The sequence below is a fragment of the Mesorhizobium sp. WSM4308 genome (assembly GCF_002294905.1).
Taxonomy (GTDB): Bacteria; Pseudomonadota; Alphaproteobacteria; order Rhizobiales; family Rhizobiaceae; genus Mesorhizobium.
On record NZ_NSFW01000013.1, the window covers coordinates 168,889 to 212,914 of the forward strand.

At 62.3% G+C, this 44,026-nt stretch carries 45 protein-coding genes and 1 pseudogene (1 of these 46 cut by a window edge); 18 read left to right on the forward strand and 28 right to left on the reverse strand.

What is annotated here, in order from left to right; translation table 11 throughout:
* A protein-coding gene (locus CK227_RS23675; protein WP_095774331.1) for a cell envelope integrity EipB family protein crosses the window boundary here: on the reverse strand, positions 1-603 show its 5' portion. The gene continues 228 nt to the left of window position 1, outside the view; only the first 603 of its 831 coding nucleotides appear in the window; it begins with the start codon at positions 601-603; the stop codon falls past the left edge of the window.
* Between the two features lie 138 nt (positions 604-741).
* On the opposite strand from CK227_RS23675, the gene CK227_RS23680 reads away from it, so the two are divergent.
* The 4 genes from CK227_RS23680 (at position 742) to CK227_RS23695 (ending at position 3,757) form a co-directional block, all read left to right on the forward strand.
* Positions 742-1,206, forward strand: a complete 465-nt coding sequence (locus tag CK227_RS23680) for a RidA family protein (protein ID WP_095774330.1) — start codon at positions 742-744, stop codon at positions 1,204-1,206.
* 13 nt (positions 1,207-1,219) lie between these two features.
* The gene (locus tag CK227_RS23685) at positions 1,220-1,948 is read left to right on the forward strand and encodes a glycerophosphodiester phosphodiesterase (protein WP_095774329.1); all 729 of its coding nucleotides are present in this window, start codon (positions 1,220-1,222) and stop codon (positions 1,946-1,948) included.
* A gap of 55 nt (positions 1,949-2,003) precedes the next feature.
* A complete protein-coding gene (locus CK227_RS23690) occupies positions 2,004-3,218 on the forward strand; it encodes a GNAT family N-acetyltransferase (RefSeq protein WP_095774328.1) in 1,215 nt (404 codons plus the stop codon).
* Positions 3,219-3,325: 107 nt separating this feature from the next.
* A complete protein-coding gene (locus tag CK227_RS23695) occupies positions 3,326-3,757 on the forward strand; it encodes an HIT family protein (RefSeq protein ID WP_095774469.1) in 432 nt (143 codons plus the stop codon).
* 31 nt (positions 3,758-3,788) lie between these two features.
* On the opposite strand, the gene CK227_RS23700 is transcribed toward CK227_RS23695, so the two are convergent.
* The 4 genes from CK227_RS23700 to CK227_RS23715 form a co-directional block, all read right to left on the reverse strand.
* Positions 3,789-4,409, reverse strand: coding sequence for a chloramphenicol phosphotransferase (locus CK227_RS23700; protein WP_095774327.1), 621 nt, complete (start codon positions 4,407-4,409; stop codon positions 3,789-3,791).
* A gap of 62 nt (positions 4,410-4,471) precedes the next feature.
* Positions 4,472-6,940, reverse strand: coding sequence for an ATP-dependent Clp protease ATP-binding subunit ClpA (gene clpA / locus CK227_RS23705; RefSeq protein WP_095774326.1), 2,469 nt, complete (start codon positions 6,938-6,940; stop codon positions 4,472-4,474).
* A gap of 6 nt (positions 6,941-6,946) precedes the next feature.
* Positions 6,947-7,276 carry an ATP-dependent Clp protease adapter ClpS gene (gene clpS / locus CK227_RS23710; RefSeq protein WP_010909565.1) on the reverse strand — a complete coding sequence of 110 codons (330 nt, stop codon included), beginning with the start codon at positions 7,274-7,276 and terminating at the stop codon, positions 6,947-6,949.
* Positions 7,277-7,554: 278 nt separating this feature from the next.
* A complete protein-coding gene (locus CK227_RS23715) occupies positions 7,555-7,884 on the reverse strand; it encodes a phasin family protein (RefSeq protein WP_095774324.1) in 330 nt (109 codons plus the stop codon).
* A 284-nt stretch (positions 7,885-8,168) separates the two neighbouring features.
* Between CK227_RS23715 and CK227_RS23720 the strand changes: the two genes are divergently transcribed.
* On the forward strand, positions 8,169-9,611 hold the full coding sequence (locus CK227_RS23720) for a D-alanyl-D-alanine carboxypeptidase (protein WP_095774323.1): 1,443 nt from the start codon (positions 8,169-8,171) through the stop codon (positions 9,609-9,611).
* A gap of 46 nt (positions 9,612-9,657) precedes the next feature.
* On the opposite strand, the gene CK227_RS23725 is transcribed toward CK227_RS23720, so the two are convergent.
* From CK227_RS23725 to CK227_RS23735, 3 genes are all read right to left on the reverse strand, one after another.
* On the reverse strand, positions 9,658-10,359 hold the full coding sequence (locus tag CK227_RS23725; RefSeq protein WP_095774322.1) for a DnaJ domain-containing protein: 702 nt from the start codon (positions 10,357-10,359) through the stop codon (positions 9,658-9,660).
* A gap of 276 nt (positions 10,360-10,635) precedes the next feature.
* Positions 10,636-11,073 carry a DUF1489 family protein gene (locus CK227_RS23730; RefSeq protein ID WP_095774321.1) on the reverse strand — a complete coding sequence of 146 codons (438 nt, stop codon included), beginning with the start codon at positions 11,071-11,073 and terminating at the stop codon, positions 10,636-10,638.
* Between the two features lie 71 nt (positions 11,074-11,144).
* Positions 11,145-12,548 (reverse strand): L-serine ammonia-lyase, encoded by a 1,404-nt coding sequence (locus CK227_RS23735; RefSeq protein ID WP_095774320.1) that lies wholly within the window; start codon positions 12,546-12,548, stop codon positions 11,145-11,147.
* A gap of 176 nt (positions 12,549-12,724) precedes the next feature.
* On the opposite strand from CK227_RS23735, the gene CK227_RS23740 reads away from it, so the two are divergent.
* Complete coding sequence (locus CK227_RS23740; RefSeq protein WP_095774319.1) at positions 12,725-13,444, forward strand: DUF599 domain-containing protein; 720 nt, start codon at positions 12,725-12,727, stop codon at positions 13,442-13,444.
* On the opposite strand, the gene CK227_RS23745 is transcribed toward CK227_RS23740, so the two are convergent.
* The 6 genes from CK227_RS23745 to CK227_RS23770 form a co-directional block, all read right to left on the reverse strand.
* The gene (locus CK227_RS23745) at positions 13,417-14,214 is read right to left on the reverse strand and encodes a YdcF family protein (protein ID WP_095774318.1); all 798 of its coding nucleotides are present in this window, start codon (positions 14,212-14,214) and stop codon (positions 13,417-13,419) included. The genes CK227_RS23740 and CK227_RS23745 overlap by 28 nt on opposite strands.
* Before the next feature lie 28 nt (positions 14,215-14,242).
* Positions 14,243-15,808: an amidase family protein gene (locus CK227_RS23750; RefSeq protein WP_095774317.1), complete on the reverse strand. Its 1,566-nt coding sequence runs from the start codon at positions 15,806-15,808 to the stop codon at positions 14,243-14,245.
* Positions 15,808-16,263, reverse strand: coding sequence for a GNAT family N-acetyltransferase (locus CK227_RS23755; protein ID WP_095774316.1), 456 nt, complete (start codon positions 16,261-16,263; stop codon positions 15,808-15,810). The genes CK227_RS23750 and CK227_RS23755 overlap by 1 nt, the downstream gene beginning before the upstream one ends.
* A gap of 7 nt (positions 16,264-16,270) precedes the next feature.
* On the reverse strand, positions 16,271-16,558 hold the full coding sequence (gatC, locus tag CK227_RS23760; RefSeq protein ID WP_095774315.1) for an Asp-tRNA(Asn)/Glu-tRNA(Gln) amidotransferase subunit GatC: 288 nt from the start codon (positions 16,556-16,558) through the stop codon (positions 16,271-16,273).
* 122 nt (positions 16,559-16,680) lie between these two features.
* Positions 16,681-17,097, reverse strand: a complete 417-nt coding sequence (locus CK227_RS23765) for a hypothetical protein (RefSeq protein ID WP_095774314.1) — start codon at positions 17,095-17,097, stop codon at positions 16,681-16,683.
* A gap of 24 nt (positions 17,098-17,121) precedes the next feature.
* Positions 17,122-17,829 carry a metal-dependent hydrolase gene (locus CK227_RS23770; protein WP_095774468.1) on the reverse strand — a complete coding sequence of 236 codons (708 nt, stop codon included), beginning with the start codon at positions 17,827-17,829 and terminating at the stop codon, positions 17,122-17,124.
* 125 nt (positions 17,830-17,954) lie between these two features.
* Between CK227_RS23770 and ruvX the strand changes: the two genes are divergently transcribed.
* Positions 17,955-18,479: a Holliday junction resolvase RuvX gene (ruvX, locus tag CK227_RS23775; RefSeq protein ID WP_095774313.1), complete on the forward strand. Its 525-nt coding sequence runs from the start codon at positions 17,955-17,957 to the stop codon at positions 18,477-18,479.
* Here ruvX and CK227_RS23780 read toward each other — a convergent pair.
* From CK227_RS23780 to CK227_RS23790, 3 genes are all read right to left on the reverse strand, one after another.
* Positions 18,379-18,738 (reverse strand): DUF6105 family protein, encoded by a 360-nt coding sequence (locus tag CK227_RS23780; RefSeq protein ID WP_095774312.1) that lies wholly within the window; start codon positions 18,736-18,738, stop codon positions 18,379-18,381. The two genes, ruvX and CK227_RS23780, sit on opposite strands and share 101 nt — an antisense overlap.
* A complete protein-coding gene (locus CK227_RS23785) occupies positions 18,738-19,286 on the reverse strand; it encodes a hypothetical protein (protein WP_095774311.1) in 549 nt (182 codons plus the stop codon). The genes CK227_RS23780 and CK227_RS23785 overlap by 1 nt, the downstream gene beginning before the upstream one ends.
* Positions 19,287-19,442: 156 nt before the next feature.
* Positions 19,443-21,071, reverse strand: coding sequence for a DNA alkylation response protein (locus CK227_RS23790; protein ID WP_095774310.1), 1,629 nt, complete (start codon positions 21,069-21,071; stop codon positions 19,443-19,445).
* 157 nt (positions 21,072-21,228) lie between these two features.
* On the opposite strand from CK227_RS23790, the gene CK227_RS23795 reads away from it, so the two are divergent.
* From CK227_RS23795 to dprA, 4 genes are read left to right on the forward strand one after another with little or no spacing between them, the layout of a single operon-like run.
* Positions 21,229-22,209, forward strand: a complete 981-nt coding sequence (locus CK227_RS23795) for an aspartate carbamoyltransferase catalytic subunit (protein WP_019858236.1) — start codon at positions 21,229-21,231, stop codon at positions 22,207-22,209.
* Positions 22,206-23,492 (forward strand): dihydroorotase, encoded by a 1,287-nt coding sequence (locus tag CK227_RS23800; RefSeq protein WP_095774309.1) that lies wholly within the window; start codon positions 22,206-22,208, stop codon positions 23,490-23,492. Before CK227_RS23795 ends, CK227_RS23800 begins: the two co-directional genes overlap by 4 nt.
* A gap of 57 nt (positions 23,493-23,549) precedes the next feature.
* A complete protein-coding gene (gene plsY / locus CK227_RS23805) occupies positions 23,550-24,137 on the forward strand; it encodes a glycerol-3-phosphate 1-O-acyltransferase PlsY (protein WP_095774308.1) in 588 nt (195 codons plus the stop codon).
* A complete protein-coding gene (gene dprA / locus CK227_RS23810) occupies positions 24,134-25,267 on the forward strand; it encodes a DNA-processing protein DprA (protein ID WP_095774307.1) in 1,134 nt (377 codons plus the stop codon). The genes plsY and dprA overlap by 4 nt, the downstream gene beginning before the upstream one ends.
* Before the next feature lie 9 nt (positions 25,268-25,276).
* Here dprA and CK227_RS23815 read toward each other — a convergent pair whose 3' ends face one another.
* From CK227_RS23815 to CK227_RS23835, 5 genes are all read right to left on the reverse strand, one after another.
* Entirely contained in the window at positions 25,277-25,489 is a 213-nt protein-coding gene (locus CK227_RS23815; RefSeq protein ID WP_095774467.1) for a hypothetical protein, read from the reverse strand.
* Positions 25,490-25,535: 46 nt separating this feature from the next.
* Positions 25,536-26,327, reverse strand: a complete 792-nt coding sequence (otsB, locus tag CK227_RS23820; RefSeq protein ID WP_095774306.1) for a trehalose-phosphatase — start codon at positions 26,325-26,327, stop codon at positions 25,536-25,538.
* Positions 26,324-28,093: a trehalose-6-phosphate synthase gene (locus CK227_RS23825; RefSeq protein ID WP_095774305.1), complete on the reverse strand. Its 1,770-nt coding sequence runs from the start codon at positions 28,091-28,093 to the stop codon at positions 26,324-26,326. Before CK227_RS23825 ends, otsB begins: the two co-directional genes overlap by 4 nt.
* A gap of 109 nt (positions 28,094-28,202) precedes the next feature.
* Positions 28,203-30,365 (reverse strand): amylo-alpha-1,6-glucosidase, encoded by a 2,163-nt coding sequence (locus CK227_RS23830; RefSeq protein ID WP_095774466.1) that lies wholly within the window; start codon positions 30,363-30,365, stop codon positions 28,203-28,205.
* A gap of 46 nt (positions 30,366-30,411) precedes the next feature.
* Positions 30,412-31,473, reverse strand: coding sequence for a glycosyltransferase family 4 protein (locus CK227_RS23835; protein ID WP_095774304.1), 1,062 nt, complete (start codon positions 31,471-31,473; stop codon positions 30,412-30,414).
* 174 nt (positions 31,474-31,647) lie between these two features.
* Here CK227_RS23835 and CK227_RS23840 point away from each other — a divergent pair, with 174 nt between their 5' ends.
* The 4 genes from CK227_RS23840 (at position 31,648) to CK227_RS23855 (ending at position 35,559) form a co-directional block, all read left to right on the forward strand.
* On the forward strand, positions 31,648-32,178 hold the full coding sequence (locus CK227_RS23840; protein WP_245318208.1) for a hypothetical protein: 531 nt from the start codon (positions 31,648-31,650) through the stop codon (positions 32,176-32,178).
* Positions 32,179-32,440: 262 nt separating this feature from the next.
* Positions 32,441-33,223 carry an acyltransferase gene (locus CK227_RS37365; protein WP_245318207.1) on the forward strand — a complete coding sequence of 261 codons (783 nt, stop codon included), beginning with the start codon at positions 32,441-32,443 and terminating at the stop codon, positions 33,221-33,223.
* Between the two features lie 192 nt (positions 33,224-33,415).
* Positions 33,416-34,507 carry an SGNH hydrolase domain-containing protein gene (locus CK227_RS37370; RefSeq protein ID WP_245318206.1) on the forward strand — a complete coding sequence of 364 codons (1,092 nt, stop codon included), beginning with the start codon at positions 33,416-33,418 and terminating at the stop codon, positions 34,505-34,507.
* 353 nt (positions 34,508-34,860) lie between these two features.
* Positions 34,861-35,559, forward strand: coding sequence for a CBS domain-containing protein (locus CK227_RS23855; protein ID WP_095774302.1), 699 nt, complete (start codon positions 34,861-34,863; stop codon positions 35,557-35,559).
* Positions 35,560-35,861: 302 nt separating this feature from the next.
* On the opposite strand, the gene CK227_RS23860 is transcribed toward CK227_RS23855, so the two are convergent.
* The 3 genes and pseudogenes from CK227_RS23860 to CK227_RS23870 all read right to left on the reverse strand — a co-directional run bounded on the left by CK227_RS23860 (position 35,862) and on the right by CK227_RS23870 (position 39,665).
* The gene (locus tag CK227_RS23860) at positions 35,862-36,131 is read right to left on the reverse strand and encodes a DUF6455 family protein (RefSeq protein ID WP_095774464.1); all 270 of its coding nucleotides are present in this window, start codon (positions 36,129-36,131) and stop codon (positions 35,862-35,864) included.
* 114 nt (positions 36,132-36,245) lie between these two features.
* Entirely contained in the window at positions 36,246-38,864 is a 2,619-nt protein-coding gene (mgtA, locus tag CK227_RS23865) for a magnesium-translocating P-type ATPase (RefSeq protein ID WP_245318205.1), read from the reverse strand.
* Positions 38,864-39,665: pseudogene (locus CK227_RS23870) on the reverse strand (universal stress protein). Before CK227_RS23870 ends, mgtA begins: the two are co-directional and overlap by 1 nt.
* Before the next feature lie 186 nt (positions 39,666-39,851).
* On the opposite strand from CK227_RS23870, the gene CK227_RS23875 reads away from it, so the two are divergent.
* Positions 39,852-41,405, forward strand: coding sequence for a PAS domain S-box protein (locus tag CK227_RS23875; protein WP_095774299.1), 1,554 nt, complete (start codon positions 39,852-39,854; stop codon positions 41,403-41,405).
* Positions 41,395-42,009 (forward strand): response regulator FixJ, encoded by a 615-nt coding sequence (fixJ, locus tag CK227_RS23880; RefSeq protein ID WP_095774298.1) that lies wholly within the window; start codon positions 41,395-41,397, stop codon positions 42,007-42,009. Before CK227_RS23875 ends, fixJ begins: the two co-directional genes overlap by 11 nt.
* A 2-nt stretch (positions 42,010-42,011) precedes the next feature.
* Here fixJ and CK227_RS23885 read toward each other — a convergent pair whose 3' ends face one another.
* The 3 genes from CK227_RS23885 to CK227_RS23895 form a co-directional block, all read right to left on the reverse strand.
* Positions 42,012-42,281 carry a hypothetical protein gene (locus tag CK227_RS23885; RefSeq protein ID WP_245318204.1) on the reverse strand — a complete coding sequence of 90 codons (270 nt, stop codon included), beginning with the start codon at positions 42,279-42,281 and terminating at the stop codon, positions 42,012-42,014.
* 95 nt (positions 42,282-42,376) lie between these two features.
* Positions 42,377-42,748 (reverse strand): cytochrome c, encoded by a 372-nt coding sequence (locus CK227_RS23890; protein ID WP_245433489.1) that lies wholly within the window; start codon positions 42,746-42,748, stop codon positions 42,377-42,379.
* A 6-nt stretch (positions 42,749-42,754) separates the two neighbouring features.
* Complete coding sequence (locus CK227_RS23895; protein WP_245318203.1) at positions 42,755-43,138, reverse strand: phasin family protein; 384 nt, start codon at positions 43,136-43,138, stop codon at positions 42,755-42,757.
* 379 nt (positions 43,139-43,517) lie between these two features.
* Here CK227_RS23895 and CK227_RS23900 point away from each other — a divergent pair.
* A partial coding sequence (locus CK227_RS23900) for an aminotransferase class I/II-fold pyridoxal phosphate-dependent enzyme (protein ID WP_143750517.1) occupies positions 43,518-44,026 on the forward strand: 509 nt, incomplete at its 3' end.

Below are 44,026 nucleotides of genomic sequence, written 5' to 3' on the forward strand. Positions count from 1 at the left end.
CGGAGCCTCCGGATCGGCCTTGTCGGCTTCGGTCTTCTTGCCGACGACGACGGTGGTCGCCATTACCTTGTTGGCGTCCTCCGACCCGTCGAACAGGTTCGTCTGGTAGAAATTCTCGCCTTTTTCGGCCTTGCCGATCAGTTCGACCAAATGCTGGGTCGGAAACTGGGTCGCGGCGAGTTCCAGACTGCTCTTCTCGGGCTTGTCGATATCGACCTTGAGCCCCTTCTGATCTTTCGTGGCGATACCCTTGACCTCTTTGTCGAGGTTCTGGTCGACAAAGGATTTGGTCACAAATGAGAAGGTCTTGCCTTCGGCATCCTCGAAAGTCGTCGTCTGCTGGTCGGTCAATCGCGTATTGTCGTTGGTGACGATCTGGGTGACGAACCGGAATTTCACCGTATAGCCTTCGCAGGCCGAACCGTTGAATTCGTAGACCATGCGACCGGATATGCCTGTTATGCCGGAGCGGTCTGAGGCCTTTTTGAGGGTAAGGTCATACACGGCGCGATGCGCCTGCAGCGCCGGTACGGCGAAGGCGGGAACTATCGGGAACACCGCCGACAACAGAACGGCATGGAATGCAAGGCGCGCTGCGCGCATGGGGTACTCCGATCGTCGCGGCTGATGGCAGGCCGCAGGGAAAGATGGTCCAGCTTAAAAAAAGTCGTGGCGGAAGCGAGGCAAAAATAGCAATTTCGGCCCCGCCAGCGCGGCGCCTTCCAGCAATAGGGAAAAGCAATGAGTGAAACAATCGAAAAGCGGCTAAGCGATCTCGGCGTGACGCTTCCTGTCGCCGCCGCACCTGCCGCCAACTACGTCCCCTATTGCAGGTCGGGCACTCTGCTGTTCACCGCCGGGCAATTGCCGCTCAAGGACGGCAAGCTGCAGGCGAGCGGCCTGCTCGGCCGCGACGTCGACACGGCAGGCGGCAAGGACGCGGCGAAATACTGCGCGATCAACATTCTGGCGCAGGCCAAGGCCGCGCTCGGCGACCTGGAGAAGATCCGCCGGCTGGTGAAGATCACCGTCTTCGTTGCCTCTGCCCCCGACTTTGTCGAGCAGCATCTGGTTGCCAACGGCGCTTCCGATTTCCTGGTCGCCGCCCTTGGCGAGCGCGGCAAGCATGCCCGCTCCGCCGTCGGCACTGCCTCCCTGCCGCTTAATGCCGCAGTGGAAATCGAAGCCATCTTCGAAGTCGAATGAACGAAGGCCTGACATGACCGACCTATCCTGGCTGACTGCCCGGCCCGTTGCCCATCGCGGCTTCCACGACATGAACAAGACGCGCTGGGAAAACACGCTATCCGCCTTCACCGCCGCGGCCGAACGCGGCTACGCCATCGAATGCGACGTGCATCTGTCGTCTGATGGCGTTCCCATCATCATCCATGATGGCGACCTGAAAAGGCTGACCGGAGAGGACGGTTTCGTCTGGCAGCGCAGCGCGGCCGAACTGACCGCGCTCAGGGTTGGCGGCACATCCGACCGTGTGCCGACGCTGCAGGAAGCGCTCGACCTCGTCGACGGCCGCGTGCCCATGGTCGTCGAGCTGAAAGGGGTTCCAGGCCGCGACGAAGGCCTGGTGGCGCGCGTCGGCAAAATGCTCAAGCGCTACAAGGGCAAGGCGGCGATCATGTCGTTCGATCACTGGCTGATCCGCGATTTCCCGAAACATGCAGCCGGCATTCCCGCTGGCCTGACCGCCTACGGCAAGGACCTCAAGCTGATCGAGGCGCATTTTTCCATGCTGGCGCATGAGCTATCCTTCACCTCCTACGCCGCCGGCGACCTGCCGAACCCGTTCGTCAGCTTCGTGCGTGAAAAGCTCAAAATGCCTGTCATCACCTGGACGGTGCATGATCAGCCAGCGATCGACTTGACCTTCAAATATGCCGATCAGATGACATTCGAAGGGTTCGAACCCGAGCTGGTCAAGGTCGCTTGAGCGGGGTGTCTGAAATGTGACTTGTAGCGGCCCGGATGGAGCTTAAATAAGCCTCATGGATCAGGGCGACGATGGCGACGGGCAAACTGCAAATGCGGATTATTCGATCCGTATCGCCGCAGGCATCGGCGCGTTCACCTGCGATGAGTGGAACGGCTTTGCCGGCACCACGCGCGGCGATGCGGAAAATGGTTATAACCCGCTCGTTTCATTCGCTTTTTTAAGCGCGCTGGAAGATTCCGGCTGCGCCGTGCGACGCACCGGCTGGCAGGGGCATCATTTGCGGCTGGAGACCGCGCAAGGCAGGCTGCTGGGCGCCGTCCCCTGCTATCTCAAATCGCACAGCCAGGGCGAATATGTGTTCGACCACGGCTGGTCTGACGCCTTCGAGCGCGCCGGCGGCCGCTATTATCCAAAACTGCAATGCGCCGTGCCGTTCACGCCGGTCACCGGTCCTCGCCTGCTGGTCGGCAAGGGCGAGGATCCGGATGCGGTGAAGGCCGGGCTTGCCGCTGGCCTCAAAATGGTGACCGACAAGCTCGGCGTGTCCTCGGCGCATGTCACCTTCGCGCGGGAGAGCGATGTCGCAACGCTCGAGGCCGCCGGTTTCCTGCACCGCACAGACCAGCAATTCCACTTCTTCAACGAAGGCTTTTCGACCTATGACGACTTTCTCGCCACGCTTGCCTCGCGCAAGCGCAAGGCGATGAAGAAGGAACGGCGCGAGGCGCTCGCCGATGGCATCACCATCGACTGGCTGACCGGCAAGGACCTGACGGAAAAGGCGTGGGACAACTTCTTCGCCTTCTACATGGACACCGGCAGCCGCAAATGGGGCCGCCCCTATCTGAACCGCCAGTTCTTCTCGCTGATCGGCGAACGCATGGCCGACGACATCCTGCTGGTGATGGCCAGGCGAAACGGGCGCTACATTGCCGGCGCCATCAATTTCATCGGCTCCGACGCGCTCTACGGCCGCAACTGGGGCTGCATCGAGGATCACCCCTTCCTGCATTTCGAGGTCTGTTATCACCAGGCCATCGACTTCGCCATCGAACGCAAGCTGAAGGTGGTCGAGGCGGGCGCCCAGGGGGAGCACAAGCTGGCGCGCGGCTACCGGCCGGTAACGATGCATTCGGCCCACTACATTTCGCATCCCGGCTTGCGCAATGCGGTGGCCGACTATCTCCAGCGCGAGCGGCGCGAGGTGGAGCGGATGAGCGGCTATCTCGAAGAACACACGCCGTTTCGCAAGGATCTCGAGGAGTAGCAGGCCTTCTGGCATGGCCGATCTCGCCCGATCGCCCGTCCCATCGTCTTGCCGGTCCGGGACAGCTTCGCTACACGGGACGCGAGGCACAATCCGGAGTGTTCGCCATGGCTGAAACCGCCTATGAGACCGACAACATCTTCGCCAAGATCCTGCGCGGAGAAATTCCCTCGCACCGCGTCTACGAAGACGATGCCGTCGTCGCCTTCATGGATGTGATGCCGCAAGGGCCCGGCCATACCCTGGTGGTGCCAAAAGCCCCGTCGCGCAATCTGCTCGACGCCAACCCGTCGACCTTCGGCCCGCTCTTCAACGTCGTCCAGAAAGTGGCGCGGGCAGTCAAGAAGGCGCATAATGCCGACGGCGTTACCATCCTGCAGTTCAACGAGCCGGCCTCCGGCCAGACCGTCTATCACCTGCACGTCCATGTCATTCCGCGTTTCGACGGCATCCCGTTGAAGCCGCATAGCGGCGTGATGGAGAAACCCGAAGTGCTTGCCGGGAATGCCGAGAAAATACGGGCGGCGCTGGGAAGCTGAGCCGCAACTCGTTTCGCGGGCAGGAGAAAGTCTAGCTGGCGGCTCGAGCCAACCGCTCGATCGCGCCCGGCTGGGCGCCATCACGCAGGCGCCGGCGGATCGCTTGGGCGCACTGTTCAGGGCTGAGGACCGAGGTGTCGACCTCAAGATCGTACACGCCCGGCCGATGCACCGCTTCCTGCCACAGACGCACGGGCAAAGGGGTGGCATCGCCCGAAGAGCCGGTGACATACCCCCTGCCCGCCTCGCTGGCGGCTCGCCTTTCCATGATGATTTCAATCGGACAGAGAACGCCGACAAACAGCACCGGCAGGCCGGCGAGACGGCGCGCGCAATCGGCCAGGCAATCGAGCGGCCTCGAATAGGCATCGTGATGGCCGACATCCGTCACGACGTTCAGCCCCAGCCGACTATGCGCCGCGATCGATTCGTAAAGGGCGGCATAAAGGCGTGGCACGAACACTTCGAGGTCGGGGCGTTCGCCGCCGGGTCGCAGCCCTATTCCCGGGCGAAGTCGCGGCGGTATGATCTGGGCATAGCTGTCGACGCCCAGATTCATCCATGCGCCATCGAAGCTTTCCTGAATGGCGCGAGCGATGCTCGATTTTCCCGACCGCGGCGCGCCGTTGAGGATGACGATCTGGCCGGGCATAGCCACCCCATTGCTCAAAATGAAAAAGCCCCGTTGCCGGGGCTTTTTCGGGTGCGTGCCGATCAGCCCTTGCGGGGCAGTTGCGGGACCAAGCTGCGCTTGCCGCCATCCTTGCCCTTGGGCTCCGGCTTCTGCGCCACGACCTTCTTGGCGGCTGGCTTCTTGGCCGCGGCCTTGCGCGGCTTCGGCGCGTCTTCCGGCTCTTCCTTCTTCGGCTTGACAGGCGCCTCGTCGGCCAGCGATTCGAGCTTCAGGCCGGTCTCGCCGGTTTCCTTCTTCTCGACGGTGACGCGCACCGTGCCGCCCTTCTTGAGCTTGCCGAACAGCACCTCGTCAGCCAGCGGCTTCTTGATGTGCTCCTGGATCACACGGCCGAGCGGCCGCGCGCCCATGCGCTCGTCATAGCCCTTGTCGGCCAGCCAGGCGATCGCATCCGGCGACAGGTCGAAGGTGACGCCACGCTCGGAGAGCTGTGCCTCGAGCTGCATGACGAACTTCTGCACCACCTGATGGATGACGGGAACCGGCAGCGAACCGAACGGGATGATCGCATCGAGACGGTTGCGGAACTCCGGCGTGAACAGCCGGTTGATCGCCTCGACATCGTCGCCTTCGCGCTTGGTCGATCCGAAACCGATCGCCGCGCGCTGCGCATCGGATGCGCCCGCATTGGTGGTCATGATCAGGATGACATTGCGGAAGTCGATCTGCTTGCCGTTGTGGTCGGTCAGCTTGCCGTGGTCCATCACCTGCAACAGGATGTTGAACAGGTCCGGATGCGCCTTCTCGACCTCGTCGAGCAGCAGCACGCAGTGCGGATGCTGGTCGACGCCGTCGGTGAGCAGGCCGCCCTGGTCGAAGCCGACATAGCCGGGAGGCGCGCCGATCAACCGCGAAACGGTGTGGCGTTCCATATATTCCGACATGTCGAAGCGGATCAGCTCGACGCCGAGCGAGGCAGCGAGTTGCTTGGCCACTTCCGTCTTGCCGACGCCGGTCGGACCCGAGAACAGATACGAGCCGATCGGCTTTTCCGGTTCGCGCAGGCCGGCACGGGCCAGCTTGATCGCCGAGGTCAGCGCCGTGATGGCGGTGTCCTGACCATAGACGACGCGCTTCAGCTCGATATCGAGGCCCTGCAGCACCTTCTCGTCATCGGCCGAAACCGTCTTCGGCGGGATGCGCGCCATGGTGGCGATCGTTGCTTCGATCTCCTTGATGCCGATGGTCTTCTTGCGCTTGGCTTCCGGCACCAGCATCTGCGAGGCACCGGTCTCGTCGATCACGTCGATCGCCTTGTCCGGCAGCTTGCGGTCGTTGATGTAGCGCGCCGACAACTCGACCGAGGCCTTGATCGCTTCGCTCGTGTAGCGGACCTTGTGGAACTCCTCGAAGTAGGGCTTCAGGCCCTTCATGATCTCGATGGCATCCTCGATGGTCGGTTCGTTGACGTCGATCTTCTGGAAGCGCCGCACCAGAGCACGGTCCTTCTCGAAGAACTGGCGGAACTCCTTGTAGGTGGTCGAGCCGATGCAGCGGATCGCACCCGACGACAGAGCCGGCTTCAACAGGTTCGACGCGTCCATGGCGCCGCCCGAGGTGGCCCCTGCTCCGATCACCGTATGGATCTCGTCGATGAACAGCACCGCGCCCGGATAATCCTCGAGCTCCTTGACGACCTGCTTCAGCCGTTCCTCGAAATCGCCGCGGTAGCGCGTGCCGGCCAGCAACGTGCCCATGTCGAGAGCGAAGATGGTGGCGTTGTGCAGCACTTCGGGAACGTCGCCCTCGACGATGCGCTTGGCCAGACCTTCGGCGATCGCCGTCTTGCCGACCCCCGGGTCGCCGACATAGAGCGGGTTGTTCTTGGAGCGGCGGCACAGCACCTGGATGGTGCGGTTGATCTCCGACTCGCGACCGATCAGCGGATCGATCTTGCCGGCCTTGGCCTTGTTGTTGAGGTTGACGCAATAAGCGGTCAGCGCATCCTGCTGCTGCTTTTTCTTGCCGCCTTCCTCCTGCGGCTCGGCGCCGTTCTGGCCGCCCTGCTCGTCATCGGCACCGCGCGGCGAGCGCGTCTCCGATGCGCCCGGACGCTTGGCGATGCCGTGCGAGATGTAGTTGACAGCGTCGTAGCGCGTCATCTGCTGTTCCTGCAGGAAATAGGCGGCGTGGCTTTCGCGCTCGGCGAAGATGGCGACGAGCACGTTGGCGCCCGACACTTCCTCGCGGCCGGACGACTGCACATGGATCACCGCGCGCTGGATGACGCGCTGGAAGCCGGCGGTCGGCTTGGAATCCTCGTCGTAGCCGGTGACCAGATTGTCGAGCTCGGTGTCGATATAGGTCAGAACAGTGTGCTTCAGCTCGTCGAGATCGACGTTGCAGGCGCGCATGACGGCGGCCGCCTCGGTGTCGTCGATCAACGCGAGCAGCAGATGTTCAAGGGTTGCGTATTCATGGTGCCGCTCATTGGCGAGCGTCAGCGCCTGGTGAAGCGCCTTTTCCAGGCCTTGGGAGAAAGCCGGCATGTTACCTCACTTCTTCTCCATCACGCATTGCAGCGGATGCTGATTCTGTCGGGCGAAATCCATGACCTGAGACACTTTGGTCTCGGCCACCTCGAATGTATAGACCCCGCACTCGCCCACTCCATGATTGTGAACATGAAGCATGATGCGTGTGGCGGCTTCGCGGTCCTTCTGGAAAAAACGCTCCAGCACGTGAACCACGAACTCCATTGGAGTGTAGTCGTCGTTGAGGATGAGGACCCGATAAAGGCTGGGCTTCTTGGTCTTGGTTTTGGTGCGCGTGATGACGGCCGTCCCGCGGCCGGCCTCATTGCCGTCGCCGCCGCCGTTTTGCATCCGCGCCACTTGTCTCATGGCAGTCAAACCGATCGTCACGTAATCCTGCCTCTGTCGAATCCCCATGCGAGTTCAACATGTAGGTGTTCGATGGAGGATTTTAAGCCCTTCTGGTTAGCTGACAATATGGCTAGGTGACCAAACTTGGCGGATTTTCGCAATCGTGAAGCGCCACGCCGCCGCAAACCGGAAATTAGCACGAAAAAACCCGGCCGCGTTTCCGCGACCGGGTTTCGCCCCGGCCCAAAGGGGGCCGGATCTGAAACTATCGGGCGAAATTACTTCGCCTTGGCAACGATCGATTCGAACGGCTTGTAGGCTTCCTTGGCGAGTTCGGCGTAGAGATCGCCGATCTTGGTGGCCTCGGCGACGAACGCCTCGTAGGACTGCTTGGCGTAGTCGGACTGGATCTCGATCGCCTTGTCCAGCGACTTGGCCGAAAACAGCTTCTCGAAAGCGGCGCTGCCGGCTTCGAAGCTCTTCTTGGTGTATTCACCCGCTTCGGTGGCGATCGCCTGAGCGCCCTTGGAGAGCGAAGCGAAGCTCTTCAAACCGGTGTCGGCGAATTCCTTACCATATTTGCTGAAGTCCTCATAGGTCTGGGTCATTTCACGATTCCCTTGACGGTTGAGGCGTCCTTCTTCGGGGCGCCCTTGTGCAATGCACTAGAGTATATTGTGCGCCGCACAAAAGTCAATATTTCGCCGGCGAGCGGCGCCGCCTGCGCAGGCAATGGCTAAAAATCAAATAAAGTGCGTTTCAAGCCCGAAGAAAATGGTGAACGCGGCGGTTACCATAAACGGATTGGTAACGCTGCCCCGTTAGCTTGGCTGAAAGTGAGGCAGGACCCTTTGCCGCCTCCAACGCAACGAAGAATTCAAGGGAAATATCAGTGCGTAAGGCGTTGTTGGGCATCGTTTCCAAATCCACCTCCCCCCTCAAAGCGATGATGGTCTTCGCCCTGGCGATGACGTTCGTGTGCGCCGACGTTGCCTCCTCGCTGGCAGCGCGGCCGGCCGCCATCGTCGTGGACGCCAAGACGGGCAAGGTGCTCTACTCCGCGGATGCCAACGGCAGGCGCTATCCGGCGTCGCTGACCAAGATGATGACGCTTTATCTGACCTTCGAAGCGATGGCGAAGGGCAAGATCAGCAGGAACACGCCTGTCGTGTTTTCCGCCAAGGCCTCCGCCGAAGCGCCGACGAAACTCGGCGTGAAGCCGGGCGGTTCGGTCTCGGTCGAAACCGCGATCCTGTCGATCGTTACCAAGTCCGCGAACGACTCGGCCACCGCACTTGGTGAAATGATTGGCGGCGATGAAACCACTTTTGCCCGCATGATGACCGCCAAGGCGCGGCAGCTCGGCATGAACGGCACGGTCTTCCGCAACGCCAACGGCCTGCCCGACCCCGGCCAGTTCACCACCGCGCGCGACATGGCGACGCTCGGCATCGCGCTCAGGGAGCATTTTCCCCAGTATTATGGCTACTTCTCGCAGCGTTCCTTTCTCTATGGCCGCCAGCGCATCAACGGCCACAACCGTCTGCTCGGACGCATCAAGGGCGTCGACGGCATCAAGACCGGCTACACCCGTGCCTCCGGCTTCAACCTCGTCTCATCCGTGGCCGACGGCAACCGTCGCCTCGTCGCCGTTGTCATGGGCGGCACGTCGGGCGGCAGCCGCGACAACCAGATGGCATCGTTGATCAACACCTACCTGCCGAGGGCCTCGACCCGCGGCGGCGGCGGCGACCTGGTCGCCAAGGCCGACAGCAGCAACCCGATCAAGGCCCTTGCCAAGGTTCTCCTGCCCAAGCACGACGCGCCGACCCCGGACGAGAAGCCGGTCGCGGTGGCCAGCGCCGATGACGCCGTCGCCGACGACGCAACGGTTGCCGAGGATGACACCGCCGACAGCAATGCCCAGGCCGAAGCGCCCACGCTGGTCGCCCCGGCAAAGAAAGTGAAGACGGTCATCGTCTCCGCCCCCAAGGTCGCCACGGCGCAGGTCGTGGCCGCCTATGCCGAGCCGACGCAGGCCGCCGAGCCGGCGTCAAGCGTCGATCCGGTCAACACCGCTTCGGTGCCGTCGGGCTGGGCCATCCAAGTCGCCTCTTCACCGAAGCAGTCGGAAGCCCAGGCCGTCCTCGACAAGACCAGCAGGCAGGCACCAAAAGCGCTGGCGGATGCTTCCGGCTTCACCGTCGCGTTCGACAAGGACGGCGTCACCTACTACCGCGCCCGTTTCGGCGGCTTTGGCTCGAAAGACGCCGCCTGGAAGGCCTGTACCGCTTTGAAGAAGAAGAAAATCGAGTGCTACGCCGTCCAGCAGTAGGGCGGCGTGGAAGCATCTCCCGGAAAATTTTTTGCGTCGAAGGAGACTAGTTGTGATTGGAGAGCAAGACGTCCTTGGCTTCGTTGATTCGCGCCGCCAGGAAAGACGTGCCGCCGATATCGGGGTGCAGGCGCTGCATCAGGCGGCGGTGCGCCTTGCGGACATCCGCCGCGGCGGCCCCCGCTTCAAGACCAAGGACCTTGTAGGCCTCCTCCTTAGTCATGGCGCCCGGACCTGGCGCAACACCCAGCCCTTCGCCACCGTTCGTCTCAGTGTTTTTGCGCCAGACGGGAAATCTGCCGTCAAGATACGTCTCTAGCAGCTGGCGGCTCTCCGCATCGGCGGAGAGTTCGCGGTAGAGATGCTGCAACTCCGCAAGGCCCATAGCGCCAAGCATCTTGCCGTCATGGCGGCCGGCCAGAACCAGCCCTTCGAGGCCGCCGGTATCGTGATCCATCTCCATTTCGAGCGCTGCCGTCCGCACCGTTGAGCGTTTTCCCGGCGCCGGCCTGGCATCAGGCCGGTTCGTGCGCGTGGCGGCATACCAGCCGATCGCCACGAACAGCATGATGCTGCCGATTCCGCTTCGGCCGACCAGAAGCACGGCGGTGCCTACCAGCGCCAGCAGGATCGGTCCCAGTGTTCTCATGCCGGTTGCCAGCCGGGCCGGATCGGCCCGCAGGAAGGCCGAGGCTATGCCCAGGAGCACCAGCAGCAATGCGACCAGACCGATAATTGCTGTTAACATTTCCCACCGCCCCGCAGATGCCCTGTCCGCCTGGACAGCCGCGTGATGTCATCCAACACTTTTTCTGCGCCGGAATGATGGCTTTCACCTGGACAGGACGAGAACCGCCACGCGGGCTGGCTCTCCAGCCCATTGGCCCTTGTCGGCTTCGTCAGCTTTTCATTGCGCATGAATTTCAAGATGTGGCGTTGTCGCGCCGCTTGCAAGTCCAGTGCGAAGCAAGATGGAGGGCCAGAAAAGCCCGCGCCAAAACAGGCAGCGCCTGCGTGCGACGGCCTACAGCAAGCCGAGATCGGCAAGCTCGCGCCTGAGTTTCGGCGGCATCTCGACCAGTCCCGCCTTGCCTTTGCCGAGATCAGGTGGTGCATCCGACGGTTTCAAATAGCGCCAACCCTGGAAGGCCCGGCGCGGCTGCCAGTCGGTGCGCACGACATGCGGATCAAGCATCAGGTGGCAGCGACCGATGCCCTCGTCGTCAATGAACGGCCGGATCTCGGTGATCAGCTGCCGGCATTGCACATTGCCCTTGATCACCCAGTAGAGCGAACCGCCATCGGTGATCTCGGCGCCACGCGTGGGCACCATGCGGGTGGTGTGCCAGTGTTCGGCCGGCTCGCCGGCCCGGCGCCGTTCGTCGAGACGGAACTCGATCCATTCCTCGAGATCCTCGACGCTGTCGCAGCCGACGCACAGTTTTAGGAGATTGAGTGCCATTCGCTAAGGTTAGTCCGGAGCGCCGGGACGTCAACGGCATGAAGGGGCTTCTCCACAGTGGCCAGCGTTGCTCAGCACTCCACGACATTGACGGCGAGACCGCCGAGGCTGGTTTCCTTGTACTTCTCGTTCATGTCGAGACCGGTCTGGCGCATGGTCTCGATCGCCGCGTCGAGCGGCACGAAATGGACGCCGTCGCCCTTGATCGCCAGCGACGCGGCCGTCACCGCCTTGACCGCGCCGAGCGCATTGCGCTCGATGCACGGCACCTGGACCAGCCCGCCGACCGGATCGCAAGTCATGCCGAGATGGTGTTCGAGCGCGATTTCGGCGGCATTCTCGACCTGCTCGGGCGTGCCGCCCATGACGGCGCACAGGCCGGCCGCGGCCATCGCCGAGGCGGATCCGACCTCGCCCTGGCAGCCGACCTCGGCGCCCGAGATCGACGCATTGGTCTTGATGATGCCGCCGACAGCGGCAGCCGTCAGCAGGAAGTCGCGAATGCTGGGCTGGTCGGCCTCGGGATGGAAATGCAGCCAGTAGCGCAGCACTGCCGGCAGCGTGCCGGCCGCCCCGTTGGTCGGTGCGGTGACGACGCGGCCGCCGGCGGCATTCTCCTCGTTGACCGCCATGGCGTAGATCGACAGCCAGTCATTGGCGAGCAGCGGATTTGGACGATTCTGCTGCCACTGTTCCTGCAGCTTGTCGTGCAACTGCCGGGCCCGGCGCCGCACCTTCAGCCCGCCCGGCATGATGCCGTCCTGCGACAGGCCACGGTCGATACAGCTCTTCATCGCCCCCCAGATGGCGTCGAGGCCGGCGTCAAGGTCCTCGCGCGACATCTGCGTTTCCTCGTTGACGCGCTTCATCTCGGCGATGGAAAGCCCGCTCTTGGCCGCCATCTTGAGCATCTCGACGGCGTTCTTGAAGGGATAAGGCACTTTCTTGCCTTCCGATGTCACCGACCCCTTGGCCTTCATGCGCTGCAGCTCTTCTTCCGACACCACGAAGCCGCCGCCGATCGAATAGTAGATGCGCTTGAGCAGCAGGCGTCCGCCGGCGTCATAGGCATGGAACGCCATGCCGTTGGCGTGGCCGGCAAGCGGTGTCTTGCGGTCGAGCACCAGATCCGTGGCCGGGTCGAAATGATAGGACGGGTGATCTGGCGGTGAAATCATCTTGTCGGCGGTGATGCGGCCGATGATGCCGTCGGCCTGGTCCGGATCGACCGTCTGCGGGGTCTGGCCGGCAAGGCCGAGGATGACGGCGCGGTCGCTGCCATGGCCGATGCCCGTATAGGCGAGCGAGCCATGCAGGCTGGCGCCGATGCGGGCGACCTTGGCGCCGGCGGGCCGCGGCCAGTCGTCGCCCGCGACCTCGTCGAGAAACCGCCGCGCGGCCGTCATCGGCCCCATCGTGTGCGAGCTCGAGGGGCCGATACCGATCTTGAACAGGTCGAAAACCGAAAGGAACACGCTGTCTCCTGGAGTCGCGTCGAGGACTCTACATATAGGAATTCCAAGGAATGTTTCCGCTCTTTTGACGGTCGCGGCGCAGCACCTGCCGACCTTGTTTGCTCCGGCAGCGACATTGCTGCCGATCGCGGGAGCAGGCATCGAAGCAACCACGCTGGATGTGATAAATTCAGCCCATGGGCGATTCCTTCTATCTTTCGATGGCTGATTTCGGGGCGCTGGCCTTCTTCCTAATCGCGTGGCTGCTGCACACGCTCGCCTCGGACGGCAAGCTGGTCAGCCGCATGTCGCTGACGACGGCGATGAATGCACAGCGCGAGGCCTGGATGCGCACCATGGCCGAGCGCGAAATCCGCATCGTCGACACCGCCATCATGAGCGGTCTGCAGCAAGGAACCGCCTTTTTCGCCTCAAGTTCGCTGATCGCGCTCGGCGGCTGCTTTGCCTTGCTCGGCGCGTCCGACCGGGTGCTGGAAGTGCTGAGCAACCTGCCGCTCGGCGGGGCGCCATCGCGCCCGGCCTTTCAGATCAAGGTGCTGGGACTGGTGCTGATCCTCGCCTTCTCCTTCTTCAAATTCGGCTGGGCCTATCGGCTGTTCAATTATTGCTCGATCCTGATCGGCGCGGTGCCGATCCCGCATGGCGAAGCCTCGCGCAATCCGGTCACGGAAACCGCGGTGTGGCGCGCGGCGCAGATGAACATGCTGGCCGGCAAGCATTTCAACTCGGGCCTGCGCGGCGTGTTCTTCTCGATCGGCTATCTCGGCTGGTTCGTCGATCCGGTGGTGTTCGTGCTGTCGACGCTTCTGCTGCTGGCCGTGCTGGTGCGACGCCAGTTCTTCTCGGCGGCGCGGCGCGCCGTCATCGGTCAGCCGCCCGGTCCTGGGAAAGGCTGATCGATGCGGCCGGAAAGCCAATAGGCGAAAAGCCCGATCCATTCGCGGAGCGCTATGGTGGTGTTCTGCACGGAATCAATCGCATTGTCGCGAAACAAGCCGACACCTTCCTTGCCGGAGGTGTGATAATCGACCGGCCATGGGATGGTTGGAAAACCAGCCTTGTCGAACAGCGCCTTGGCCCGCGGCATATGGAAGGCGGAGGTCACCAGCAGCCAGGTCTCGCCCGGCTTCGGGTCGACAAGTTTGCGGCTGAAGACGGCATTTTCATAGGTGTTGCGGGACTTGTCCTCCAGGACAAGACGATCGGCCGATACACCGAGCGGAACGAGCAGGCGGGACGCGGTGTCGGCGTCCCCCTCGGCGTCGATGAAAAACGCGCCGTGACCGCCTGATACAACCACCTTGGCCTGTGGGAAGCGCCGGGCGAGGATTGCGGTCTCGACCATGCGATCGCCGCTGCTGCTCAGTTCATAACCGCCACGCGCGAAGTTGATGGCGCCCTCGAAGCCGCCGCCGAGCACGACGATGCCGTCAACCTTTTGCGGCAGCGGCGGGCGCGGAAAGCGCTCCTCCAGCGGGTTGAGCATCATCGCCCCAAGCGACGTCCAGGTTGAGAGCGCCAGGATCAGAAACGCCAGGACACTGCCGGTGACGGCCAGCCGCCGCCGGCCGATCAGCCCGGCGATCAACCCGGCCAGAAGCAGGAAAATCGTCAGGTTGAGCGGCTGGATGAAGAACCAGAAAACCTTGGAAAGAAGAAAGAACATCGCTCACCCCTTCAGATGATCGATACCCTTACCACCACTTCTCAGGCTGAAATGTGCCAGCCGCCTGCTCGATGACGGCGGCAGTCTGGAACAGCGTCTCTTCCTCGAACGGCCGGCCGATGAGCTGCAGCCCGAGCGGCAGCCCCTTGGGGTCCAGGCCGGCAGGCACGGCGATGCCCGGCAGGCCGGCCATGTTCACGGTGACCGTGAAAATGTCGTTGAGGTACATTTTCACCGGATCGGCGGCCATGTCCTCATCCGCGATGCCGAAGGCGGCGGACGGCGTCGCCGGGGTCAGGATGACATCGACGCCGGCGGCGAACACATTTTCGAAGTCGCGCTTGATCAAATTGCGCACCTTCTGTGCCTGCAGGTAGTAGGCGTCGTAATAGCCTGCCGACAGCACATAGGTGCCGATCATGATGCGGCGCTTGACCTCGCGGCCGAAACCGGCGGCGCGGGTCTTTTCATACATCTCGACAATGTCCTTGCCCGGCACGCGCAGGCCGTAGCGGACGCCGTCATAGCGCGCCAGGTTGGACGAAGCCTCGGCGGGCGCCACGATGTAGTAGGCCGGCAGCGCGTATTTCGTATGCGGCAGGGAAATGTCGACGATCTCGGCGCCGGCATCCCGGAGCCAGGCAATGCCCTTCTGCCACAGCGCCTCGATCTCTTCCGGCATGCCGTCGACGCGGTATTCCTTGGGAATGCCGACCTTCATGCCCTTGATCGGCTTGCCGATCGCAGCCTCGTAGTCCGGCACCGGCCGGTCGACGGAAGTGGTGTCCTTCGGATCGACCGAGGCCATCGACCTGAGCAGGATCGCGGCGTCGCGCACGTCGCGCGCGATCGGGCCGGCCTGGTCGAGCGACGAGGCGAAGGCGACGATGCCCCAGCGCGAGCAGCGGCCATAGGTCGGCTTGATGCCGACGGTGCCGGTGAAGGCGGCCGGCTGGCGGATCGAGCCGCCCGTATCGGTCGCCGTCGCGCCGGCGCACAGGAACGCCGAGACGGCGGTCGCAGAGCCGCCGGAAGAGCCGCCTGGCACCAACTGCGCATTGTCCAGGGTGCGCTGGGTTTTCGTACCGCCGGCCGACACGAAGCCGCCATCGCCCTGATGCGTCGTTGGCATCACCACCGTGTCGAGCCGCGAACGCCGCCACGGGTTGATGACCGGGCCATAATAGGACGTCTCGTTGGACGAGCCCATGGCGAACTCATCCATGTTGAGCTTGCCGAGCATGACCGCGCCATCCGCCCACAGATTGGCGGTGACGGTCGATTCGTAACGTGGCTTGAAGCCGTCGAGCACATGGCTGCAGGCCTGGGTATGGACACCTTCGGTGCCGAACAAATCCTTGATGCCCAGCGGAATGCCTTCCAGCGCACCGCCCTCGCCCTTGACCAGCCTGGCGTCGGACGCCTTGGCCATGTCGCGCGCCCTGTCGCCGGTCACCGCGACATAGGCATTGAGCGCCGGGTTGGCGCGATCGATCGCCGAGAGATAGGCCTCGGTGATCTCGGTCGCGGTGATTTCCTTGCCACGCAGCTTGGCGCGGGCCTGCGAAATCGTCAGTCTGGTCAGGTCGCTCATCAAAGGCTCTTTTCGTAAAACACCGACCACTTGGAATCGGGATAATCCAGCACCGGGCCGCAGCGCGAAAACCCGGCACGTTCGTAGACGGTCCAGGCGGCGGGGTGGCGGTCGCCCGTCTCGAGCACCAGCCGCTTCAGCCCTTCCTGCCGCGCCAGTGCCTCGACGCGCTCAACGATGCTGGCGCCGATTTTCTGGCCGCGATGCGAAGGCCGCGTATACATGCGCTTGATTTCGCCAATGGCACCGCCATGGCGCTTCAGCGCGCCACAACCGATGGCGATGCCATTGTCGCGGGCGATGAATACGGTCGTGTCTTGGCCGGCCATCTGCTCGACGGTCAGATGATAGCAGTGCTCCGGCGGCGTCAATTCGAGCAAGGTCTCGTTGAGTTCCTTGACCAGGCCGCGCACATCGTCCTGCAACGGTGTCTCGATGGCGATCTCGATTGCCATCGGCGCCCTACTCCACGACCTTCGGCACGAGGAAGAAATTCTCTTCGGTCGCAGGCGCATTGGCGACGATGTCGGTCGCCTTGCTGCCGTCGGTGACGACGTCCTGGCGCTTCTTCATCTCCATCGGCGTCACCGAGGTCATCGGCTCGACGCCGGAAACATCGACTTGGTTCAGCTGCTCGACGAAGCCCAGAATGGCGTTCAGTTCGCCGGTCATGCGTTCGGCATCTTCCTCGCTCACCGCAATGCGGGCGAGACGCGCGACGCGCTTCACAGTCTGAAGATCAACGGACATAGATTTGCCTCGGGGAAAACCAGTCCGGGCTATAGCGGCGCCGCGCGCGCGGCGCAACATGCATCATGCGAGAGACCAGGCGTGATGGCGGCCTGGTCTCGGCCATCGGTCCAAGGACAGGTCTATGGCAAGGCAACGCCCTCGCACAGATAATAGCTGCCGCTGTTGCCGCTCGCTTCGCTTTCGTCATCGATCGGCCGGACCGATACGAGATCGATCTGCGTCGGGCTGATCCGCGTCACCGACAGGACATCGGGAAAGACATAGCCCGGTTCCTGGCAGATGGCCGTCACCGCCCAGCTCGGCGAGCGTGTCGCCTTGCTGACCTGCACGAATTCGCAATTATATTCAACGCCCTGCAGGCCATGCACGGAAAGCACGACGTTGCCGGCATCGATCAGCGTCTGCAGCGTGTCCTTCCTGGCCTGCGTGCAAAGCTCCTCGGACTGCAGGTAGACGCCTTCGATGAAGTCATCCGCGGCGAGCGCGGGCGATGCCGCGACAAACATCGATACACAAAGAGATCGCCCCAACGCCATGGATTTGTTCCGCTTTGGCTGTTTCTAGATCGTAATCGTTTCACCGATTTTCGGCAACGCGACCTTCACACCGGACCCTTCGAGGCCGGCCTCGAATTTCTCGGACGTCGGATCGATCATCGGAAACGTGCCGAAATGGCAAGGGACGACCGTGTCGAACTTGAAGAAGCGCCGACAGGCAAGAGCCGCCACCGCGCCGCCCATGGTGAAACGATCCCCGATCGGCACGATGCCGATCTTCGGCTCATGCAATTCGTTGATCAGCGCCATGTCGGAAAAGATGTCGGTATCGCCCATATGGTAGAGCGTCGGGTCTTCCGGGAAATGCAGGACCAGCCCGCCCGGATTGCCGAGATAGACGTTCTTGCCGCCGTCTTCGCCAAACGAGGAAGAGTGCAGCGCCTGGACGAAAGTGGTGGTGAAGCCGCCGCAATCGACCGTGCCACCGATATTGCCGGGATTGATCTTGCTGCCGTCGGCGCCCTTGCCGACCAGATACATGCAGATCTCGAAATTGGAGACCAGCTGCGCGCCGCTCTTGCCGAGCACTTCCAGCGCGCCGCTGATGTGGTCGCTGTGTCCATGCGTCAGCAGGACATGCGTGATCCCTTCCGCCGGCCCTTCCCAGCCGCCCGTCCAGGACGGGTTGCCGATCAGATAGGGGTCGATGAGGATCTTGGCGTCGCCGGTTTCGATACGGAAGGCCGAATGGCCGTACCAGGTCAGTTTCATGAAATGCATTCCTCGATTATTGCCGGGCCAGAGGTTAAAACGCCGATGACCCCGATATCAAAGGGTATAGTGTCCGCCGCGCATCCGGAAGGACGCATGCTGCTGAAAAAGACAAGGAAAAACCGTTGGCTATCATCACGATTGAGCAATTGCCGGCATGGCTCGCCGACGGCAGGACGCTGGCGGGGCTCGATCTCGGCGACAAGACGATCGGCGTCGCGGTTTCCGACCGGGGATTCGCCTTCGCTCACCCGCGCCCGGTCATCATGCGGAAGAAATTCTCGCTCGATGCCGCCGTGCTTCTGGCCTTGCTGAAGAAGGAGAATGTCGGCGCGGTGGCGATCGGACTGCCGATCAACATGGATGGGTCGGAAGGTCCGCGTGCGCAGAAATCGCGCGCCTTCGTGCGCAACATGGCGCAGCTGAGTGACCTGCCCTTCGTGTTCTGGGACGAACGGCTGTCGACTGTGGCGGCGGAGCGGACGCTGATCGAAATGGATTTCTCGCGCGCCAAACGTGCCGGCAAGATCGATTCGGCGGCCGCGGCCTTTATTCTGCAGGGAGTCTTGGACCGGCTTCAGTCGCTCGATTCAGGCGATCGAAGGGAATTGGGCGGTCAAGCGGGACCGGGCCCGACCGACGCCGCCTGACCCAGTCCAGAATTTCGCGGCGACGGCGAAAAGCCCATATCGCCATCAGCAAAAAACCGTCGAAGATGCAGGCCTTCGCCACCATCCCCGGGATGATTGCCGGATCGATGCCGAGCATCTGGCCATAGAGCTGGAATACGAAATCGTGCAGCTGCCGGGTCAGCATCACATAGCCGAAATTCATGTCGTTGAGCGACAGGTAGAACCAGCCCCAGAACAGCGCCATCGGGGCCGCCCACAATGCGAAGATATAGCGCATCAGCGGCCTCCCTTCCCGTTCGGCCCGGTCCGGCCCGATATAAGGGAAAGCAGCGAATTATGCGCCGCTGCCTTCGCCATGCCGTGCGCCGTGGCGCGAAAATCAGCGTCATCAGACGCGGCCGCGGAGCGCCGCTCGGCGAGCATCGCGACATAGGAGGCCAGAAGCGCCGCCAATTGCACCGCAACGACCATGAACAGCCCGTTGATGCCTTGCGCGGCGCCACCGATCAGGATCATCGACAGGACGCCGGACGCGGAAATGAAGGCGATGCGAACGACGCTGTCGGCGCCCGGGCTGGCCGGATCGTTGATCAACGTATCGACAAAGGCCCAGAAGAACAGCACCGCCACGACCAGCAAGGCGATCGCCAGCGGCGCGACCACGACGACGTTCTGCAGATCGACGAACCGGGCGCTCTCGACGGTCACTCCAAGCACGCCGAGGGCTGCCGTCACACCGCGGTCTCCATCGATGCAGATCAGCGCCAGCAGGGCGAAGACGATCGCCCAGTGCACAGACAGAAAGGAGGTCAGTACGTGTCGCATCGTGGTTCCTGCTTCGGCAGGAATGACAGTGGGCTTTGCCGCCCGCCGCCGCAATGGAAACCATTTGTTAAGGTTAACGGCGATCCACAGGACGCACCCACTGTTCTCAGATGCGCTCAACTCATCGAAGAATCGGGCGATGCGGCCGCTCTCGGCTCAGGTCACCGGCGGGTAGAGCGTGTCGATGATCATGCGCGCGTCATGGCGCGAATCGATCATGCCGTAGGTGTTTCGCCACTGGCCGGCCAGGCGGGTCTCGACGAAGGCATCGGCAATCCGCCCTGCCCCCAGCCGGCGCAGCTCCGCCGCGGCGGCCGACAAAGCCAGCTGTTCGGTCAGCAGCCGTGCCGAGCCCTCGTCGGTCGAAGCCACCTGCATCGCCGCCTTCAGAACGCCGATCGTGCCGCGCCCACCGGCGCCGAGGTCGCGGTCGATGCCGGCCAGCACCTCTTCGAACAGGCCGGGCGCGCGCCCAAGCACGCGCAGCACGTCGAGCGCCATGACATTGCCCGACCCTTCCCAGATCGCGTTGACAGGCGCTTCGCGATAATAGCGGGCGAGCGGCGCCTCCTCGACATAGCCATTGCCGCCGAGACACTCCATCGCCTCATAGAGCAGCGGCGGCGCGATCTTGCACACCCAGTATTTGACGACCGGTGTCATGGCGCGGGCAAACGCCGCTTCGCCGCGATCGCTCGCCGCCTCGTCGAACGAGCGCGCCAGCCGGAACGACAGAGCGGTTGCGGCCGCAACATCCAGCGCCATGTCGGCCAGCACGCGCTGCATCAGCGGCTGTTCGATCAAGGTGGAGCCGAACACCTGGCGATGGCGGGCATGATGAACCGCTTCCGCCAGCCCTGCCCGCATGATCGCCGAGGACGCCACGGCGCAATCGAGCCGGGTCAAGGTCACCATGTCCATGATCGTCTTCACGCCGGCGCCGGGCTCGCCGACCATCTCGCCGATGGCGTTGACGAACTCGACCTCGGAAGAGGCGTTGGAGCGGTTGCCGAGCTTGTCCTTCAGCCGCTGGAATCGGAAGCCGTTGCCCGACCCGTCGCCGAGAACGCGCGGCACGAGGAAGCACGACAATCCCTCCGGCGCCTGCGCCAGCACCAGGAAGGCGTCCGACATCGGTGCCGACATGAACCATTTGTGGCCGGTCAGGCGATAGAAGCCGCTGCCGGCGCGCTCGGCCCTCGTCACATTGGCGCGCACATCCGTGCCGCCCTGTTTTTCGGTCATGCCCATGCCGAGCGTCAGCCCGGTCTTCTCGACCGGCGGCTTCTGGCTCTGGTCGTATTTGCGCGTCGTCACGCGCGGCGCCCATTCGCGAAACAGCTTTGGGCTGGCCATCAACGCCGCCAGTGAGGCGCTGGTCATGGTGATGGGGCAGAGATGCCCGGTCTCGAGTTCGGCGGTCAGGTAGAAACGGGCGGCGCGCACCTGGTGGCGGCGGCCGATCTCCGCGTCGCCATTTTCCCAGACCGAGGAATGCAACCCGTTCGCCACCGAGCGGCGCATCAAGGCGTGGTAGGCGGGGTGGAACTCGACGAGGTCGATGCGCCGTCCCTGGCGGTCATGGGTCCTGAGCTTCGGCGTCTCGACATTGGCCAGGCGCGCCAGCTCCTGCGCCTCCTGCGTCAGGACGAAACGGCCGAGACCGTCGAGGTCCTTGCGCACCGGGTCGGAAAAGCGCTCGGCAAGCTGGATCAGCAACGGATCGCCTCGCCAGGCGTTGCCGCCCGTCAGCGGCGGCGGCTGGTTCGTCACGTCGTCGGTCACAATTCGTCCCTATCGTCGGAAAGCCTCGAATCCGGGGCCACCGGCTAGATATAGCCAAGCGTTGCCGCGTGCGCGACGAAAATACCGGGGAGAAAGGCGCCAATCCAAAGCTGGTGCTTGCGGGCGCAAAATCCGCACCCTATAGCAGCGCCTTGAGATGACCGACGCTTCGTCCCTGCCACTCTACCCTCACCGCCATCTTCTAGGCATCAGCGATCTTTCGCCCGCCGACATCGAGCTGTTGCTCGACCGGGCTGATCGGGCCGTCGCGATTTCGCGGCAGTCCGAGAAAAAGACCTCGACGCTGCGCGGCCGCACCCAGATCAATCTCTTCTACGAGGCCTCGACCCGCACGCAGTCCTCGTTCGAGCTGGCTGGAAAGCGGCTCGGCGCCGATGTCATGAACATGTCGGTGGCGAGTTCTTCGGTGAAGAAGGGCGAAACGCTCATCGACACGGCGATGACGCTGAACGCCATGCGGCCCGATATCTTGATCATCCGCCATCAGTCGGCGGGTGCCGCCGCCCTGCTGGCGCAGAAGGTCGGCTGTTCGGTGGTCAATGCCGGCGACGGCGCGCATGAACACCCGACCCAGGCGCTGCTCGATGCGCTGACCATCCGCCGCGCCAAGGGGCCGCTGTCGAAATTGATCGTGGCGATCTGCGGTGACATCCTGCATTCGCGCGTGGCGCGCTCCAACATCATGCTGCTCAACGCGCTTGGCGCGCAGGTGCGCGTGGTGGCGCCTTCGACGCTGCTGCCGTCCGGCATCGAGAAGATGGGCGTTATCGTCACGCGCTCGATGGCCGAAGGTCTCAAGGACGCCGACGTGGTGATGATGCTGCGCCTGCAGCGCGAGCGCATGGAAGGCGCCTTCGTGCCTTCGGTGCGCGAATATTTCCGCTATTTCGGCCTCGACGCCGAAAAGCTGAAGGCAGCCAAGGACGACGCGCTGGTGATGCATCCCGGCCCGATGAACCGCGGCGTCGAAATCGCCTCGGAAATAGCCGACGGCCCGCAAAGCGTGATCCAGGAGCAGGTGGAGATGGGCGTCGCCGTGCGCATGGCGGTGATGGAAGCACTGCTCGACCCCCGTCGCAACCAAGAGGGCCGCAATCAAGAGGGTCGCGGCGCATGAGCACGACAGTCTTTGAACGCGCCCGCATCGTCGACCCCTCGCGCGGCCTCGACGAAGTCGGCTCCGTCATCGTCGAGGGCCGCAAGATCGTTGCCGCCGGCAAAGCGGCGTTGAACCAGGGCGCGCCCGATGGCGCCACGACAATCGATTGCGCCGGCAAGGCGATCATTCCCGGACTGATCGATGGCCGCGTCTTTATCGGCGAGCCGGGCGGCGAACATCGCGAAACCATCGCCTCGGCAAGCGTCGCCGCAGCCGCCGGCGGCGTGACTTCCGTCGTCATGATGCCTGACACCGATCCGGTGATCGACAATGTCGCGCTGGTCGAGTTCGTGCTGCGCACCGCCAAGGACACGGCGATCGTCAACATCTTCCCGGCGGCGGCGATCACCAAGGGGCTCGACGGCCGCGAGATGACCGAGTTCGGCCTGCTGCGCGAGGCCGGCGCCGTCGCCTTCACCGATGGCCGCCACACCATCGCCAGTTCGCTGGTGATGCGCCGGGCGCTCACCTATGCCCGCGATTTCGGCGCCACCATCGTGCACGAGACGCAGGATGCAGATCTCGGTTCGTCCGGCGTGATGAATGAAGGTCTCTACGCCAGTTGGCTCGGCCTTTCCGGCATTCCGCGTGAAGCCGAATCGATCCCGCTCGAGCGCGATCTGGCTTTGGCGCGACTGACGCGCGGCTCCTATCACGCGGCTAAGATTTCGACGGCGATGGCCGCAAACGCCGTGACGCGCGCCAAAGCCGATGGCGCTGATGTGACATCGGGCGTGTCGATCCACAACCTGTCGCTCAATGAAAACGATGTCGGTGAGTACCGCACCTTCTTCCGCCTGACGCCGCCATTGCGCGCCGAGGAAGACCGGCTGGCGATGATCGAGGCGGTCAGGGACGGCACGGTCGACATCATTGTCTCCTCGCACGATCCGCAGGATGTCGACACCAAGCGCCTGCCCTTCGCCGATGCCGCGGCCGGCGCGATCGGGCTGGAGACGCTGCTGGGTGCCGCCTTGCGGCTCTACCACAATGGCGACGTGCCCTTGCTGCGGCTGGTCGAAGCGCTGTCCACCGCGCCGGCAAGGCTGTTCGGACTGCCCGGCGGCGCGCTGAAGCCGGGCTCAGTCGCCGACCTCGCGCTCGTCGATCTCGACGAACCCTGGATCGTCAGTGAAGGCGGCATCCGCTCGCGCTCGAAGAACACCTGCTTCGAAGGCGCGCGCCTGCAAGGCAAGGTCTTGCAAACGCTGGTGGCGGGCCGCACAGTGTTCTCGGCATAGACCGGCAACGGGCGTCGCGCCCGATCGGGTTTAGTTGGGGGAAATGCGGGGGAAACAATGACTTACGGCCTGATCCTGGCGCTGGTATTCGGCTACCTCTTAGGCTCGATTCCCTTCGGGCTGCTGCTGACCCGCGCCGCCGGCCTTGGTGATGTGCGCAAGATCGGCTCCGGCAATATCGGCGCCACCAACGTGCTGCGCACCGGCAACAAGGGCCTGGCCGCCGCGACCTTGCTGCTCGATGCGCTGAAGGGCACCGCCGCCGTGGTGATATCAGGCCATTTCGCGCCGGAAACGGCGGTCTGGGCCGGCCTCGGCGCCTTTCTCGGGCATCTCTTCCCGGTCTGGCTTGGCTTCAAGGGCGGCAAGGGCGTCGCGACCTATCTCGGGGTGCTGATCGGCCTTGCCTGGCAGGTGGCGCTGATCTTCGCCGTCATCTGGCTGGCGATGGCATTCCTGTTCCGTTACTCGTCGCTTGCGGCACTTGCAGCGGCCGTCGTCGTGCCGATAGCCCTCTACTTTATGAGCGCACCGCAGATTGCCGTTCTGTTCGTGGTGATGAGCATCATCGTCTTTATCAAGCACAGGGCGAACATTTCGCGGCTGCTTGCCGGCACAGAGGGCAAGATCGGAGCCAAGGGATGAGCGAGTCGGCCGCCGGGCCGCGCCTCAGCGACCGGCAGCGGCTGAGCTGGCTGCGGCTGATCCGCACCCAGAATGTCGGCCCCGCCTCCTTTCGCGACCTGATCAACCGCTTCGGGTCGGCCGAAGTGGCGCTGGAAATCCTGCCGGAACTGATGATTTCGGGCGGCGCCAGCCGGATCGCCCGCATTCCGTCAATCGCCGAGGCCGAGTCCGAACTCGAGGCGGCCCGCCGGGTAGGCGCGCGTTTTGTCGGCATCGGCGAGCCCGACTATCCCCCGCTGCTGAGAAGCATGGACAATCCTCCGCCCCTTCTGGCGGTCAAGGGCAATGCCGCTGTGTTCCGGCTACCTGGGGTCGCCATCGTCGGTGCCCGCAACGCATCGCTTGCCGGCATCAAGATGGCGCGCATGTTGGCGGCCGAGCTTGGCGGCGACGGCTATGGCATTATCTCGGGGTTGGCGCGCGGCATCGACACGGCGGCGCATCAGGGCAGCCTGCAAACCGGCACAGTCGGTGTGCTGGCCGGAGGCCTCGACCTTCCCTACCCGCCCGAAAATGCCGGCCTGTGCGCGGAAATCGCCGAGCGTGGCGCCATCATCTCCGAAATGCCATTCGGCTGGCAGCCGCGCGCCCAGGATTTTCCACGCCGCAACCGTCTTGTCGCGGGCGTGGCTCTCGGGCTGGTGGTGGTCGAGGCCGCCCAGCGTTCGGGCTCGCTGATCAGCGCCAGGCTTGCCGGCGAAATGGGCCGGCTGGTTTTTGCCGTGCCGGGCTCCCCGCTCGATCCGCGCGCCGCCGGCACCAACGGCCTGCTCAAGGACGGCGCCACGCTGGTCACCGAGGCATCGGACATTTCCAGGGCGATCGCGCCGCTGACCGGCATGCGGGCGCCTGCTGTGCCACCGTTCGAGGACCCGCCCGACTTTTCGGCCACACCGCCACCCGGCGAGAGCGACCGCGCCAAGGTCATCGAAGCGCTAGGCCCGACACCGGTGCCGGTCGACGAGATCATCCGCCACACCGGCCTTCACCCGGCCCAGGTCTTCATGGTTCTGCTGGAACTCGACCTCGCCGGCCGGCTCGAACGCCATGCCGGCGGTAATGTTTCGCTGATTTTCGGGGATGGCTGAGCGCGGCCATCAATGACGGTTGGGTTCCTTCTCCCCGGTCTCGGCATAATCCGGCGTGTTGGCTCCAAACAGATCGTTTTCGACGGCCTTGCGCCAGACTGCGTCCGCATCTTCGGGACGCAGCGGCTCAGCTGTCGCCTGGCGATCTCGGCTGTTCGTCTTGGATTGCCGCCGGAGCCAGACGGGCATGATTTCCTCGATGAGGCTGGTCAGTTGGGTCATTGCAACTTCTTCCATGCGCGTGAACCGGCAATTAGGGCAGTCCGGTTCATTTGGACGTTGCGGCAAGCGTCGCTGCTTTCGCGGTCTCGCGTCTGCTCATCTCGTCCAGCCAGGCCAGGGCCGCATCCACGCCAGCCAGCGAAAAAGGCGCCGCTGTCGATCCCTGCGGCTTTATGCGAACCGAAATGCCGTCCAATTCGTTGACGGTCTCGAACCCGTTCTCGTCGGATGTATCGTCCCCAAGGAACACCGGGCGCCGTCCCCTGAAGGCCGGAACTTGCAGGAAGCGCCGGATGGCCGCTCCCTTCGCCGCCTCCAGCGGCATCAGTTCCACACCGGCATTTCCGGCCAGGATCCGATATCCCGCAGGCAATCTGTCCAGTGCCTGTTCGACCAACTCGGTCGCCCGCTGCAGCAGATGCGGTGCCGCGCGCGTATGAATGGCCAGGATTGGTCCCTTGCGCTCGATATAGACATCCGCATTGTCCAGTTCCGTAGCGATTTCGTTGGCGAGCGCGGCAATATCAGCCGGTTCGTCGGCCGCCTCGACCGGACCATCGCGCGCCAGCCTGTGCTCGAGGCCATAAAGCCCCGCGGCGCGCAATCTGAGAGGCTGGAAGAGATGGTCGACGGCAGCGATCGACCGTCCCGTGATGAACGCCAGCGCTCCATCCAATTGCGCTTCGAGCCGCACCAGCAGCGTGCGCAATTCGTCACCGACGACCACCGCATCGGGATGCGCGGCATGTTCGAGAAGCGTGCCATCGATATCGAGGAACAGGCTCCATGGCCCTTGCGGAACGACAGGCACGGCGAGGTTCGGCGAGATCGACATCATAGCGCCGCCACGCGTCTGCGATCGAGCAGCGATATCACATTGCCTGGGGCCGTTGGAGCGGTGGCAACGGCGCGATCGACGGCGTCGCGCTTGCGCAAGCGCGCCGCATCGAGAAGCATGCTGCCCGCCCACCGATAGACATTGTTGTCGCGCACGATTTCGCGCATGCGTCGCATGCGCTGGCTTTGCTCTTCCGGCGACATGGTCAAGGCCTGCAGCAAGGCATCGCCCATCATCGCCGCGTCATAGGGATTGACGATCAGTGCGTCCAGAAGCTCCTTGGAAGCGCCGGCGAACATGCTGAGCAGCAGCACGCCCTGTTCGTCCTCGCGCGCCGCGACAAACTCCTTGGCGACCAAGTTCATGCCGTCATGCAGGCTGGTGACCATGCAAACGTCGGCGGCACGGTAGATTTCGTAGACCTGCTGCTGCGAGTGATGTTCCGTTATCATCAGGATGGGTGTGTAGCCGTCGCGACCATAGCGCCGGTTGAGATCCTCGGCATGGCGCAGGCACTCCTCGTAGAGTTGCTGATAGGCTGGCAAGGTGCCCCGGCTGGGCGCGGCGATCTGCAGGAACGCCACCTTGCCGATCCATTCGGGATGAAGCGTCAGCAGTTCATCAAGTGCATTGAAGCGATCGAGGATGCCTTTGGTGTAGTCGAGACGTTCAACGCCCACGCACAGTTTGACATCTTCGGCCAGGCCGAATTTCTCCTGAACCTGCCGGCGGCACTGCGCCACGTCAGGCAGTTTGCCCAGTTGCGCCGGCGGCCATTCGATTGAGATAGGATAGGCATGGACCAGGCTGATCTGGCCACCATAGGAAATGGCCGAATCCTCGCGCTCGATCCGGCTTTCCAGGAAACGGTCGACGCTGTCGATAAAGTTGTTGCAATGGAACTGGGTGTGGAAACCGACGATCGAACTGCCGAGCAGGCCCTCGAGAATCCTCTCGCGCCATGGGCAGATGCTGAACACTTCGGAATTCGGCCACGGGATATGCCAGAAGGTGATGATGATCGCCTCCGGCAGACGCTCACGGATCATTCGCGGCAGCAGCGCGAAATGATAATCCTGGACCAGCACGATCGGCCGCTCGTTGCGGGCCTCCGCGATGACGGTGTCGGCGAATTTGCGGTTGACCGCCTCGTAGGCCTCCCAATCCGAGGCGCGGAATATCGGCCGGGTGAAGGCGATATGGCACAGCGGCCAGAGTCCTTCATTGGCAAAGCCGAGATAATAGCCTTGCTGTTCTTCCTCGCTCAGCCAGACACGGCGCAGCGTGTAGGAAGGATTGTCCGGCGGCACCTCGATCCGATCGTTCTTGTCGACCACCAGCTTGTCGGCCGAACCGCCGCCATAGGCGATCCACGTGCCCGCACAGGCGCGCGTGATCGGCTCCAGGGCCGAGACGAGCCCGCTCGCGGGTACGACCAGTTGGATGTCGTCGCCCTCGCGGTTGTGGATATACGGCTCACGGTTTGAGACGACGATCACCTGGGCATCGGGAAGTTCGGTCGCCAGGATGTGACGCAGCGTTTCGGGCGACCACTGTACCAGTGCCGCGGCCGCCGACTGCCCGTTCTTCGCGAATTCCGGCAATGGGCCGCGAGCAGGGTCAACCTCCGCAGCGGCCAACCTGCCGCCCTTGCGCGCCCGCAACACCATCGTCACCAGCACAATAACCAGGACGCCGAGGGCTGCAACAACAAAGAGCCACAATGCGAATACGGGAACGACTAGATACGAACTGTTGTCGGGCATTGAAATCGATTACCTTTCAATGGGATACTGCTGCGGCTTTATGGACTGGAGTTTCGGCATCCCATGGCGTGGTGGTCCAACGCTCACGGTGCAGGATGGTTCCGATTTTTCAGCTCCTGACCACGAGTGGCACCAGCCCCTCATGCGGTTCGGCAAGGAAGGCGCCGACGCGATCTCCCACGCGCTGGAACGTCAGATCCACTGCCGCCTGCCCCACCGAAAGATGACGGATGACGAGGTTGTCGATGCCGATCGGCAGACGCGGCCGGGCCACATGGATTTCGCCTGTCCAGCCGTCGATCTGCAGGCCGAGGCACGATTGCATGAGCATGAAGGCCGAGCCGGCGGACCAGGCTTGCGGCAGGCAAGCCACCGGATAGGCGATCGGCGCTTCGCCGGCCGCGCGCGTGAAACCGCAAAACAGTTCGGGCAACCGCATGTTGAAATGGACGGCGGATTCGAAGGTGCCGCTCATCAGCCGCACGACGCTGTCGCGGCTGCCGTACCGCGCCAGTCCGGCAGCGCAGATCGCTGTATCGTGCGGCCAGATGGAGCCGTTGTGATAGGACATCGGATTGAAGAAGATCGCATCGTCCGCCAGCGTCCGCAGCCCCCAGCCGGAATGAAACGAGGCCGACAGCAGCTGGTCGGCGACCATGCGCGCGCGATCCGGGTCGGGAAGGCCGACATAGAGCAGGTGACCGGCATTGGACGTGCGCACCTTGCAAGGTTGACCATCGCCGTCCAGCGCGAGCGCATAGTAGCCGAGGTCTTCCATCCAGAAATGGCGCTCGACTGCTTGGCGAATGGCGTCGGCGCGTATTTCCCAGCTCTCGGCGCGTTCCGCCTCGCCACGCAGCCGTGCCAGCTTCGCCAACCCCTGGAACGCTGCGAAGACGTAGCCCTGCACCTCGACCAGCGCGATCGGCCCCTTCGGGATGCGGCCATCGGCGTGGAAGACGGAATCGAAACTGTCCTTCCATCCCTGGTTGGCAAGGCCGGATTCCGCGGCGCGCTGGTAGGTGAGGAATCCAGTCGAACGGCTCGCCGTTTCGATCCATTCGGCCGCGGCGCACAGTGAGGGCCACAGCGTATCAAGGAAGGCCGTGTCGCCCGTGCGGTCAGCATAGGCGCAGGCAAGATGGATATAGAGCGGCGTCGTGTCGACGCCGCCATAATAGCGGCCGAACGGCAACTCGCTCAGCGCCACCATCTCGCCCTTGCGGGTCTCGTGCATGATCTTGCCAGGTTCGGAATCGCTGAACGGAGAGGTTTCGGTCGCCTGGTGCTGAGCGAGAAACGCCAGGACGCCGCGCGCCAGGCCGGGATTGAGCCAAAGCATCTGCAAGGCGGAGATCACGCCATCCCGGCCGAAGGCTGTGGAGAACCAGGGAATGCCGGCATAGGGATAGGGCCCGGTCGCCAGTTCCGTGGTGAGCAGCGCGACATCGGCGCGCGCCCGCTCCATCCAGTCGTTGAAGACGCGGCCGGAACTGTGCAGCGTCGCGCCATGCCGGCGCTTGGCGCGCATGCCGAAGCGAGCGCGGGCGGCAGCCGCGCGAAACCGGCGGCTTTCGGGGCGATCGTCCGTCGCGTTGCCCACTTCCACATAAAGCGTCTGGCTGCTGCGCTTGGTGACGGCGATGACGAAATCGGCGCGCTCGGAAGTCAGTTGATCGGGCGTCTGTGAGAAGGAAATCGCCGATGTCCGCACGACCTTGTCCAGGCCTTCGTAGCGAAGCACGACCGCATTCCCTGTGATCTCGGCCGTATGGGCGGTTCCACGCTTCGAGCGGGTCGAACCGCGGACCTCGAACATGTCGCGGAAATCGGCGGCAAAACGCAGCGATAGCAGGATCGTCGAATGCTCGCGGCTGTAGTTGGACAGTGTTATGCGCTCATACAGCCTTTCCTCCCACAACAGCCGCACGCGCTCGATATGCATAGCGCCTTGCGGAATCTGGCGGCCAGAGGCGCTCTCGATCGGCAGATTGGTGAGGTTGGTGGTGAAGAGCACGTTGTCCTGGCTGAGCGACGCGCCCAGCAACGACGTCGACCGCCCGCCGACGGTGAGGCGAAATTCGGAGAGCACGCGCGTGTCGTCGCGGAAGAACCCATCGCCGACACCGCGTATGTCGCCATAGGCATCGGCTACGGCAAAGCAATCGCCATGCTTGAGGGCGAACAGCCGATGCGGCTCCCTCGGCGCGGTTTCGTCCAGGGAAGCCAGAGCTATGGCAGGATCAAGCTTGCGCTCGTCGAGTTGGGTGATGGTCAACAGGATTGTCCCGTGCTGGGTTTTTCGGACGGGTGAAGGCCTACGAAGCTCTGCTTTGCTCATGGCCGTTGCGCAGCCGGGAATAAGCCTCGACGTAGTCCCTGGCCATTCTGTCGGCTGAAAACCGCCTTTCGAACACCGCCCTTATGCGCCGCCTGTCGAGCTGCAGGAGAGCCGGCATCGTGGCGACCGCATCCTCGATGGTCTCGACGACGAAGCCGGTAACCCCATAGTCGACGATTTCGGGCATGGCGCCGCAACTCCAGGCCATGACCGGAGTTCCACAGGCCATGGCTTCGATCACGGCAAGGCCGAAGGGTTCGGGCCAATCGATCGGAAACAGCAGGGCGGCAGCATTGCCAAGAAACCTGCTCTTCTGGTCCTCGCCGATTTCGCCGACATATTCGACCCGGTCGCCATCGATCATCGGTTGCACGACTTCCTCGAAATAGGCGCGGTCGCCATCGCCGATCTTGGCCGCTAGCTTGAGTTTCAGCCCGGTGCGGCGGGCGATGTCGATCGCCCGGTCCGGCCGCTTGTCGCGCGACATCCTGCCGAGAAAGGCAAGATAGCCGCCACCCGAACCTGCCTCGAAATCGGGTTGGTAGAGATCGACGGGCAGGCCGTGATGGATCGTGGCAAGCCAGTTGGCGGACGCAAACCGCGCCCGCTGGCTGCGCGATATGGAAACCATCGGGAAGCGTGGGAACCGGTCATAGGCCTGCGCGAGATCCGCGTAATCCAGCCTGCCATGCGGCGTCGTCACCGTGCGCTGCGGCATGTCGCGGAAAAACGGGAAATGCAGGAAATGGCTGAGGTGGAAATGAATTACGTCAAAATCGTCGGCGCGTTTCCTCACCTCGTCGAGCATCGACAGATGCGCCGCGATCTCGGACTTCAGCGGGCGCGGATCGAGACGAAGCGCCCGCTCGCGGCATGGCACGAGTTTGGCGGAGGTCTTCGTGTCGCCGCTGGCGAACAGCGTCACGTCGTGGCCGAGGTCGACGAGGGCTTCGGTCAGGTAGGAGATGATGCGCTCGGTGCCGCCATAGAGCCTTGGCGGAACGGATTCGTACAGCGGCGCGACATGAGCGATCTTCATGGCCCGGCCTTCCCTCAATGCGCTGGTCATGGAACGAAATGCTTCAGCCGCAGGATCGTTCCGGCCCATTGGCGGGTGCGACGAAATGATCGAAGGACGTTTGATGTCCGATCAAGCCGCCCTATTTCCTTTTGGCCGCCGAATTTGCGCGCACGGCAGGCCAGGGAGGCTCCGGTGGAACCCAAGGATGTGCAGGAACCCAGGGACATTGCAGCCCGCCGCCTGAGGATGATCATCGAACAATATGTCGAGGCCAGAAAACGGAGTTATGACTTCGTGTCGACGGATCTGGCCGCCAGGGTGATCCGCAAGATCCTGAAACCCGCGGACCCAGCCCTCTCCGACCATAAGCTCGACGATATGGTCGCCGCCGTCGCCGTCAAGAACGGCCTTGCGGTCGTCTTCGATCGTGGCGTCAGAGCACCGACCGATGGCACCGTGGCCGACCTGAGCAGAAAGGAACCGACCATGCGAGCACCAAGGGAGACTCCCGATGTTGCCGGCGCGGTGGATGCCATTCTGGCCACCCAGACCGCCCCGATTTCCCAAAACACCCCGCTTTCCCAAATTACTCCGCTTTCAATGAGCGCAGTGATCTCGTTGCTGCGCGAACGAACCGGCACCAAGCGATCGGACGCGGATCTGGAAGGCCTGATCGCCAAGAAGGCTGCCGTCCTGGACGTGCATTTGTCGCGGAACGGCTGAACGGTCGGTCGCAACGCGCTGCGGAGGCCTGCGAGCGAGGCGAATGTCCTCCCTCGCGACATTCGGTTGCAGCCGAAAGCCACGGACCGGCCCCACAACGCCCTCGAACGAAACAAATCCTGTGTCCGGCCTTTCCCATGATCGGCACATCCTGTAATTGCCCGCAGGTTCAGGCTGCCGCGCTTCAACTGGAGGCTGGCTAGCCTTAACCGGAACGTTATCCGATCGGATTTCTTACCTGCAAGAACGTGTGTTTCGTCCAATGGCCGATAATTTTGGTTCGACGTCGGAACGCTCGTCGAAGGACTACCTGGCTTTCCTTGACGGGCTCCGGGCCATCGCGATCCTGTCAGTAGTGTTCTACCATCTGTATGGCGACCGCTTCCCCAATGGTTTTTTAGGGGTTGATGTTTTCTTCGTAATTTCTGGTTTCGTCGTCAGCTATACCGTGTCGAGGCGCTACCGCGGCCAGTCCGCTTTTCATTTTGTCTTGGAATTCTATGCGCGCCGATTCACAAGAATCATGCCGGCCCTGTTGCTGTGCTTATTGGTCAGTGCACTCGCCACCTTTCTGTTTGTTCCGGACGCATGGCTGAGCACATCAATCAGCAAAACCGCTTCTTCGGCCTTCGTCGGCCTGAGCAACATCTTCCTGGCCAAGGGAACCGACTATTTTTCACCCGTGACCGAGTTTAACCCATTCACCCACACTTGGTCTCTTGGGGTTGAGGAACAATTCTACGTCGTCTTCCCGCTGCTGTTCTTTCCTTGGGTCATGGGACCGCGCGGGAAGAGATTCTCGGCGCTTGTATACGGTGCGCTCGCCGTCGCGTCGGTGGCGATATGGCTTCATCTACTGGATGCGAATCCGCTTCAGGCCTTCTATATGCCCCATTCTCGCTTTTGGCAGTTGGCATGCGGCATATTGTGCTTTCAGCTTGTCAGCCGGATAGGGGAACGGACGGGCCTCGAAAGGCATTGCAATCTTGCAGCCACGACCGCGCTGATAGGACTCGTGGCGACGTTCGCGCTCGACTTTGGCTAGGGCTCCGAAGGGCTTGAGAACATCGCTGCGGTTGCCTGCACAACAGTCTTGATCGGATGCCTCTACTACCTGGGAAGCGACCGTGCGCCACACTTTGCGGTGTTGGAAATAAAGCCCGTCAGGTTCGTCGGATGGATCTCTTATTCTCTCTACCTGTGGCATTGGCCAGTCTTCGTGATCGCAAGATGGACGATGGGCACCGAAACCACCGCCACAAAATTGGCGGCGTTGCTGGTCGCCGTGGCGTTCAGCCTCGGCTCGTATTTCTGGATCGAAACACCGACGCCTCGAATGCGGCTTCTGAGAACCGCCCCCGACATAGCCGTTGTCGCCCTCTTTCTGGCTGTCATCGTTGCTGCATTTTTTAGCTTCAAACTGATGCGCGACAATCGATATGAAATCGCCTTGAGCACGGTCATGAGGAATCGAGGCGAATGGTATGCGACCGCACCAGACACCTCTCCCCAGTCACCTGGTTGCGCCGTCGTCACGGAAACTGTGGAAGAAGCGCTGTTCTTCACCAAAGGTGGGTGCCCGGCCGAAGGGCGTAGCGAGACCATGTTCGTGCTGGGCGACTCTCACGCGGGAGCCTACATTCCTCTCCTGAAGCGCTTCACGCTCGAAACCGGTATCCGAACAGTGGTGGTGTCGACCGCCGGTTGCCCGTTTGTCAGCTTGGATCTTCGCCACGACACTGAGCCGACGTGCGCTCATGCCACGGCTGCCGGTGCGGCCTACATAGCCAAGCTTGCCAAGCCTCGCGACCTGCTGTTCCTGCCCTCGCTCCGGCTGACTCGACTTAGCCTTCAATGGGCTTCTGGCCCCGACAGCAGCCCGCAGAGCAGCGAGCAGCAGAGGGAACAAGCCGTCAAGAACGCTATCGATCAACTTACCCCCCTCTCCAAGGCGGGACTGTCGATTGTTTTCGAAGGCCCAAAGCCAATCTTCAGGGCCCCGGCCTTTCGATGCAGTGATTGGTTCAATTCAATGAACCCGTCCTGTACCAACGGATTCGACATCGATCGAAAGCTGATAGAAAATCTTCGATCACCAATTTTGAAGGGCTACGCTGAGATATCAGCGGCTGTGCCGAATGTTCACGTCTGGGACCCTTTGCCTACGCTGTGCCCACAAGTTACATGTTCGGCATTCAGGAACGGACACCCGTTGTTCTTCGACGGCGATCATGTCACGGCCTATGCCAATTCGCTTCTGGTGGAGGACTTCGTGTCGAAGATCGAGTCCACAATCTCCAAAGACCAAGCAGCACGCTTTGGGATGTGAACCACGTGCCGGCCGGCTTTGATCGCAGCAATGCCACAAGCGCGGCCTGGTTGTGCGCCTTGGCTTTGGACGCGGAACCGTGACACGCGGGTTGTAACGATCGCCATTCCTCTGATCGAAATTTGCGGTGCATTTCTGGTCACTGCGACGGCCTACCACGGTGGACTGCTTGTCTACGAACTTGGCGTGAACGTCGCCAAGACCGCGATAGCTGGTCTACCGGTTCGCGCCCTGTCATTCACGGCTCCAGCCTTTGGACCATTTGCCTCCACCGACAAATGATTCAGATCAAGGCGCTTCGTGCATGTGAAAGCTAAAGAAGCCGGACGTTGGAGAAACTCCGGAGAGCGAACATGCAAGCCGAAGCCATAATGAGCAAGCCAGTCGTCGGCATAGACCCGTCAGCATCGATCGCCGAGGCCGCCGGGTTGATGCTCTCCAAAAAGCTCAGCGGCCTCCCCGTCATTCGCAACGACGGCAGGCTGGTGGGGATCGTCAGCGAGGGCGATTTCCTGCGACGCGGGGAACTGGGCACGGAGCGCAAGCGCTCGCGCTGGCTGGAATTTCTCGTCAGCCCAGGAAAGGCCGCCGACGAATATGTCCGCGCCAATGGTCGACGGGTTGAAGAGGTGATGTCGCAGGATGTCGTGACGGCATCCCCTGCGGCATCACTCGCGAAAGTCGTCGAGCTCATGACGCGTCACCATGTCAAACGCATTCCCGTCGTCGAAGCTGGGAAAGTCGTTGGCATCATCACCCGCTCTGATCTTCTGCGGGCATTGCTCGGCGTCCTTCCGGATGGAGGCGCTACGGTCATCGATGACGAACAGATTCGGCAGAACATCGCTACCGAGCTTGCGAGGCAGAAATGGGCTGGCAACGATTTGATCAACGTGATCGTGGACAAGGGCGTGGTGACACTGAGCGGCGCCATCTTCGACGAACGCGAGCGCCAGGCAGCGATAGTCGCCGCCGAAAACGTCGCCGGCGTCAATGCAGTCAAGGACAATCTCTTCTGCGCCGATCCCGTGTCGGTCGTCCTTGTTTCGTAGCGGAGCTGACATTGATCCGCAGCAAGGCACCATTGCCTCTCTGTGTTGCCAGTCCTCGCCCAAGGCTTCGCCGCGCCTAGGGCGCGACCATGGGTATCAATGATCGAAGGAGTAATAGGGCAAAGGCAACAAGCGCCGCGCCCGCAACTTTTTCTGCCAGTGTTTTGCCTCCGCAGAATCGCCGCCCCAGCAAAAGCCACACCCGGTGGAACGTAAACCTATCAACTGCAACACGTGGCTTGCGTTGACTCTCGTCAAAAACACGGACAGCACGACATCGTCCAGGCTGAGTATTCGAATGATTACCGTTGACCGGCCGCATGCCGCAACCGAGCGATCAGGTCGCTGTTGCGGCAATAGTCTGGCGGGTTATCGGCTTGCTGATGTTCGTCGAGCCAAACCGAGCATTCGTCCTGGTGCCCGCAGGATTGGCAGCGGTCCACCGCCCGGTTGGTGACGGCGGTATGGTCTGCCACGACCTTCAATTGTCTGTCGACGCCCAGCTTCCGCATCATGCGGTCCATCAAGGTGGTTCTGGCATCAATTGAAATCAGGTAATCGAGAAAGGTCATGGTGATCACTCCTGCCTAGTGGCCATCATTGGCATGTTGGCGGCAGGCGGCGTTGATCTCGATCAACAGGCGGCATTGTTGCCGATCCCTGAGCCCCCAACAGGGAGCATGGCGCTAAACCTTGGCCACAAGGCGATCGAGAAAGGACCGCTGACGGGCAAGCAACTTCTTGCGGGCCCGGCTCTCTTGTCCGAAAAACCAGCGCTTGGTCGCCTCCGAGGCGAGTAGATAGAGCGCGGTAATTGCGACAAGTCCGGCAAGTACGGGCAGAGGCAAGGGCACGAAGCCGAACCAGGCCGCAAACGGCAGATAGGGGATCATGATCGCGATAATCCCGACAGCCAATGTAAGCCAGGCAAGCAACGGGCTTGGACGGCTCGCCCAGAAAGCCCTGTGCGTGCGCACAATGAGCACGATGGCAAGCTCCGTCAGCAACGACTCGACAAACCAGGCGGTCTCGAATGCGGCCTCCGTGGCATGCGCGAAGAACAGAAGGAATGCGAAGGTCGCGAAGTCGAACAGCGAACTGACCAAGCCAAAGCTGATCATGAACCGCCGCACAAAACGGATATCCCAGTGGCGAGGTCTGTGCAGTTGGTCGGGATCGACGTTGTCACTTGCAATGGCGAGTGATGGAACGTCGGAAAGGAAATTGTTGAGCAGTATCTGCTTGGCCAGAAGCGGCAGGAAAGGCAGGAACAGCGAGGCGACAGCCATGCTGATCATGTTGCCGAAATTGGCGCTGGTGGTGATGGAAATGTACTTCATCGTGTTCGCGAAGGTCTTGCGGCCATCGTCGACGCCGCGCACCAGCACGCCGAGATCCTGCTTGAGAAGGATGATATCGGCCGCCTCGCGCGCGACATCGACGGCGCTATCGACCGAGATGCCTATGTCTGCCTCATGAAGGGCGGGCGCATCATTGATGCCGTCGCCCAGGTAACCAACGACACGGCCCCTGCTCCGCAAAGCCTGAACGATGCGCTCCTTCTGGTTGGGGTCGATCTCGACGAAGAGGTCGGTGTGCTGCACGCCTGCGAAGAGCGCGCTCTTCGTCAATTTCGAAAGCTCCTCGCCGGTCATGATCCTGTCGGCCCGCAAGCCGATGGCCTGGGCGAGATGCGCGGCAACGTAACGGTTGTCGCCAGAAATGACCTTTACCGCGATGCCGCGCTGGGCGAGTTCGGCAAGCGTCTCCTTGACGCCTCTCTTTGGCGGGTCGAGGAAAAGCAGGAAGCCCGCGAAGGCGAGATCGATCTCGTCTTTCCTGCTGAACGTTTTCTGGCGCTCAAACCGACGGATTGCCAAGCCCAGAACGCGGTAGCCGTCCGCGCTCCAGCGTCGGAATTTTTCCTCGATTGCCGCCCGGTCCATTTCATTGAGAGGTTCCAGCCCCTTGGCTGTTCGGACGAAGCTGCAGGTTTCGAGGACATTTTGTACGGCACCTTTGGTAATCAGAAGATCCTGGGCGTCCTTGTTCCGCACCACGACCGATAGTCGCTTGCGAATGAAATCGTAGGGGATTTCGTCGACTTTCGTGAAGGCCGCCAATGATGCGCCCTCGCCTGGCGCACCGGCGATTGCTTCGTCCAGTGGATTCTTCAGTCCGGTCTGCAGGGTCGCGTTGAGACGTCCCCAGAGCAGGATATCGGTTGATGGATTGCCGTCGACATCGAGCCATCCATCCAGATGGATAACGCCTTCAGTCAGCGTCCCCGTTTTGTCGGTGCACAACAAATCCATGCTGCCCAGGTTCTCGATGGCATCGAGACGGCGCACGATGACGCCATTGACTGCCATCGCGCGAGCCCCTCGAGCCAGCGTCACGCTGATGATGGCCGGGAGAAGTTCGGGCGTAAGACCAACCGCCAGTGCCAGCGAAAACAGCAGCGATTCAATGAGCGGCCGATGCAGCATCAGGTTGGCGAAGAACACCAGAATGACAATCGCCAGCATGATCTCAGTCATCAGATAGCCGAACAGCCTGATGCCCCGGGCAAACCCTGTTTCGGGGATTTGTCGCTCCAGGGCCGCGGCGATCGACGCAAATTCCGTGCGGGGGCCGGTTGCTGCTGCAAGCACGGTTGCGGTGCCGCTACGGACGGATGTTCCCGTAAAGACCGCGTTGGTGCGCAGCGTGAGCGCGGCATCCGGCGCCGAGCGTCCCGGTGTCTTCACGGCGGGAAAGGTCTCGCCGGTCAGCACGGCCTCGCTGACATTGAAATCGCGCGCTTCCAGAATGATACCGTCGACTGGGATGAGGTTTCCGGCCGAAAGCCGGATCACGTCGCCCGGCACGATGTCGTCGGCGGCGACCGAGCACTCGGCGCCGTCGCGCAACACAATAGCCTTGCGCGAAATACGCCGTTTCAGTGCTTCGGTCGCCCGCGACGCACCGTACTCTTGGGTGAAGCTCAGGACGCAGCTTGCCAGCACGATCGCGCCGATGATCGCAGCCTCCTGGCCATCCCCGACGAAGGCCGATACGCAGGCCGCGAAAATGAGGATTAGGACCAGCGGGCTGCGGAACTGGCGGGCAAACACTGCCATGGCCGACGCGCTTGACGTCGACGCGGGTGTGTTTCGGCCGAATTTTGCGAGCCTCGATGCCGCCTCGGACGAAGCAAGCCCCGAGACTGAGGTCTCAAGGCGTAGCAGGAGGTCATTGGTCTCGATCGACCAATAGGCACCGTCCTCTGGTGAGACGGATTGCTGGTCAGCCTCGCCTATCATCAATACGACATGAAGCGGTTGATGCCGCTCTCTTCGATCAGCGTGCGGGTAACGCCGCCGAACGCCCATTCCCGCAAGCGACTATGGCCATAGGCGCCCGAGACGATGAGGTCCGTATGGATCGAGCGTGCGAATGTCAGCAACCGGTCGCCATCAGCCTCACCGGCGATCAGCTCGGTTCGCGCCTTGATGCCATGGTGCTCGAGAAAGACCGCGACATCGGCGAGGCTGTCGCGAATGCTTTCGTCGCGGTCGGTGTCAATCGTGGCAATCACGACTTCGCTGGCTTTGGCCAGGAAAGGCAACGCATCAGCCATCGCCCGCCGCGCCTCCCTGGTGTCCTTCCACGCGACAAGAACGGTTTTTGCAAGGACGTGCTCGACGTTGGTTGCGGCGACCAGGACCGGACGCCCGGTGCCCAGTGTCAGGCTGCCGACATCCACGGCGCGAAACACATTGTCTCCTGCCTGGCCGGTAACGACGAGGTCGGCCGCTCTGGCGGAAACACAGAGGAACCGGGTCGGGCTGCAAACAGCTTGCCCCCATTCGCTGAAGATCGAAGCCGGAACCAGCCTCGGCTCGCAGTTCTGCAAGCCGCTTTTCGATTTCCGTCCGTTGGATCTGCATGATCTCGCCTTCGTAGACCATGCCCTGGCCAGTCGCGACCAGGGGCGGAACATCCGCTGCCGCCAGACCGATGAGACGGGCTCCAAACCGTTCCGCCAGTTCGACCCCAACGTTTACGATCGGTGCGGGAGGTGCATCCACCGCAAGGTTTACGATGATCGACTTGTAGCACATTGCCGGCCTCTTTTCTGAAACGCAGGAATGCGCGATGAATTGCATTCGCGGGCGCCCGGCACCTTGATGCGCATCAAATGGCCCGACGCTGGCATTCCACGCGGAAGCCCCGATCCGTTTTGCGTGTGTGGCGAGAAGTGATAACTACGCCTTCGGCAAGTCTTTCGAATCCAGGGGCGTCAGCAGGTGAGCCAAGACGAAGCGCTTATTTTGTCGGCCGACGGGACGATGCTGAAATCCGTCTTGTCGCAGATGTTCGAGCAGGCCCCGGGCTTCATGGCGCTGCTGCAAGGACCAGACCATGTCTTCGAACTGACCAATGCGGCCTACCAAAGGCTTATCGGAGACCGGCAAGTCATTGGAAAGTCCATCCGCGATGCCTTTCCGGAACTCGAGGGACACGAATTTTTCGAACATCTGGATCAGGTGCACAAGACCGGCGTGCCCTACAGGGGACAAGGTGTGAAGGTCGGCCTCCGCAACCATGAAGACGGGCCGATCGAAGAGCGCATCCTTGATTTCGTCTATCAGCCGATCAAGGGCGATGACGGGCGGATCACCGCGATCTTCATTGAAGGCACGGATGTCAGCGAACTCTCCTTTGCCAACGCCGCCCTTCGGTTGCGTGAGGATCATTTGCGTTCGATCCTGGCCACTGTGCCCGACGCCATGGTCGTCATCGACGAACAGGGGCGGATCCAGTCCTTCAGCACCGCTGCCGAAACGCTGTTCGGCTACCAGTCAAGCGAGGTCATCGGGCAAAACGTCAATCTGCTGATGCCCTCGCCCTATCGCGACGAGCATGATGCCTATCTGCTTCGCTATTTGACGACAGGAGAGCGTCGGATCATCGGGCTTGGCCGCACCGTTACCGGGGCACGCAAGGACGGCACGACTTTCCCGATGGAGCTTTCCGTCGGCGAGATGCACCCGGGAACCGGACGCTTCTTCACGGGCTTCTGCCGCGACCTGACCGAACGCCACCGGGCGGAAGCGAGAATCCAGGAGCAGCAGCAGGAGCTTCTCCATATGGCGCGGTTTACCGCTCTCGGCGAAATGGCTTCGACCTTGGCCCATGAGATCAACCAGCCGCTTACGGCGATCACGAACTATTTGAAAGGCAGCCGGCGACTTCTCGAGAACAGCAAGGAAGAAAATGCGCCAATGCTGCGGGATGCCGTGGATAAAGCCGCCGAACAGGCCCTGAGGGCGGGAAACGTCATCAGGCATCTGAGGGATTTCGTTGCAAGAGGCGAAAGCGAGCGCCAGGTCGAACGACTGCCGACGCTGATCGAGGAAGCTTCGTCCCTGGCACTGGTCGGAGCACGGGAGATAAACGTCCTCGTCAGCTACAAGCTCGACCGTGCCGCCGAACTGGTGTTGACCGATCGCATCCAGATCCAGCAGGTTCTGCTCAACCTGATGCGCAATGCCGTAGAGGCAATGCAAGGCTCGCCGCGCCGCGAATTGAAGGTCACAACTGTCGCCCGCGATGATGGAATGGCCGAAGTGAGCGTGATCGATACTGGCCCAGGCCTTGCCCCGGAGGTCTCGGCGCAACTCTTCCAGCCCTTTGTGACCACCAAGAAGCACGGCATGGGCGTCGGGCTTTCGATTTGCCGCACCATCGTTGAATCGCATGGCGGTCACATATGGGCCGAGGCAATGCCGACCGGCGGGACGGCTTTCCGGTTCACCTTGCGCATCGTGGAGAAGGAAGAGGTCTCAAATGGCCGATAGTGATCTGGTGCATGTGGTCGACGACGATGTGGATGTTCGCAAGTCGCTCGGTTTTCTTCTGGCGACAGCGGATTTTGCGGTGCGCTTGTACGAATCGGCCACCGCTTTTCTGTCAACGGCAACGGGCAGGCTCGAGGGCTGCATCGTCACCGACGTACGCATGCCGGGTATAGACGGTATCGAGTTCCTGCGGCAGCTCAGAGCCGGCGGCCATACGATTCCGGTTATTGTCATGACAGGCCATGCCGATGTGGCGCTCGCCGTCCAGGCGATGAAGGAGGGAGCCGCCGACTTCATCGAGAAGCCGTTCGATGACGAGATGCTGATCGAATCGATCCGTTCCGCATTGGCCAACCGCAACCAGGCGCATGCGGCGCATCCCAGGTCGGCGGATATCCGCGATCGCCTGTCCACCTTGTCGGAGCGCGAGCGCCAGGTGCTGGATGGGCTGGTGTCCGGCCTGCCGAACAAGACGATCGCATATGATCTGGGCATCAGCCCGCGCACCGTCGAAATCCACCGGGCCAATGTCATGAGCAAGATGGCGGCAGGCAGCCTGTCACACCTCGTGCGCATGGCACTTATCGTGGAGACCAAATCCTAGACTTATCGGCCAGGCTGAAGTCCGTCTTCCTCGTTGAGCGTTTTCTCCATCGCCCAGTCGCGCCAATGGGTCGGTCGGATATCGACACGCGCGCCGGTGGTCACGTTCTTCCAACCCTCCCCCACCCTTTGGCAGGGAAATACAAGCGCGTGCGCGCCGTCCTCGTCAAGGACGGCAAGTTCGAGATCGCGACCAAACGGAGCGTTTAGGATTGGCTTCCACATCGTATCAAGATGTCCGTAAACGATGGGCCGCGCTTTGATCTGCATCATTTTCTGGAATCGCCCCGATCGCCGTCGGAATGAGGTCGTTCTTGCCGCTCCTGATCGGATCCACCCCAGCTCTGCCTACTCTGCTGGTGTCTCGATCACGGTTGCTGCAGGCTGCTGATATAGGCGATGATCGCCTCGATCTGGTCAGGGCTCGCAACCCACTCGGGCATGTCCGGATGTCCCGTCGAGATGCCTTCCGCGAGAGCTTCCTCGAGATCCGCGATAGGATAGCGCTTCGACAAGGTGCGAAAGGCGGGCGCATCCGGATGGCTGCTCTTGTCGGTTCTGCCAACCGCGTGGCATCCGGCGCAATTGAACTCAACCAATGCCTTGCCGCGTTCGACCGTGCTATTTGCCAAGGCTGGCGGTGCGCAGCCAAGCCAAACCGCCACCAACACGGAAATCCACGCGCAATATCTGCGGCTGCTATTGTCCATACGGGTGTTCATGGCTGCCAGCCTCCGCATTTCCGCTCAAGCGACTGTCCTCGCCGCTATGTCTTCAATCGCGGTTCTGGCTTCCTTGCGCACCAGCCCGGCCGATTCCGATGCAAGCTTGGACGTCAGTGTCGCAACCTTGCCGGCTTCGGTGACATAGTCCGAGGCTGCATTCTGCAGGAAGGTGGAGACGACCTCGAAGGCATCATTGAATTCAGGACCACCGATGAGATCGTCCGCCAGCTTGATATCCTGCTCGCAACGATGCCTCAGAAAGGCAAGCGTTTCGATCTGATAACGCATCATCGCCTTGAAGGCGTGCGCCTGGAGTGACACGGCGGCAAGAACCGCCTTCTGGCCATTTTCCGCCATTGGCAGCAGCTGCGTGCCGGATCGCGGCGGTCCTGGATAGCTGTGCATGATCGGCTGCTCCGTTGCGAGATGCCGCAACGCTAATGCCATTCGCCTCGGGGTCGTTGATCAGGATCAAGCCCTTTGACCTTTGCCGGGTGGGCAGCCCTTCAGATTGGTCGACAGATTTACGGCTGATCTGATCATTGCGGGCGGTTACGGCCACAGCCGTGTCCGTGAAATGGCCTTTGGCGGCGTGACGCATTCTGTGCTGCGCAGCGGATCGCTGCATCGATTCATATCGAACTGAGCAAAAACACCTTCGCCCCTGAAGTTGACCTGAATCAAGGTCGCCCCTTCCCGCAAGGGGTTACGTCTAGCCCCGCCAAATGAGCGAGGAACCGGTGCGGCGACACCTGCGATCGTTCCACAGAAAAGGAGTTCGGACATGAACTACCAGCGGTTCTTCGAAGAAGCGATCGGCCAGCTCCACGCGGAGCGGCGCTATCGTGTCTTCGCCGACCTCGAGCGCATCGCGGGCAAGTTTCCGCGTGCCATCTGGCGCTCCAATGGCCGCGCCGAGGAAATCACCGTCTGGTGCTCCAACGATTATCTCGGCATGGGCCAGCACCCCGACGTCGTCGCCGCGTTCCAGGACGCGGCCGGCAAGATGGGCTCGGGCGCCGGCGGCACCCGCAACATTTCCGGCACGTCCAACCCGCTGGTCGAGCTCGAGCATGAGCTTGCCGACCTGCACGGCAAGGACGCGGCCCTGGTCTTCACCTCCGGCTTCGTCTCCAACGAAGCCTCGATCTCGACCATCGCCCGGTTGTTGCCCAACTGCCTGATCATCTCGGACGAGCTGAACCACGCCTCGATGATCGAAGGTGTTAGGCGCTCCGGCGCCGAGAAGAAGATCTTCCGGCACAATGACGTCGCGCATCTGGAAAGCCTGCT

Coding starts and splice junctions, on each gene's coding strand:
- CK227_RS23680 (WP_095774330.1), top strand. CDS start 742: ATGAGTGAAACAATCGAAAAGCGGCTAAGCGATCTCGGCGTGACGCTT.
- CK227_RS23685 (WP_095774329.1), top strand. CDS start 1,220: ATGACCGACCTATCCTGGCTGACTGCCCGGCCCGTTGCCCATCGCGGC.
- CK227_RS23690 (WP_095774328.1), top strand. CDS start 2,004: ATGGATCAGGGCGACGATGGCGACGGGCAAACTGCAAATGCGGATTAT.
- CK227_RS23695 (WP_095774469.1), top strand. CDS start 3,326: ATGGCTGAAACCGCCTATGAGACCGACAACATCTTCGCCAAGATCCTG.
- CK227_RS23700 (WP_095774327.1), bottom strand. CDS start 4,409: ATGCCCGGCCAGATCGTCATCCTCAACGGCGCGCCGCGGTCGGGAAAA.
- clpA (WP_095774326.1), bottom strand. CDS start 6,940: ATGCCGGCTTTCTCCCAAGGCCTGGAAAAGGCGCTTCACCAGGCGCTG.
- clpS (WP_010909565.1), bottom strand. CDS start 7,276: ATGCAAAACGGCGGCGGCGACGGCAATGAGGCCGGCCGCGGGACGGCC.
- CK227_RS23715 (WP_095774324.1), bottom strand. CDS start 7,884: ATGACCCAGACCTATGAGGACTTCAGCAAATATGGTAAGGAATTCGCC.
- CK227_RS23725 (WP_095774322.1), bottom strand. CDS start 10,359: ATGTTAACAGCAATTATCGGTCTGGTCGCATTGCTGCTGGTGCTCCTG.
- CK227_RS23730 (WP_095774321.1), bottom strand. CDS start 11,073: ATGGCACTCAATCTCCTAAAACTGTGCGTCGGCTGCGACAGCGTCGAG.
- CK227_RS23740 (WP_095774319.1), top strand. CDS start 12,725: ATGGGCGATTCCTTCTATCTTTCGATGGCTGATTTCGGGGCGCTGGCC.
- CK227_RS23745 (WP_095774318.1), bottom strand. CDS start 14,214: ATGTTCTTTCTTCTTTCCAAGGTTTTCTGGTTCTTCATCCAGCCGCTC.
- CK227_RS23750 (WP_095774317.1), bottom strand. CDS start 15,808: ATGAGCGACCTGACCAGACTGACGATTTCGCAGGCCCGCGCCAAGCTG.
- CK227_RS23755 (WP_095774316.1), bottom strand. CDS start 16,263: ATGGCAATCGAGATCGCCATCGAGACACCGTTGCAGGACGATGTGCGC.
- gatC (WP_095774315.1), bottom strand. CDS start 16,558: ATGTCCGTTGATCTTCAGACTGTGAAGCGCGTCGCGCGTCTCGCCCGC.
- CK227_RS23765 (WP_095774314.1), bottom strand. CDS start 17,097: ATGGCGTTGGGGCGATCTCTTTGTGTATCGATGTTTGTCGCGGCATCG.
- CK227_RS23770 (WP_095774468.1), bottom strand. CDS start 17,829: ATGAAACTGACCTGGTACGGCCATTCGGCCTTCCGTATCGAAACCGGC.
- CK227_RS23780 (WP_095774312.1), bottom strand. CDS start 18,738: ATGCGCTATATCTTCGCATTGTGGGCGGCCCCGATGGCGCTGTTCTGG.
- CK227_RS23785 (WP_095774311.1), bottom strand. CDS start 19,286: ATGCGACACGTACTGACCTCCTTTCTGTCTGTGCACTGGGCGATCGTC.
- CK227_RS23795 (WP_019858236.1), top strand. CDS start 21,229: ATGACCGACGCTTCGTCCCTGCCACTCTACCCTCACCGCCATCTTCTA.
- CK227_RS23800 (WP_095774309.1), top strand. CDS start 22,206: ATGAGCACGACAGTCTTTGAACGCGCCCGCATCGTCGACCCCTCGCGC.
- plsY (WP_095774308.1), top strand. CDS start 23,550: ATGACTTACGGCCTGATCCTGGCGCTGGTATTCGGCTACCTCTTAGGC.
- dprA (WP_095774307.1), top strand. CDS start 24,134: ATGAGCGAGTCGGCCGCCGGGCCGCGCCTCAGCGACCGGCAGCGGCTG.
- CK227_RS23815 (WP_095774467.1), bottom strand. CDS start 25,489: ATGACCCAACTGACCAGCCTCATCGAGGAAATCATGCCCGTCTGGCTC.
- otsB (WP_095774306.1), bottom strand. CDS start 26,327: ATGATGTCGATCTCGCCGAACCTCGCCGTGCCTGTCGTTCCGCAAGGG.
- CK227_RS23825 (WP_095774305.1), bottom strand. CDS start 28,093: ATGCCCGACAACAGTTCGTATCTAGTCGTTCCCGTATTCGCATTGTGG.
- CK227_RS23835 (WP_095774304.1), bottom strand. CDS start 31,473: ATGAAGATCGCTCATGTCGCGCCGCTGTACGAATCCGTTCCGCCAAGG.
- CK227_RS37365 (WP_245318207.1), top strand. CDS start 32,441: ATGGCCGATAATTTTGGTTCGACGTCGGAACGCTCGTCGAAGGACTAC.
- CK227_RS37370 (WP_245318206.1), top strand. CDS start 33,416: ATGGGCACCGAAACCACCGCCACAAAATTGGCGGCGTTGCTGGTCGCC.
- CK227_RS23855 (WP_095774302.1), top strand. CDS start 34,861: ATGCAAGCCGAAGCCATAATGAGCAAGCCAGTCGTCGGCATAGACCCG.
- CK227_RS23860 (WP_095774464.1), bottom strand. CDS start 36,131: ATGACCTTTCTCGATTACCTGATTTCAATTGATGCCAGAACCACCTTG.
- mgtA (WP_245318205.1), bottom strand. CDS start 38,864: ATGATAGGCGAGGCTGACCAGCAATCCGTCTCACCAGAGGACGGTGCC.
- fixJ (WP_095774298.1), top strand. CDS start 41,395: ATGGCCGATAGTGATCTGGTGCATGTGGTCGACGACGATGTGGATGTT.
- CK227_RS23885 (WP_245318204.1), bottom strand. CDS start 42,281: ATGATGCAGATCAAAGCGCGGCCCATCGTTTACGGACATCTTGATACG.
- CK227_RS23890 (WP_245433489.1), bottom strand. CDS start 42,748: ATGCGGAGGCTGGCAGCCATGAACACCCGTATGGACAATAGCAGCCGC.
- CK227_RS23895 (WP_245318203.1), bottom strand. CDS start 43,138: ATGCACAGCTATCCAGGACCGCCGCGATCCGGCACGCAGCTGCTGCCA.